The 57,671-nt window shown below is 36.8% G+C and carries 56 protein-coding genes, 2 tRNA genes and 1 other annotated feature (2 of these 59 cut by a window edge); of the genes, 10 read left to right on the forward strand and 48 right to left on the reverse strand.

Features of this window, described 5'->3' with window-relative positions; all coding sequences use genetic code 11:
- The 10 genes from F8162_RS12655 to hemA all read right to left on the reverse strand — a co-directional run.
- Window positions 1–571, reverse strand: partial view of a bifunctional folylpolyglutamate synthase/dihydrofolate synthase gene (locus tag F8162_RS12655; RefSeq protein ID WP_151633474.1) — the beginning only. The gene continues 731 nt to the left of window position 1, outside the view; the window shows 571 of its 1,302 coding nt (coding positions 1–571); the start codon lies at window positions 569–571; its stop codon lies beyond the left edge, outside the window.
- 92 nt (window positions 572–663) lie between these two features.
- Window positions 664–3,309 carry a valine--tRNA ligase gene (locus tag F8162_RS12660; protein WP_151633472.1) on the reverse strand — a complete coding sequence of 882 codons (2,646 nt, stop codon included), beginning with the start codon at window positions 3,307–3,309 and terminating at the stop codon, window positions 664–666.
- A gap of 38 nt (window positions 3,310–3,347) precedes the next feature.
- Window positions 3,348–3,579: a binding site (T-box leader), on the reverse strand.
- A 122-nt stretch (window positions 3,580–3,701) separates the two neighbouring features.
- Window positions 3,702–4,727, reverse strand: a complete 1,026-nt coding sequence (gene ysxE, locus F8162_RS12665) for a spore coat protein YsxE (RefSeq protein ID WP_151633470.1) — start codon at window positions 4,725–4,727, stop codon at window positions 3,702–3,704.
- Between the two features lie 62 nt (window positions 4,728–4,789).
- Window positions 4,790–5,767 (reverse strand): stage VI sporulation protein D, encoded by a 978-nt coding sequence (gene spoVID, locus F8162_RS12670; protein WP_151633468.1) that lies wholly within the window; start codon window positions 5,765–5,767, stop codon window positions 4,790–4,792.
- A 109-nt stretch (window positions 5,768–5,876) separates the two neighbouring features.
- A complete protein-coding gene (gene hemL / locus F8162_RS12675) occupies window positions 5,877–7,166 on the reverse strand; it encodes a glutamate-1-semialdehyde 2,1-aminomutase (RefSeq protein ID WP_048541355.1) in 1,290 nt (429 codons plus the stop codon).
- The gene (gene hemB, locus F8162_RS12680; RefSeq protein ID WP_001087076.1) at window positions 7,166–8,155 is read right to left on the reverse strand and encodes a porphobilinogen synthase; all 990 of its coding nucleotides are present in this window, start codon (window positions 8,153–8,155) and stop codon (window positions 7,166–7,168) included. The genes hemL and hemB overlap by 1 nt, the downstream gene beginning before the upstream one ends.
- A gap of 20 nt (window positions 8,156–8,175) precedes the next feature.
- A complete protein-coding gene (gene hemD / locus F8162_RS12685; protein WP_151633466.1) occupies window positions 8,176–8,928 on the reverse strand; it encodes a uroporphyrinogen-III synthase in 753 nt (250 codons plus the stop codon).
- Between the two features lie 2 nt (window positions 8,929–8,930).
- Window positions 8,931–9,860 (reverse strand): hydroxymethylbilane synthase, encoded by a 930-nt coding sequence (gene hemC, locus F8162_RS12690; RefSeq protein ID WP_151633465.1) that lies wholly within the window; start codon window positions 9,858–9,860, stop codon window positions 8,931–8,933.
- Between the two features lie 15 nt (window positions 9,861–9,875).
- Window positions 9,876–10,709 carry a cytochrome c biogenesis protein gene (locus F8162_RS12695; RefSeq protein ID WP_000008998.1) on the reverse strand — a complete coding sequence of 278 codons (834 nt, stop codon included), beginning with the start codon at window positions 10,707–10,709 and terminating at the stop codon, window positions 9,876–9,878.
- Between the two features lie 17 nt (window positions 10,710–10,726).
- The gene (gene hemA / locus F8162_RS12700) at window positions 10,727–12,061 is read right to left on the reverse strand and encodes a glutamyl-tRNA reductase (protein ID WP_151633463.1); all 1,335 of its coding nucleotides are present in this window, start codon (window positions 12,059–12,061) and stop codon (window positions 10,727–10,729) included.
- A gap of 415 nt (window positions 12,062–12,476) precedes the next feature.
- On the opposite strand from hemA, the gene F8162_RS12705 reads away from it, so the two are divergent.
- Complete coding sequence (locus tag F8162_RS12705) at window positions 12,477–12,929, forward strand: MarR family winged helix-turn-helix transcriptional regulator (RefSeq protein ID WP_151633460.1); 453 nt, start codon at window positions 12,477–12,479, stop codon at window positions 12,927–12,929.
- A 2-nt stretch (window positions 12,930–12,931) separates the two neighbouring features.
- Window positions 12,932–13,348 (forward strand): organic hydroperoxide resistance protein, encoded by a 417-nt coding sequence (locus F8162_RS12710; RefSeq protein ID WP_151633458.1) that lies wholly within the window; start codon window positions 12,932–12,934, stop codon window positions 13,346–13,348.
- A 37-nt stretch (window positions 13,349–13,385) separates the two neighbouring features.
- On the opposite strand, the gene ysxC is transcribed toward F8162_RS12710, so the two are convergent.
- The 7 genes from ysxC to F8162_RS12745 form a co-directional block, all read right to left on the reverse strand.
- The gene (gene ysxC, locus F8162_RS12715; RefSeq protein WP_000869124.1) at window positions 13,386–13,982 is read right to left on the reverse strand and encodes a ribosome biogenesis GTP-binding protein YsxC; all 597 of its coding nucleotides are present in this window, start codon (window positions 13,980–13,982) and stop codon (window positions 13,386–13,388) included.
- Complete coding sequence (lon, locus tag F8162_RS12720) at window positions 13,979–16,309, reverse strand: endopeptidase La (RefSeq protein WP_151633456.1); 2,331 nt, start codon at window positions 16,307–16,309, stop codon at window positions 13,979–13,981. Before lon ends, ysxC begins: the two co-directional genes overlap by 4 nt.
- 184 nt (window positions 16,310–16,493) lie before the next feature.
- Window positions 16,494–18,164 carry an ATP-dependent protease LonB gene (gene lonB, locus F8162_RS12725; protein WP_151633454.1) on the reverse strand — a complete coding sequence of 557 codons (1,671 nt, stop codon included), beginning with the start codon at window positions 18,162–18,164 and terminating at the stop codon, window positions 16,494–16,496.
- Between the two features lie 106 nt (window positions 18,165–18,270).
- Entirely contained in the window at window positions 18,271–19,530 is a 1,260-nt protein-coding gene (gene clpX / locus F8162_RS12730) for an ATP-dependent protease ATP-binding subunit ClpX (protein WP_000472283.1), read from the reverse strand.
- Window positions 19,531–19,794: 264 nt separating this feature from the next.
- Window positions 19,795–21,072: a trigger factor gene (gene tig, locus F8162_RS12735; protein ID WP_151633452.1), complete on the reverse strand. Its 1,278-nt coding sequence runs from the start codon at window positions 21,070–21,072 to the stop codon at window positions 19,795–19,797.
- 309 nt (window positions 21,073–21,381) lie between these two features.
- Window positions 21,382–22,380 carry a hypothetical protein gene (locus tag F8162_RS12740; RefSeq protein ID WP_151633450.1) on the reverse strand — a complete coding sequence of 333 codons (999 nt, stop codon included), beginning with the start codon at window positions 22,378–22,380 and terminating at the stop codon, window positions 21,382–21,384.
- A 197-nt stretch (window positions 22,381–22,577) separates the two neighbouring features.
- Window positions 22,578–22,826 (reverse strand): hypothetical protein, encoded by a 249-nt coding sequence (locus F8162_RS12745; protein WP_001973787.1) that lies wholly within the window; start codon window positions 22,824–22,826, stop codon window positions 22,578–22,580.
- 473 nt (window positions 22,827–23,299) lie between these two features.
- Here F8162_RS12745 and F8162_RS12750 point away from each other — a divergent pair, with 473 nt between their 5' ends.
- The gene (locus tag F8162_RS12750) at window positions 23,300–23,914 is read left to right on the forward strand and encodes a PH domain-containing protein (protein WP_000473869.1); all 615 of its coding nucleotides are present in this window, start codon (window positions 23,300–23,302) and stop codon (window positions 23,912–23,914) included.
- A gap of 85 nt (window positions 23,915–23,999) precedes the next feature.
- Here F8162_RS12750 and F8162_RS12755 read toward each other — a convergent pair whose 3' ends face one another.
- From F8162_RS12755 to F8162_RS12795, 9 genes are all read right to left on the reverse strand, one after another.
- Window positions 24,000–24,200 (reverse strand): cytoplasmic protein, encoded by a 201-nt coding sequence (locus tag F8162_RS12755; protein WP_151633448.1) that lies wholly within the window; start codon window positions 24,198–24,200, stop codon window positions 24,000–24,002.
- Window positions 24,201–24,610: 410 nt separating this feature from the next.
- Window positions 24,611–24,684: transfer RNA gene (locus F8162_RS12760), tRNA-Arg, on the reverse strand.
- 1 nt (window position 24,685) lies between these two features.
- A tRNA-Gly gene (locus F8162_RS12765) sits at window positions 24,686–24,759 on the reverse strand.
- Window positions 24,760–24,868: 109 nt separating this feature from the next.
- Window positions 24,869–25,372, reverse strand: a complete 504-nt coding sequence (locus F8162_RS12770; RefSeq protein WP_151633446.1) for a metallophosphoesterase — start codon at window positions 25,370–25,372, stop codon at window positions 24,869–24,871.
- A gap of 13 nt (window positions 25,373–25,385) precedes the next feature.
- Entirely contained in the window at window positions 25,386–25,994 is a 609-nt protein-coding gene (locus F8162_RS12775; protein ID WP_151633444.1) for an XTP/dITP diphosphatase, read from the reverse strand.
- Between the two features lie 11 nt (window positions 25,995–26,005).
- On the reverse strand, window positions 26,006–26,743 hold the full coding sequence (gene rph / locus F8162_RS12780; protein ID WP_151633442.1) for a ribonuclease PH: 738 nt from the start codon (window positions 26,741–26,743) through the stop codon (window positions 26,006–26,008).
- Between the two features lie 128 nt (window positions 26,744–26,871).
- Window positions 26,872–27,921, reverse strand: coding sequence for a spore germination protein GerM (gene gerM / locus F8162_RS12785; RefSeq protein ID WP_151633440.1), 1,050 nt, complete (start codon window positions 27,919–27,921; stop codon window positions 26,872–26,874).
- Window positions 27,922–28,076: 155 nt separating this feature from the next.
- Window positions 28,077–28,886: a glutamate racemase gene (gene racE / locus F8162_RS12790; RefSeq protein ID WP_151633438.1), complete on the reverse strand. Its 810-nt coding sequence runs from the start codon at window positions 28,884–28,886 to the stop codon at window positions 28,077–28,079.
- 210 nt (window positions 28,887–29,096) lie between these two features.
- Window positions 29,097–30,422, reverse strand: coding sequence for an MFS transporter (locus tag F8162_RS12795; RefSeq protein WP_151633436.1), 1,326 nt, complete (start codon window positions 30,420–30,422; stop codon window positions 29,097–29,099).
- Between the two features lie 521 nt (window positions 30,423–30,943).
- Here F8162_RS12795 and F8162_RS12800 point away from each other — a divergent pair.
- Window positions 30,944–31,633: a type 1 glutamine amidotransferase domain-containing protein gene (locus F8162_RS12800; protein WP_151633434.1), complete on the forward strand. Its 690-nt coding sequence runs from the start codon at window positions 30,944–30,946 to the stop codon at window positions 31,631–31,633.
- Between the two features lie 42 nt (window positions 31,634–31,675).
- Here F8162_RS12800 and F8162_RS12805 read toward each other — a convergent pair whose 3' ends face one another.
- The 5 genes from F8162_RS12805 to F8162_RS12825 all read right to left on the reverse strand — a co-directional run bounded on the left by F8162_RS12805 (window position 31,676) and on the right by F8162_RS12825 (window position 36,270).
- Window positions 31,676–32,314: a TetR/AcrR family transcriptional regulator gene (locus F8162_RS12805; protein WP_151633432.1), complete on the reverse strand. Its 639-nt coding sequence runs from the start codon at window positions 32,312–32,314 to the stop codon at window positions 31,676–31,678.
- Between the two features lie 160 nt (window positions 32,315–32,474).
- Complete coding sequence (locus F8162_RS12810; protein WP_151633430.1) at window positions 32,475–33,137, reverse strand: type 1 glutamine amidotransferase domain-containing protein; 663 nt, start codon at window positions 33,135–33,137, stop codon at window positions 32,475–32,477.
- A 107-nt stretch (window positions 33,138–33,244) separates the two neighbouring features.
- The gene (gene gerE / locus F8162_RS12815) at window positions 33,245–33,469 is read right to left on the reverse strand and encodes a spore germination transcription factor GerE (RefSeq protein ID WP_000659484.1); all 225 of its coding nucleotides are present in this window, start codon (window positions 33,467–33,469) and stop codon (window positions 33,245–33,247) included.
- A 165-nt stretch (window positions 33,470–33,634) separates the two neighbouring features.
- On the reverse strand, window positions 33,635–34,930 hold the full coding sequence (locus F8162_RS12820; protein WP_151633428.1) for a purine/pyrimidine permease: 1,296 nt from the start codon (window positions 34,928–34,930) through the stop codon (window positions 33,635–33,637).
- 98 nt (window positions 34,931–35,028) lie between these two features.
- On the reverse strand, window positions 35,029–36,270 hold the full coding sequence (locus F8162_RS12825; RefSeq protein WP_151633426.1) for an amidohydrolase family protein: 1,242 nt from the start codon (window positions 36,268–36,270) through the stop codon (window positions 35,029–35,031).
- Window positions 36,271–36,452: 182 nt separating this feature from the next.
- Between F8162_RS12825 and F8162_RS12830 the strand changes: the two genes are divergently transcribed.
- On the forward strand, window positions 36,453–36,638 hold the full coding sequence (locus F8162_RS12830) for a PspC domain-containing protein (protein ID WP_002129290.1): 186 nt from the start codon (window positions 36,453–36,455) through the stop codon (window positions 36,636–36,638).
- A gap of 69 nt (window positions 36,639–36,707) precedes the next feature.
- Here the strand turns inward: F8162_RS12830 and F8162_RS12835 are convergent, their stop codons facing one another.
- A complete protein-coding gene (locus F8162_RS12835; protein WP_000658051.1) occupies window positions 36,708–37,280 on the reverse strand; it encodes a helix-turn-helix domain-containing protein in 573 nt (190 codons plus the stop codon).
- A gap of 100 nt (window positions 37,281–37,380) precedes the next feature.
- On the opposite strand from F8162_RS12835, the gene F8162_RS12840 reads away from it, so the two are divergent.
- Together F8162_RS12840 and F8162_RS12845 are read left to right on the forward strand one after the other, a co-directional pair.
- A complete protein-coding gene (locus F8162_RS12840) occupies window positions 37,381–38,346 on the forward strand; it encodes a multidrug resistance efflux transporter family protein (protein WP_151633424.1) in 966 nt (321 codons plus the stop codon).
- A gap of 142 nt (window positions 38,347–38,488) precedes the next feature.
- The gene (locus F8162_RS12845) at window positions 38,489–39,154 is read left to right on the forward strand and encodes an aquaporin (protein WP_151633422.1); all 666 of its coding nucleotides are present in this window, start codon (window positions 38,489–38,491) and stop codon (window positions 39,152–39,154) included.
- 60 nt (window positions 39,155–39,214) lie between these two features.
- On the opposite strand, the gene F8162_RS12850 is transcribed toward F8162_RS12845, so the two are convergent.
- The 3 genes from F8162_RS12850 to F8162_RS12860 form a co-directional block, all read right to left on the reverse strand.
- On the reverse strand, window positions 39,215–39,646 hold the full coding sequence (locus F8162_RS12850; protein WP_000512998.1) for an Rrf2 family transcriptional regulator: 432 nt from the start codon (window positions 39,644–39,646) through the stop codon (window positions 39,215–39,217).
- 118 nt (window positions 39,647–39,764) lie between these two features.
- A complete protein-coding gene (locus F8162_RS12855) occupies window positions 39,765–40,985 on the reverse strand; it encodes an ABC transporter permease (protein WP_151633420.1) in 1,221 nt (406 codons plus the stop codon).
- 2 nt (window positions 40,986–40,987) lie between these two features.
- A complete protein-coding gene (locus F8162_RS12860) occupies window positions 40,988–41,872 on the reverse strand; it encodes an ABC transporter ATP-binding protein (RefSeq protein WP_151633418.1) in 885 nt (294 codons plus the stop codon).
- Between the two features lie 342 nt (window positions 41,873–42,214).
- On the opposite strand from F8162_RS12860, the gene F8162_RS12865 reads away from it, so the two are divergent.
- Window positions 42,215–43,042, forward strand: a complete 828-nt coding sequence (locus tag F8162_RS12865; protein ID WP_151633416.1) for a 5'-nucleotidase, lipoprotein e(P4) family — start codon at window positions 42,215–42,217, stop codon at window positions 43,040–43,042.
- Between the two features lie 26 nt (window positions 43,043–43,068).
- On the opposite strand, the gene motB is transcribed toward F8162_RS12865, so the two are convergent.
- Both motB and motA read right to left on the reverse strand, forming a co-directional pair.
- Window positions 43,069–43,857, reverse strand: coding sequence for a flagellar motor protein MotB (gene motB, locus F8162_RS12870; RefSeq protein WP_151633414.1), 789 nt, complete (start codon window positions 43,855–43,857; stop codon window positions 43,069–43,071).
- Window positions 43,847–44,641 (reverse strand): flagellar motor stator protein MotA, encoded by a 795-nt coding sequence (motA, locus tag F8162_RS12875; protein WP_000344869.1) that lies wholly within the window; start codon window positions 44,639–44,641, stop codon window positions 43,847–43,849. Before motA ends, motB begins: the two co-directional genes overlap by 11 nt.
- 265 nt (window positions 44,642–44,906) lie before the next feature.
- On the opposite strand from motA, the gene F8162_RS12880 reads away from it, so the two are divergent.
- A complete protein-coding gene (locus F8162_RS12880) occupies window positions 44,907–45,686 on the forward strand; it encodes a D-alanyl-D-alanine carboxypeptidase family protein (RefSeq protein WP_151633412.1) in 780 nt (259 codons plus the stop codon).
- Between the two features lie 36 nt (window positions 45,687–45,722).
- Here the strand turns inward: F8162_RS12880 and F8162_RS12885 are convergent, their stop codons facing one another.
- The 4 genes from F8162_RS12885 to sdhC form a co-directional block, all read right to left on the reverse strand.
- Window positions 45,723–46,169 (reverse strand): acyl-CoA thioesterase, encoded by a 447-nt coding sequence (locus F8162_RS12885; RefSeq protein WP_151633410.1) that lies wholly within the window; start codon window positions 46,167–46,169, stop codon window positions 45,723–45,725.
- 93 nt (window positions 46,170–46,262) lie between these two features.
- Window positions 46,263–47,024, reverse strand: coding sequence for a succinate dehydrogenase iron-sulfur subunit (gene sdhB, locus F8162_RS12890; RefSeq protein ID WP_151633408.1), 762 nt, complete (start codon window positions 47,022–47,024; stop codon window positions 46,263–46,265).
- Window positions 47,017–48,810, reverse strand: a complete 1,794-nt coding sequence (sdhA, locus tag F8162_RS12895) for a succinate dehydrogenase flavoprotein subunit (protein WP_061677094.1) — start codon at window positions 48,808–48,810, stop codon at window positions 47,017–47,019. Before sdhA ends, sdhB begins: the two co-directional genes overlap by 8 nt.
- Before the next feature lie 13 nt (window positions 48,811–48,823).
- A complete protein-coding gene (gene sdhC / locus F8162_RS12900) occupies window positions 48,824–49,450 on the reverse strand; it encodes a succinate dehydrogenase cytochrome B558 (RefSeq protein ID WP_000678354.1) in 627 nt (208 codons plus the stop codon).
- 300 nt (window positions 49,451–49,750) lie between these two features.
- On the opposite strand from sdhC, the gene F8162_RS12905 reads away from it, so the two are divergent.
- On the forward strand, window positions 49,751–50,200 hold the full coding sequence (locus tag F8162_RS12905) for a YslB family protein (RefSeq protein WP_000042225.1): 450 nt from the start codon (window positions 49,751–49,753) through the stop codon (window positions 50,198–50,200).
- A gap of 114 nt (window positions 50,201–50,314) precedes the next feature.
- Here F8162_RS12905 and uvrC read toward each other — a convergent pair whose 3' ends face one another.
- The 7 genes from uvrC to F8162_RS12940 all read right to left on the reverse strand — a co-directional run.
- Window positions 50,315–52,099, reverse strand: a complete 1,785-nt coding sequence (uvrC, locus tag F8162_RS12910) for an excinuclease ABC subunit C (protein ID WP_000544269.1) — start codon at window positions 52,097–52,099, stop codon at window positions 50,315–50,317.
- 148 nt (window positions 52,100–52,247) lie between these two features.
- Window positions 52,248–52,562, reverse strand: a complete 315-nt coding sequence (gene trxA / locus F8162_RS12915; RefSeq protein WP_001018943.1) for a thioredoxin — start codon at window positions 52,560–52,562, stop codon at window positions 52,248–52,250.
- 211 nt (window positions 52,563–52,773) lie between these two features.
- Window positions 52,774–53,751, reverse strand: coding sequence for an electron transfer flavoprotein subunit alpha (etfA, locus tag F8162_RS12920; RefSeq protein ID WP_151633406.1), 978 nt, complete (start codon window positions 53,749–53,751; stop codon window positions 52,774–52,776).
- 36 nt (window positions 53,752–53,787) lie between these two features.
- The gene (etfB, locus tag F8162_RS12925) at window positions 53,788–54,561 is read right to left on the reverse strand and encodes an electron transfer flavoprotein subunit beta (protein WP_151633404.1); all 774 of its coding nucleotides are present in this window, start codon (window positions 54,559–54,561) and stop codon (window positions 53,788–53,790) included.
- A 78-nt stretch (window positions 54,562–54,639) separates the two neighbouring features.
- Window positions 54,640–55,416 (reverse strand): enoyl-CoA hydratase, encoded by a 777-nt coding sequence (locus tag F8162_RS12930; protein WP_151633402.1) that lies wholly within the window; start codon window positions 55,414–55,416, stop codon window positions 54,640–54,642.
- 11 nt (window positions 55,417–55,427) lie between these two features.
- Entirely contained in the window at window positions 55,428–56,060 is a 633-nt protein-coding gene (locus F8162_RS12935) for a TetR/AcrR family transcriptional regulator (protein ID WP_002001012.1), read from the reverse strand.
- A 62-nt stretch (window positions 56,061–56,122) separates the two neighbouring features.
- Window positions 56,123–57,671, reverse strand: partial view of a long-chain-fatty-acid--CoA ligase gene (locus F8162_RS12940; protein ID WP_151633400.1) — the 3' portion only. It continues 137 nt past the right edge of the window; only the last 1,549 of its 1,686 coding nucleotides appear in the window; its start codon lies beyond the right edge, outside the window — the gene reads right to left on this strand; it ends in the stop codon at window positions 56,123–56,125.

Consider the following 57,671-nt stretch of genomic DNA (forward strand, 5'->3'; position numbering starts at 1 on the left):
TAATCCCCGCCTTTTCATATGCAATTTCTCCTAGTGTATTCCCTAAAATATGCATATGATCGTGGCCGATATTTGTAATAATCGTGAGAACAGGATGAATAACATTCGTAGAATCAAAGCGCCCTCCAAGCCCTGTTTCAAATAAAACAACATCACAGAAATTAACTTTACCGAAATAACAAATTGCCATAACAGTAATAATTTCAAACTCAGTCGCTTCCCCTAAATCCGTCTCATCTAGTTTTTCAACGATTGGCTTTACTATCTTTACAAGTTCAGTAATCTCTTCATCTGCAATTGGTGTCCCGTTCACACTAATACGTTCGTTAAATGTTTCGATATACGGAGAGGTAAATGTCCCTACCTTATACTTTGCGTTTTCTAACATGTAGCGCATATATGTTAACGTTGAACCTTTTCCATTTGTACCAGCAAGATGAACACATTTAATGTGACGCTCTGGATTTCCGAGTTCTTCTAGCATCCATCTCATTCTTTCTAATCCCGGTTTAATACCAAACTTCAATCGGCTATGAATCCACCCTATCGCTTCTTCGTATGTATGTATCACGTATGCTTTCTCCTTTCAAAAGACAACCTTCATACTCCTATTATACGCAAAGAAAAGAGACTCACCAATATAGTGAGCCTCTAAAAAATATTTTACTTTTCAAGATCTGCTAGACGTTGGCGAACTGCTTCACGTTTTTCTAGGTAGTCTTGCTCTTTCGCACGCTCTCCATCAATAACTGCTGCAGGAGCTTTCGCTACGAAACCTTGGTTTGAAAGTTTCTTCTGTACACGTTCTACTTCTTTGTCGAACTTCTCAAATTCTTTCTCAAGACGTGCTCTCTCTTCATCAAGATTGATAAGATCAGCTAACGGTAAGAATAACTCTGCACCTGATACGATTGCAGTCATTGCTTTTTCTGGCGCTTGTAAATCCGTTTGAATTATTAATTCGCTTGGGTTACAGAAACGCTCAATGTAAGAGCTGTTTTTTGTAAGTTGAGCAAGTACATCCTCATCTTTTGCTTTAATTTGCATTTGAACTTTTTTGCTCATTGGCGTATTAACTTCTGCACGGATGTTACGAACAGAGCGAATGATATCAACTAGAAGGTGCATTTCTGCCGCAGCTTCTGTATCTTGTAAATCTTCGCGAACTGTTGGCCATGCTGCTACTGTAATAGATTCGCCTTCATGCGGTAAATGTTGCCAAATCTTCTCTGTTACGAATGGCATGAATGGGTGTAATAGACGCATTGTTTGGTCTAATACGTAAGCTAAAATTGAACGAGTTGTTTTCTTAGCTGCTTCATCTTCACCGTATAGTGGAAGTTTCGCCATTTCAATGTACCAGTCACAGAAATCGTCCCAAATGAAGTTGTATAATGAACGACCAGCTTCACCGAACTCATATTTATCCATGTTACGCGTTACGCTTTCGATTGTTTCGTTTAAGCGAGTTAAAATCCACTTATCCGCAACTGATTTTTCACCAGTTAAATCGATTTCTTCATACTTCATATCATCCATGTTCATTAATACGAAACGTGATGCGTTCCAAATTTTATTAATGAAGTTCCAAGTAGATTCTACTTTTTCCATGCTGAAACGTAAATCTTGACCTGGTGCACTTCCTGTTGATAAGAAATAGCGCATTGCATCTGCACCGTACTTCTCGATAACATCCATTGGATCAATGCCGTTACCAAGAGATTTACTCATTTTACGTCCTTGCTCATCACGAACTAAACCGTGAATTAATACATCTTTAAATGGACGCTCGCCTGTAAACTCTAAACCTTGGAAAATCATACGAGATACCCAGAAGAAGATGATGTCATAACCCGTTACTAGTGCATCTGTTGAATAGTAACGTTTGAAGTCTACTGCATCTTCATTTGGCCAGCCAAGTGTTGAGAATGGCCATAACGCTGAACTGAACCATGTATCAAGTACGTCGTTATCTTGATTCCAGTTTTCAATATCTGCTGGCTCTTCTGTACCTACGTATACTTCACCAGTTTCTTTATGATACCAAGCTGGAATGCGGTGTCCCCACCATAATTGACGAGAAATACACCAGTCGTGAATATTTTCCATCCAGCGTAAATATGTGTTTTCGAAACGCTCTGGTACGAACGTTACTTTCTCTTCTTCTTTTTGTTGAAGCGCTACTGCCTTCTCAGCAAGTGGAGCCATTTTTACGAACCATTGTGTTGATAAGTAAGGCTCAACAACTGCACCACTACGCTCACTATGACCTACTGAATGCATATGAGGCTCGATTTCTACTAATACGCCCGCTTCTTGTAAATCTTTCACTAACGCTTTACGGCATTCAAAACGATCCATACCGTTATACTTACCAGCTTTTTCGTTCATCGATCCATCTTCGTTCATTACTAAGATACGTGGTAAGTCATGACGGTTACCTACTTCAAAGTCATTCGGGTCATGAGCTGGTGTAATTTTTACAACGCCTGTTCCGAAATCTTTTTCTACGTACTCATCAGCAATAATCGGGATCTCACGGCCTACGATTGGAAGTGTAACTGTTTTTCCGATTAAATGCTTGTAACGATCGTCTTCTGGATGAACCGCTACTGCTGTATCACCAAGCATCGTTTCTGGACGAGTTGTTGCAAGACGAATATGGCCAGAACCATCTGTTAATGGATAGTTCATATGGTAGAATGCACCTTGAACTTCTTTATGAATTACTTCAATATCAGAAAGGGCTGTGCGTGTTGCTGGGTCCCAATTGATAATATATTCACCACGGTAAATTAAGCCTTTTTCGTATAATTGAACGAATACTTTATTAACCGCATCAGATAAACCTTCGTCTAATGTGAAACGTTCGCGAGAATAGTCTAGTCCTAAACCAACTTTCCCCCATTGTTGACGAATGTGAGAAGCGTATTCTTCTTTCCACTCCCAAGCTTTTTCAAGGAATTTCTCACGGCCAAGATCGTAACGTGAAATACCTTCTTCACGAAGTTTCCCTTCTACTTTCGCTTGTGTTGCGATACCCGCATGGTCCATTCCTGGAAGCCATAATACATCGTAACCTTGCATACGCTTCGTACGAGTTAAAATATCTTGAAGAGTTGTATCCCAAGCGTGACCTAAGTGTAACTTACCAGTTACGTTCGGAGGTGGAATTACAATTGTATACGGTTGTTTCTTCTCGTCTCCTGTTGCTTCGAAATATTTGCCTTCTAGCCACCACTGATAAAGGCCTTCTTCAACGGACATATGATCATATTTAGTTGGTAAATTCTTTTCCGTGTTTGACATTATTTTCCCTCCTTAAAATAAAAAATGCCCCTCATCCAAAAAAGGACGAGGGACATCGCGGTACCACCTTTATTTACAAACAAATTCAGAATTTGCTTATACTCTTAATTTGATAACGGACAAATCCGTCTTTTCCTAATGAGAACTATTCCGTTCAGAAAAGATGCTCCAGGGCTACCTTCTAACATAACTATCTAGAGAATCTCCCAGCTAATGATTCTCCTCTCTGAAGACGTTTCTTGTTATACTCTTCCCCTTCAAGGCATTTATATGATTGTTAATTATTATATACAATAGTGTAAAAAACGAAACCCTATTCGTCAAGATAAATTTCATACTACGTCTCTTCAAGCGAACGAAAAAAAAGATAAGTAGAGATACTACTTATCTTTTTATCCGTTCCCTTGCTGGGCAGCTTGTAATTGCGAAAGGAAATATTCTATATTGCTAACGAGCCAATGCGATTGTTGCAAGCTCTTTACTCCGAGAAGTTCATTTTCCTCAGTACGACTCTCTCTTCTTTTCTTATAAGACTGGATTTGCCGAATAAATTGCGATGGATACGTCATATACGCAAACATGAGTAGTTGCTCTTCTTTCGTAAAAGGGAAATTTTTTTGGTACATTTGATACCATTCAAACCGATCACTTCGCGCAATTGGATACGTGTTTAAAGACCGAGAATAAAACCCTACTATATCTTGTACGGGTGTTGCAAACTTCGATTTTTCTAAACTAATAAAATAGCCGTTCCGTTCATAATCAAATAAGAAATGATTAAGTGATACGTTACCATGCACAAAAGTAATACGTGTTTTTTCTTTTTCTTTCATCGCATCGTTCCACTCAGTTAATTGCTTCGTTGCAAACTCACGCGCCCTCATTACATGATGATAGTACGTACAATATTGCAATTCAAACGGAGACATATACCACTTCGCTTCAGATTCTACGAGGAACTCTTCTAACATCTCACCATCATTCTCCCAGCGATCGGATATATTTGTATAATGTTTTTCTAAATCTTCTTCTGTATACGTTTCTTCTTTCACCGTTTTTTGATGTAATGTTCCGAGAGTTTGAAACATTTTATGGTATTGATCATTATCCTCGCCGTTGCCTTCCGCACGTTCTAACCAAGGCATTAAATAATAATTATACGTCCCGTCACTTAAAATATAATTTCCATCCGTCGCATGGTATATAGGTACATAATTTGAAAAACCTTTCTCCTTCAAATATTGAATATGATGCAGGAAGTTATTCCGCTCTAACTTCCTGCCTTCTATTTTCTTGAGCGCATACGGACCTTGATTCGTGTAAATTTTCGTTACACTTCCGTGCTCTTCCATATGCTGTGTATCCAATCTATATTGCCTTACAATGGGTTCATAGCGATTTCGTAATTCCATATCCATACGAATAACCCTTTCTATTCAAAACATAGCCTTTAGAAAAATAAGTGAGTGAAAACACTCACTTATTTCGTTTTTGCTCTTGAAACAGGAATATAAATAATTTGTCCTGTAGTTAAATATATATCTTCTGTTTGATTGACACGGTATAAGTTTTGTACAGACGTTTCATAACGTTCTGCAACAGATTCGATCGTATCTCCTTCTTGCACGAAATACATTCTTAACTTTGTAAATTCTTCTTCCGGTTCCTTCGTAAATAATTTCGTTAAATACAGCGCATTTTCATCTCGCTGTGAATACGTTTCTTCTTCTTGCTCTTCTTGTTTTTTCGCTTTTTCTTTCTTGAAATCTTTTCTTCCAAACAATTCAAATTGCGGCGTTGTTTCTTTCTCTTCTTCACGCTCTACAAATTCATGTTCTTCTATTTCCTCTTCTTGTACTCCCTGCTCTTTTCTTTCTTCTAGTTGGAACGGTTCAAATGCGTAATCTTCCCACTCATCTGATTCCTTATAGACTGGTTCTTCTACGTGCGGCGCAGGTCTATTTTCATCCTCTTGTACTGAATCATCTTCTAACTCAGCATACGCCGTTTCTTCCTCTTCATCCTCGATTCTTTCTTCATCACATAAACCAGTGATAGATATATCCGCTAATAATTGTAAGCAACCATTTTCCTTTAATTCATAATCAAATTCCTCAATAGATACATATAGTTCTTCAATTACTTTCACACGGTTTCTCGGAATTGATATTTCAAGCGGGAAGGAATGAACAAGTTCATTAACCCCATCTTCCCTTGTTTCTACATAATCAATTGACTTCGCTGGCGATAGATCTCTTAATGAATAAGCCGAATCATCTTGCCGCGCAACATACTCTCCCGTTAAATCTAATTGCCCTCTCACGATAACTTCATGATCAAGCTCTTCTATCTCAACGTCTGGATCTAACGAAATTGACAAAAGTTCTTCGACTTCCTGTCCTTTTTGGAACCAAACAGATTCTTTTAATGAAAAACGTAATGAATGATCTGTTGCCACTTCTTTTCCCCCTCCCAAACTATATGTCATTACAGATTTATGTATGGAAAGCTGACTTTATGAATAAAAAAAATCGCTCCCCTTATGGAGAGCGATTTTCTTTCAACAATTAAGCTTTTAATTTTGACATTGCAATTTCAGCCGCTGCAATCGTCGCTTCAATATCTGCATCACTATGTGCTGTCGATAAGAATAGACCTTCGAATTGAGATGGTGGCAAGAATACACCTTGTTCTACCATTTCACGATAGTAAGCCGCAAAGAATTCTAAGTTTGAAGATTTTGCTGCATCGTAATTAATAACTTGTTCATCTGTAAAGAAGATACCAATCATAGAACCCGCACGGTTAATATGATGCGGAATGCCATGTTTTTCAGCCGCTTTACGTAAGCCAGCTTCTAACATTTCAGCTTTACGCTCAAATTCTACATATGATTCTGGCGTTAACTGTACTAACGTTTCATAACCTGCTGCCATTGCAAGTGGGTTACCTGATAAAGTACCTGCTTGGTAAATCGGTCCGCTCGGTGCAACTTGGCGCATAATTTCTGCTTTACCGCCGTATGCTCCTACTGGTAATCCACCACCGATTACTTTACCTAAACAAGTTAAATCAGGTGTTACACCGTAATAACCTTGTCCGCAATTATAAGCAACTCGGAATCCTGTCATGACTTCATCAAAAATAAGCAACGCACCATTTTGCTCTGTTACTTCACGAAGACCTTCTAAAAATCCTGGTTGTGGAGGAACAACACCCATATTCCCTGCTACTGGTTCTACAATTATACAAGCAATATCATCACCGAATTGTTCGAAAGCGTATTTCACACTTTCTAAATCGTTATACGCTACTGTAATCGTATTTTTCGCTACACCTTCTGGTACACCAGGGCTATCTGGTAAACCTAGCGTCGCCACACCAGAACCCGCTTTAATTAATAACGAATCACCATGACCGTGATAACAACCGATGAATTTCAAAATTTTGTTACGACCTGTATAACCACGAGCTAAACGTAGCGCACTCATTGTTGCTTCTGTTCCAGAGTTAACCATACGTACAATCTCAATTGATGGTACGCGCTCAATAACAAGTTTCGCTAATTTATTCTCAATTTCCGTTGGGGCACCGAAGCTTGTTCCTCTTTCAGCAACAGATTTTAAAGCTTCAACAACACGATCATTCGCATGACCATGAATTAAAGGACCCCATGATAATACGTAATCGATGTATTCATTCCCATCGATATCATATACTTTAGAGCCTTTTCCGCGCTCCATAAACAACGGATTCATACCAACAGACTTAAAGGCACGAACGGGGCTATTTACGCCACCAGGCATTAAATCTTGTGCCTCTTCGAACGCCGCAATCGACTTATCAAACTTTTTCATTATTTAGCGCCTCCTTCTTGTAACCATCTTGCTGCATCTTTTGCATGATACGTAATAATTAAATCTGCTCCTGCACGTTTCATGCTAATTAATTTTTCAAGTACAACTTCTTTTTCATTAATCCAACCATTTTGCGCTGCAGCTTTAATCATCGAATATTCACCACTTACGTTATAAGCAACGACTGGTAAATTAAAGTTATTTTTCACATCACGAACGATATCTAAGTAAGAAAGAGCCGGCTTTACAATTAAGAAATCTGCCCCTTCCATTACATCTGATTCTGCTTCACGGAATGCTTCCATACGGTTCGCTGGATCCATTTGATATGTTTTACGATCACCAAATTGCGGAGCACCGTGCGCCGCATCACGGAATGGTCCGTAAAATGCTGATGAATATTTCACAGCGTACGACATTACTGGTACGTGTCCAAAACCATTTTCATCCAATGCGTGGCGAATTGCTGTTACGAATCCGTCCATCATGTTTGATGGCGCAATAATGTCTGCTCCTGCTTTTGCTTGGCTTACAGCTGTTTTCGCAAGAACTGCAAGAGACTCGTCATTTAAAATAATACCATCTTCAATTACACCACAATGACCATGGCTTGTGAATTGACATAAACATGTATCTGCAACTACTACTAGCTCAGGGAATTCACCTTTAATTTGCTTAATTGCACGTTGCACAATTCCATGGTCACAATAAGCTGATGATCCAACTTCATCTTTTTCAGCAGGTAAACCAAATACAATAACAGAACGAATACCTAAATCAACAACCTCTTGCATTTCAGCTTGCAATAAATCTAAAGACATTTGGTATACGCCTGGCATAGAAGGCACTTCATTACGAACATTTTCTCCTTCTAATACAAAAATAGGATAAATAAAATCTTCCGTATGTAAAAACGTTTCACGCACAAGCGCACGCATATTACCGCTTTGTCTTAAGCGACGATGACGATTAAATTGTAAAGAGTTCATAGATTTCTATCCCCATTCTTTTATTTTATAGATTCACAAATGCATTGTAGTAATGCTTCTACAGTGTACTCTTTCGGCATAATAACATGCGGAAAATAAAGGCTCGCCTCTTTTTCCGTAATGGGCCCTATACAAGCAATTGTACATTTTTTTGTCCATTCTCTCCAGTTTGTACCCTCAAGTAAACGAACAAAACTAATAACAGTTGAAGGGCTCGTAAATGTAATAATGTCTACTTTCCTTACTTCTAACGCTACTATAAGCTCTTGCCTTTTCTCTACATTCTCTTTCGTACTATATACGATTAGCTCATCTAGAGAAACACCAATTTCGCGAAGTGCAACTGGAATTACATCTCTTGCTAAATTCCCTTTCGGAAATAAAATGCACTCGTTTCCACTTAGTCTTTTTACAAACTCTTCTGCAAATACTTCTGCAACAAATGAAGTTGGAACGAAGTCCACTTGGTAGCCCCGCTTTTCTAACTCTAACCTTGTTTTCACGCCTACTGCAGCAATTTTAGTCTTTGCGGGTAGCTTCTTTCTCAAACTATCTAGAAAAAAAGCTACCCCATTTTTACTCGTAAAAATAACCCAGTCATACGAATGTAGCTGCCCTGCTATATGTTGAATTTGCCTATGAGATATACCTTCCATACGCAAAAGCGGAATTTCCAATGGAATTCCGCTCTTTTCTTTCACCGCTACACTCATTTGTTTCGCTTGATGCTGAGCACGTGTAATTAATACCGTTTTGCCAGCGAGAGCGTTCATATTTATTGTTGCCCCTTATTTGCAGCAAGAATGAGTTCTTTTGCGCCTTGTTTAATTAAACGGTCCGCAGCCTCTAATCCTACTTCCTCTGGATTAGTTCCTACTACTGTCTCTTTCAATAAAACAGAACCGTCCATAGAACCGACAAGAGCTGTTAATTCGATTACATCATTTTCTGTAAGATTTGCATATCCAGCGATTGGAACTTGGCATCCACCTTCAAGTTTATGAAGAAATACTCGTTCTGCCGCCACTGTTCTTTCTGTTACTGCATCATTCATATGCGCTAACAACTGTAGTAAATCCTTATCATCCTCACGGCACTCAATCGCTAATGCACCTTGTCCTACAGCAGGTACACATAACGTCTCATCTAAATGTTCTGTAATAACTTCATTATCCCAGCCCATTCTTTGTAATCCAGCTGTCGCTAAAATGATTGCGTCGTAATCTTCTTCTTGTAATTTACGTAAACGTGTATCGATATTTCCTCGAATCCACTTCACTTGTAAATCTGGTCTCGCAGCTAATAATTGTGCACTGCGTCTTAAACTACTCGTACCTAAAATAGCGCCTTCTGCTAAATCTTTAAACGATGCTCCGCTTTTTGAGATAAAAGCATCACGAGGGTCAACACGCTTTGGTGTACAACCAATCATTAATCCTTCTGGAAGTACGGCCGGCATATCTTTCATACTATGTACAGCCATATCAATTTCTTTCGTAAGTAACGCATGTTCAATCTCTTTAACAAACAAGCCTTTTCCGCCTACTTTTGAAAGAGTAACATCTAAAATAACATCACCTTTTGTGACGATTTCTTTCACTTCAAATTCATATGGTAAACCTAGCGCTTTTAACTGATCAATAAACCAGTTTGTTTGCGTTAATGCTAATTTACTCTTTCGTGACCCTACAATAATTTTGCGCATAATTCTCTCTCCTCATTATAAATACCAAAAGTGGAAGTTGGATAAACTACTTAATAGAAAAATATTGATTAGCATTACGAGAAATGCTCCGATATTCCACTGCACGATTTTCTTCCCTTGCAACACATCTGCCACTCGTAAATATAGGCCAGCACAATATACAAATAGAACAACAAAAGACCCGATCACTTTCGTATCGTACCAATGGAAATTGTCCAATTTCGTATATCCCCATATGCATCCTAATAAAATAGCTAGTAAGAAAAATGGAACAGAAAATAAATTTAATCCGTAAGACATCGATTCTAGCTTCGGTAAATTCCCTAACCTTCTTAATCTCGCATTCCATTTTTTCTTTTTTAATAGGCGATATTGCAATAAATACATAATAGAAAAAATGAACGATACAGTGAAAGTTGCATAAGAAATAATAGCCATACCGACATGTACATATACAAGTTCTGAAACTAATTGCTCAGCCAGTACCGGCGACATCTTTCCGAGCGGTGTAAAAATAGAAAAAGCGCTTACGCCAAATGCGACAACATTTGTAAAAAAGACTAGAAAATCAATTCTCATAAATCGATTAATGACTAATGACATCGTAATCAATAGCCAAACATAAAAATAAATCCCTGATAATAAAGTTAATATAGGGTTCGTTTCTGAATCTGTAGCCCTAAGTAACATAAAGATAGACTGCAGAACCCATACAATCGAAAGTAACCAAAAAGCAAATCGGTTCGCCTTTCGGTTACTTTGGAAATAATCTATAAAATATAAACTAATGCTACAAGCATATAAAATAATTGCAATATGATAAATAATACTGTTATTTAAAAAACTCATCCGATCATCCTTCCAAATTATAAAGATGGAACGGATGGTGTCCATGCTCTTTTATGTTCTACTTCTTCCGCACAACTCTCTACATCTTCCATTTCTAAGTCGAAAATCTTTGCAAATAACGCTAATTTTTCGTCTGCTCCCTCTTCAGCAGCTATTTCTTTCGCTACTAAAATGGGGTCTTTTAATAATTGATTAATAATACTTTTCGTATGCTTACTAATTACTTTTCTCTCACGATCACTAAGATTCGGTATTTTTCGTTCCAAACTATCCATCGTTTCACTTTGGATAGCAAGTGCCTTATCACGAAGAGCTGCTATTAACGGAACAACACCAAGTGTACTTAACCACGTTTTAAATAAAACAATTTCCTCTTCAATCATAAATTGAATTTTCTCTGCTTCTTTCAAACGCTCAGCACGATTTGCTTCCACTACTCCTTGCAAATCATCAATGTCATATAAGAAAGAACCTTCTAGTTCATCAATCGCTGGATCAATATCACGCGGCACTGCAATATCCACCATAAATAACGGACGACCAGAGCGCATTTTCTCTACCTTTGTCATCATCTCTTTCGTAATGACATATTCAGATGCACCAGTTGAACTAATTAAAATATCTGCTTCTAATAATGCACATTGTAATTCACTTAAAGGCTTTGCATGTCCCATATATTTCTCAGCCATTACTTCCGCTTTCTTAAACGTCCTATTCATGACTGTTACTTTTCGAGCACCGCTTCCATATAAGTTTTGTAGTGCCAGTTCACCCATCTTACCAGCACCAAGAATAAGCACATGACAATCTGTTAACTCACCAAATATTTTCTTTCCGAGCTCAACAGCAGCATAGCTAACAGATATCGCACTTTCACCAATCGTCGTTTCTGAGTGCGCACGTTTCGCTAACGTAACCACTTGCTTAAACAACTCATTAAAAATTGTGCCTGTCGCTTTTACTTGTTGCGCTTCTAAAAAGCTATCTTTTATTTGGCCTAAAATCTGTGTTTCTCCAACTACCATAGAATCTAAACCGCACGTCACGCGGAATAAATGATCTATTGCACCATCTTGTTCAAAAATAGTTAAATATGGTGCGACTTCTTCTATTTCAAGCTGAAACCAATCAGCTAAAAACTTCTTAATATAATACCGTCCCGTGTGTAATTGATCGACAACAGCGTAAATCTCAGTGCGATTACAAGTTGATACAATGACATTCTCTAACACGCTCTTTTGATTTTGTAATATAGTCATTGCTTGCTCTAGCTCTGCTGCCTGAAATGTGAGTTTCTCACGAAATTCTACAGGGGCTGTTCGATAATTTACACTAACAACAAGAATATGCACGCAGCATGTCCCCCTTCACCCGTTTTATCACTTTATCTACTATCATAATACAACTTTCCTCTTATGAATCTGACAATCGTGTGAACAACCGATTATTTTTTATTTATTCTCCGTATGTAATAAAGGAGATTCAGTAAAAATAATAAAGGCTTTCTACTTTATAATGATTATAAATTAATAACTCTATTTGTACGTTACCAAAAAAAGCCCTCATAATCAAGTGATGGAAACCATTCCATACGAATTATAACATCATCTTTCCTATCTTCTTTCATCATGAAGAAAAATATGTATGATTGTTCCAAATTGTAGCACAAACTTTCTCAATACAATGTATTTGACATTGTATTTCTTTTTGGTTATATTGATTTTACAAAATTAAATTGTGCACAACTTAATTAGAAGGGAGTTATGTATGACAGAGAATTCTTTACATCTAGATAACCAACTTTGTTTTTCTATTTACGCCTGTTCTAAAGAGGTTATCCGCTTTTATCGACCATATTTAGAAGAGATGGGTATTACGTATCCCCAGTACATTACTTTACTTGTACTATGGGAACAAGACGGACTAACAGTAAAAGAAATTGGAGAACGTCTATTTTTAGATTCCGGTACGTTAACACCTATGTTAAAACGAATGGAATCATTAAAACTTGTAAAACGCGTTCGTTCCAAAGAAGATGAACGCAAAGTTTGTATTGAATTAACAGAACAAGGTAAAGATTTAAAAGAAAAGGCTTGTTCATTGCCGACAACCATGGCAACAAATTTAGGAATTACAGAACAAGAATATCGTTCTTTATTAATTCAATTAAATAAACTAATTGAAACAATGAAAACAATAAATGATAGAAAAGGGGAATAAACATGGATAAATTATATACTGCTTCAGTAACTGCTACAGGTGGAAGAAACGGAAAAGTAATTTCAGATGATGGCATATTAAATCTTGATGTAAAAATGCCGAAAGCACTAGGTGGTGCAGGCGGAGAGGCAACAAATCCAGAACAACTATTTGCTGCTGGTTATGCCGCTTGTTTTGATAGTGCATTACAACTTGTCATTCGTACAAAACATATGAAAGTAGAAAGCACAGAAGTAACTGCTCACGTTTCTATCGGAAAAGATACAGATGGTGGTTTCGGCCTATCTGCTGTACTCGATGTACACGTTGCTGGCGTCTCTCATGCCGAAGCACAAGAACTTGTAGAAGCCGCTCACGGTGTATGTCCTTATTCAAAAGCAACAAGAGGTAATATTGAGGTTACATTAAACGTAAGATAAAAAAATTTAGTAAATAAAAAAAAACGCGCGACATTCGTCACGCGTTTTTTGTTTTTGTCATTCTATGAATTGCCTTCCACGCTTCTTCTTTTCCAAGTCCTGTTTCAGAAGAGAATAGAACAATTTCATCGCCAATTTCAACAGCAAGCGTTTCTTTTACAACTTTTAAATGCTTTTGCCATTTCCCTTTCGGAATTTTATCGGCTTTCGTCGCAATAATAATTGTTGGGATTTCATAATGCTTTAAGAAATCATACATCATCACGTCATCGTTTGTTGGTTGGTGACGTAAATCAACTACTAATACAGCTGCGTCTAATTGCTCACGTGTTGTAAAGTAAGTCTCAATCATCTTGCCCCATGCTGCGCGCTCTGTTTTAGATACTTTCGCATATCCATAACCTGGAACGTCAACAAAATGCATCATCTCATTGATTAAGAAAAAGTTCAACGTTTGCGTTTTTCCTGGTTTAGAAGAAATACGTACTAACTTTTTACGATTTAAAATTTTATTAATAAAGGAAGACTTCCCGACATTTGAACGACCTGCTAATGCAATTTCTGGTAAATCACTGTCTGGATATTGTTCTGGTTTAACAGCACTAATTACAATATCTGCTTTTGTTACTTTCATTGTTTCACTCCTACTAATGCGTGCTCCAATACTTCATCTAAATGAGATGCAAGTACAAACGTAAGGTTTTCTTTTACGCTTTCTGGAATATCATCTAAATCTTTCTCGTTTTCTGCTGGCAAAATAATTTTTGTTAAGCCTGCGCGGTGAGCACTTAATGTTTTTTCTTTTAAACCACCAATTGGTAATACACGACCACGAAGTGTAATTTCACCTGTCATTCCTACTTCTTTACTTACAGGAATACCTGTTAGTGCAGAAATAAGTGCCGTTGCCATCGTAATACCTGCTGACGGTCCATCTTTTGGAACTGCTCCTTCTGGAACATGAATATGAATATCATTTTTCTCATGGAAATTCGGATCAATCTGAAGCTCTTCTGCACGAGAACGAATATAGCTAAACGCTGCTTGTGCGGATTCTTTCATAACATCCCCAAGTTTCCCTGTTAAAATTAATTTCCCTTTACCTGGCGCTACAGACACTTCAATCGCAAGTGTATCACCGCCTGCTGCTGTATACGCTAACCCTGTTGCCATACCAACTTGGTCTGTTTTTTCGGCTTGCCCATAACGGAATATGTGCTTACCAAGTAAATCAACAATGTTTTTCTCTGTTACTACAATACGCTTGCGTTCTGCTGTAACGATAATTTTTGCTGCTTTACGACAAACTTTTGCAATTTGACGCTCTAGTGTACGAACACCAGCCTCACGTGTATAATAACGAATAATTTCAAGAAGTGCTTCATCACGTACTTGTAAATTACCTTTTCGTAAGCCATGTTCTTTTAATTGTTTCGGCAATAAATGTTCACGGGCAATGTGAACTTTTTCAAGTTCTGTATAGCCAGCAATCGAAATAATTTCCATACGGTCAAGCAACGGACCAGGAACACTTGAAAGTGTATTCGCAGTTGCTACAAACATAACTTTCGATAAATCATACGGTTCTTCAATGTAATGATCACTGAAGTTATGGTTTTGTTCTGGATCTAACACTTCAAGTAATGCTGCTGATGGATCTCCACGGAAATCGTTAGACATTTTATCAATCTCATCTAATAAAAAAACTGGATTAACTGTTTTCGCCTTTTTCATACCTTGAATAATACGTCCTGGCATCGCTCCAACGTACGTACGACGGTGACCACGGATTTCAGATTCATCACGTACACCACCAAGGGATACACGGACAAAATTACGATTTAATGATGTTGCAATCGAACGCGCTAACGAAGTTTTCCCGACCCCAGGAGGTCCTACTAAGCAAAGGATAGGTCCTTTTAATGAATTCGTTAACTTCTGTACAGCTAAATATTCAAGTACGCGCTCTTTTACTTTCTCAAGTCCGTAATGATCTTTGTTCAAAATCTCTTCAGAATGAGCAAGGTCAATCATATCTTCTGTCGCTTCTGTCCACGGAAGTGCTAATAACCAATCGATATAATTGCGAATGACACCGCTCTCCGCAGAACTTGCTGGTAATTTTTCATAACGGTCTAATTCTTTCAGTGCAGCCTTCATTGTTTCTTCAGGCATTCCCGACTGTTCAATTTTCTCACGAAGTTCTTCAACTTCCCCGCCCTTACCTTCTTTATCGCCAAGTTCAGTTTGAATCGCCTTCATTTGCTCACGTAAGAAATATTCTTTTTGCGTGCGCTCCATTGAACGTTTCACTTTTTGTCCAATTTTCTTTTCTAAACTAAGTAACTCTTGTTCATCTTGAATAATTGAAATAAGTGTATGTAATCGTTCCTTCACAGATACAATCTCTAAGATTTCTTGTTTCTGCTTCGTTTTAATCGGCAAGTGAGAAGCAATTAAATCAGCTAATCTTCCTGGCTCTTCTACATCAGCTACCGTTGCAAATGTTTCATTTGAAACTTTTTTCGAAACTTTAATATATTGTTCGAAATGCTCTAGTAATGTACGCATAAGAGCTTTCTCTTCTAGATCATCTTCCACTTCTTCAGTTACCGTTTTGATAGAAACCTGCACTACATTTTCTTCTTCGATAAACTCTACTACTTCAGCTCTATGTAAACCTTCTACAAGGACACGAAGCGTACCGTTCGGCAATTTTAACATTTGCTTCACTTTCGCTACTGTACCTACACTATATATGTCATCTTCTTTCGGATCATCGATATTCATTTCTTTTTGCATCGCTAAAAAGATGATATTTTCATCCATTGCCGCCTGCTCTAATGCTTGTATCGATTTATCACGTCCTACATCAAGATGCAGAACCATCGTTGGATATACGAGAACGCCTCTTAATGGTAGGAGGGGTACGATTCTTTCATTCGTATTCATACTAGACATAGCACCTCCATAATAAATTAAACTCCTGTTCAACTATTTTATATTACAATACATCTAGATGCAATTGCAGAGATTTTCCGCAATTGTAAATCTCTCGTTTTTTCTCCCTTATAAAAAGGAAAAAAGACTCCGCTTAAGCATACAAACTTAAACGAAGTCTGGCAAATTTTATTATCGTTCATTCTCACATTGATTGCGCATCTGTTTCGTCCACAGCAGTATGTATATCAAGGTCTCGATGCATGTTTTCCTGCATAAATGTTAGCTCAAATACTTCTTTTAACTTACGAACGGGAATGATTTCAATTCCTTTTATTGTGTACAAAAACGGTTGCATGTTTTCAGCAGGAATGATGACTTTCTTAGCACCTGCTTTTTTCGCGGCTTTTATTTTTGCGTACACACCACCAATAGGTTTCACTTCCCCGTGTATACTTATCTCACCGGTCATCGCTACTTCATTACTCACATACGTACGATGCACTGCTGAATATACACCTGTTGCCATAGCAATACCTGCCGAAGGCCCATCAATTGGGATACCACCTGGAAAATTAATATGTATATCGTACCCTTCTGGCAACACATCTAGAGAACGAAGTACCGTTAATACATTATCTACAGAACCTTTCGCCATACTTTTACGGCGAATGGATTTCGTTTGACTACCAATACTTTCCTCTTCCACAATTCCGGTAACATTTACCGATCCTTTATCTTTCGCCTTGATTGCAGTTACTTCAATTTCTAATAACGCGCCCGTATTTGGTCCATATACAGCAAGTCCATTTACAAGACCTATTCTCGGAATCGGATAAATACGTTTTTCATATTTCGGTGTAAGTTGACTAGAATGAACAACCCACTCTATATCTTCATCTTTAATAAAAGAGCGTTCTTCATTTATTGCCATACCAGCAGAAATTTGTACAAGGTTAATCGCTTCTCGTCCATTTCTTGCATACATCCCGATCATTTCAATACCATTTTCACCTATTTGCATTTCCACTTTATCAGCTGCATTCTTCGCTACTTTTTGAATCTCTTCTGTATCTAACTCACGAAAAAACACTTCTAAACAGCGTGAGCGAATAGCAGGAGGAATCTCCTCTGGCGAACGTGTCGTCGCCCCAACTAAGCGAAAATCGGCTGGCAAACCTTTTTGAAAAATATCATGTATATACGTTGGAATCATTGAATTTTCTTCACTATAGTACGCACTTTCCAAAAATACTTTCCGGTCTTCTAACACCTTTAACATTTTGTTCATTTGAATTGGATGTAATTCACCAATCTCATCAATGAACAAAATACCACCATGCGCATCTGTTACAGCCCCTTTTTTCGGCTGTGGGATACCCGCTTGCCCCATTGCACCTGCCCCTTGATAAATCGGATCATGGACTGAACCAATTAATGGGTCTGCAATACCACGTTCATCAAACCTTGCTGTTGTCGCATCAAGTTCGATAAATGTTGCATTCGTACGAAATGGAGATTTCGGATTTCGTTTCGCTTCTTCCAATACAAGACGTGCTGCCGCTGTCTTCCCGACACCTGGCGGACCATATATAATTACATGTTGCGGGTTCGGACCACAAAGAGCCGCTTTTAACGACCTAATTCCGTCCTCTTGCCCTACAATATCTAAAAAGGATGTAGGACGTACCTTTTCCGCAAGCGGCTCTGTTAAAGAAATCTCACGCATTTTACGAAGCTGTTCTAATTCTTTTTTCGATTCTCGATCAATTGAAACTTTTTGTGTTCGCTGATTTCGAAGTAAATGCCAAAAATATAATCCGACAATTACACCAAAAACAAGTTGAACAAGTAAAAATATATTTGTCCAGCTCATAATTTATTTCCTCCCGCAATGTTTTATCACTTAGTATTTCCGCGGAGGAACATAGCTAAACATAAAGAAAAACAGCAATTATAAAAATTGCTGTTTCTTCTTCGCACTATGCAGATGTTTTTGTATCAAGTACAGTACCGTCTTGTAACACCAATTTCGGCGGTTCATTATCAGCTACTGTTTCTTTCGTCAGAATACACTTCTCGATATCTTTGCGAGATGGAAGTTCGAACATTACATCAAGCATTAAGCCTTCAATAATAGAACGAAGTCCACGAGCACCTGTTTTACGTTCAATTGCTTTTTTCGCAATTTCAATTAGTGCACCTTCTTCAAACTCTAACTCAACATCGTCAAGCTCCAATAGTTTTTGGAATTGCTTAACAAGTGCATTTTTCGGTTTCGTTAAAATATCTACAAGAGCATCTTCATCAAGTGGCTCTAGGTTCGCAATAACTGGAAGACGACCGATAAACTCCGGAATTAAACCGAATCTTAAAAGATCCTCTGGTAAAACGTGAGATAAAACATGCTTCTCATTTACATCAGCATTTTTCTTCTCAGCACCAAATCCAATTACTTTCTCACCAAGGCGACGTTTAATAATTGGCTCAATGCCATCAAACGCTCCACCACAAATGAATAGGATATTCGTTGTATCAATTTGAATGAACTCTTGATGCGGATGCTTACGACCACCTTGAGGTGGAACGCTCGCTACAGTACCTTCTAAAATTTTCAGAAGTGCCTGCTGTACGCCTTCACCAGATACATCACGTGTAATTGATGGATTTTCGGACTTACGTGCCACTTTATCAATCTCATCAATATAAATGATTCCTTTTTCCGCTTTCTCTACATCATAATCAGCTGCTTGGATTAATTTTAGTAAGATGTTTTCTACATCTTCCCCTACATATCCAGCTTCTGTTAAAGATGTTGCGTCCGCGATCGCAAATGGAACATTTAAAATACGCGCTAATGTTTGTGCCAATAATGTTTTACCACTACCAGTTGGCCCAATAAGTGAAATATTACTCTTTGCTAATTCTACATCATCAATTTTACTGTTAGAATTAATGCGTTTGTAATGGTTATATACCGCTACCGCTAGTGCTTTTTTCGCGTTATCTTGTCCGATGACATACTCATCTAAGATTTCACGAATTTCTACCGGTTTCGGTACATCTTTGAATTCTACTTCTTCGTCCTTCGCAAGCTCCTCTTGTACAATTTCAGTACAAAGTTCGATACACTCGTCACAAATGTAAACACCTGGACCTGCAACTAACTTTCGAACTTGCGTTTGTGTTTTACCACAGAAAGAACATTTTAATTGACCTTTTTCATCATTAAATTTAAACATATTTTCACACCCCTTACAAAGTGCTAACCTCTTGCCTTCGTATGTACACGATAAATGTATCGTATGTAAATACATATTATGTCACTACGTGGCGAGAAATACAAATAATATGACTAGTTATGTACAAATAAAAAAATTTTAAAACTTTTGAAATATGTATATTCGACTTGTAAAGGAAGTTTTCCTTCTTCATCGAAAAGTTTTATAAATATATTTCTATATTTATAAAACAAGGCACGATTAAAATCGCGCCTTGTTATTTTATTATGCAGCGTTGTCTACTAAGAAGTCTACAGCTTTACGCACTTTAAGGTCTTCAGATAAAGCGTCTACGCTTCCAAGAGCTTGCTTGATAGCGTCTACTGGCATACCGTACATTTCAGCCATTTTTTCAACTTCTGCAGTTACTTCTTCTTCAGTAACTTCGATGTTTTCAGCTTCAATGATAGCTTCAAGAACAAGGTTGATTCTTACGCGTTTTTGAGCGTCTTCTTTCATTTGCTCTTTTAACTTGTCAGCGTCAGTACCTGTGAATTGGTAGTAAAGCTCAAGGTTCATACCTTGTTGGCTTAAACGTTGCTCAAATTCACGAACCATACGATCTAACTCAGTGTCGATCATAGCTTCTGGAATCTCGATTTCAGCGTTAGCAGCAGCTAATTCTACTACTTCGTCACGTACTTTGTGCTCAGCTTCGTGCTTTTTGCCTTCTTCTAAGTTTGTACGAAGTTTTGTTTTTAATTCATCAAGAGTTGCAACCGCTTCGTCAGCTTCTTTAGCGAACTCGTCGTTTAACTCAGGAAGTTCTTTTGTTTTGATTTCGTGAATTGTTACTTTGAATGTAGCTGGTTTACCAGCTAATTCAGCAGCGTGGTACTCTTCTGGGAATGAAACTTCAACTTCTTTAGAATCACCAGATTTAAGACCAATTACTTGCTCTTCGAAACCAGGGATGAAAGTACCAGAACCGATTGCAAGAGAATAGTTTTCGCCTTTTCCGCCTTCAAATGCTTCGCCATCAACGAAACCTTCGAAGTCGATTACAGCTGTATCACCGTTTTCAACAGTTCCTTCTTCTTTAACAACTAGTTCAGCTTGACGCTCTTGTAAAGATTTTAATTCGTTCTCTACATCTTCGTCAGTTACAGTTGTTTCAACTTTTTCTACTGCTAAACCTTTGTACTCACCTAATTTAACTTCAGGTTTCACTGTAACTTTTGCAGTGAAGATAAGGTTAGCATTTTTTTCGAACTTCTCGATGTTGATTTCAGGATGATCAACTGGGAAGATACCAGCTTCATCAATCGCTTCACCATATGCTTTTGGTAAGATGATATCTATAGCATCTTGATATAAAGATTCGATACCAAAGCGTTGTTCGAATAACGGACGAGGCATTTTTCCTTTACGGAAACCTGGTACGTTGATTGTTTGTACTACTTTTTTGAACGCAGCGTCGATAGAGTTGTTTACTTCTTTAGCATCAACTTCGATTGTTAAAACGCCTACGTTACCTTCTAATTTTTCCCATTTTGTAGCCATTTATTCTTTCCCTCCAACTATAATAATGTATGCACATACCTCTATAGATTAAAATCTTCATTATCTCTTTTTTGAAATAACAAAAGTACAAATAATCCTCTAGCAAAAGCTTTCAGATATAATGTTCCAATCTACTAATTGCCTAAAAGACAACTACGGTATATTTTGTTCGAGAATAATATGAAACATATTAAGTAAGAGAATTACACTTCTCTTCTCTTACAAACAGGCAGATTTCTGCCTTTTGCAACCCTTACATTATAACATAGAATATGCTCGTTTCAAGAACCGAACGATTCTTTTTCATAATTATACGGGCAAATATCCTTCTCTTTCAACACGTAATAACCATTGATAGGCAATATGAAACTCTTCTAATTCAATATTATACGCTGTCATAAGTTCTTCTTCATCAATAGTCAATCCGAAACGCTTTCTTCCAATTCTCTCTAAAACAGCAGCCCAAATCTCCACTTTATCCATTAATAGAGCGAATGGGAAAACGCTAATTCGCAATTCTTTCCAATATGTAACCATCGCATCAAATATATCGGGATATTTTTGCTCTAATCGGCTTGATAATGTATGTATAATGTTATCGGATTGCTCCTCATTATGACCTGTAAATGCTGGAATCACCTTAATCGTATTCCCAAACTTTTCTACCTCTATCTCTTCTTCTATTTGATTTTCTATCATTTTATATAAAATAGAAGTTTTCAAATAAGGGTGCTGTTTTTCGTCTATTAAAAATTTCTTTAAAACAGGTAATGCAAGATCCAAGTCTCTTAACGAAAGTTGCTGAATAGCTCTTAGCTTTTGCCCAAAGTTTTCTCCAAACATTTCATTAGTAAACTCATCCAATTCAAAATTCGAATCGACTAGTGACGTATCTACTTCATTTAACATACCTTCTGCAAATAAAGCGAGCTGTGCTAATTTTTCCTTTTGCTCAGGCATTACATCTTTCGTTTGCAAAACCTTTTCAACGATTTCAATGACACCTTCATAATCATTTGTTTGAACTAAAATCGTCACATATGTTTCAAGAATATCACCAAATAATACAGCCCCTGTTTCAAGTAACTGTTCACATTTGTCTTTCGCTTCTTCCATATGTTTTAATTCTAACAAACAAATAACAGAAGCGAGTTCCGTTTGTTCCGTTTCTGCATTATACTGACGTAATATTTCAAAGCAGCGCAATGCATCTTCGAATTTCCGCTCTTTCAGTGCTAAAAAACCTTCATCAATATATCGCTCTGATAGTTGCGGAAACAATACGACCGTATTTTCTTTTTTATCCATACGTCCGCCTCTTTTTCTAGATTTTAATTATCTTTAAAGTAAATATATCAAATGAGTAATAAGAACACAACATCCCAAAACCCTTTGTTTGAAATATGGAAATATTTAATTTTTATATTTCAATATAAACAAATCCTTACTAAAAATTAAAAATGCGCAAATAAAAATCCTCAGCAATTAAAGCAGAGGATTCATCATTAATGGAAAGCTTTTATAATAGTGGGGTATATAACAAGGGTAATAATTTGGAGAACAATAATTGCCATAACAATCATGCTACAATAGAAGATTGGTTTACTTCGCTTCATTAAAAACATAATAATAAGCATCGTACAAGCAAACAAACTTAAGAAGAACAAACTCGTTGTCGAACTAAGTATACCACTCGGGACAAAGAACAATAACACCACACTACAAGTACCTATAATTCCAAATAACCATTCCATTCATTCACTCATTCCCTTTCCCTCTCATGGCAGTTTTTTACTAAGCGATTAAATGTTTTACAACATCAACTACATACGTTAATTTCTCATACGCTACAAATCCAAAGGCAACTGTTAAACCCGTTACGATTAACCCTTTCATCATTTCTTCCTCCTCGTTTTATCGTTGTTACCTTCATTATAGAGGATTAGCAATTTGTTACCATCGAACTTCCTTACAGTTACCTTACAGAATTGTAAGATTTCAAAAAAGGTATAAAAAACAACTTATATCACTTGAGGGGACTTCATGGAATTTCTCTATAATCACTTGCAAAATCAACTTTTTTCTCAGCACCTTTTTACATATTTTTAAATAACATTCGTTACTTTTCTCAACTTACCTTCAAACGTTTTTAATTATAAGAAAACACTTTATTAAAATCGTGTTAATATATTTTTGTACAATCAAAAATTTAAAAGGGGGATTATATATGTTTAAAAAAATGGCTGCAGATGTATTAGGACTAAGTGATGTAGGATCTGTCATCACACCGAAAGATTACGATAAAGTTGATGCTGATGATTATGTGATGCATGAAGACGGGGAGAAAATTTATTTTCTCATTAAATCAAAATCAGATGAATATTGTTTCACAAACAAAGGATTAATCCACCTAGATGGCACAAGCGCAACAAGTAAAAAACGTACACTACGCCGCTTTAGCTATAGTAAATATCAAATTAAAAACGTAGCACTTGAAACTGCTGGAACGATTGATTTAGATGTAGAAATTAAGTTCCAAATGGGAGATGAGCATTATTCAATTGATGTTCATAAAAAACATATTGAAGAATTAAAAGATTTATATAAAGCTTTACTTAAAATAGAAGAAATCTCATACGACAACGATATCACATTGCAATATGCACATAAAAGTCTAGATATGGCATCTAACGCTTTCAGCCGTATTTCAAACGCACAAGTAAATTTAGCAGAGCAGTTTAAAGAAATGAACGAAATCGCCTTTAACTGGCTCGTTGATACGAAGAAACAATATAATGTGAAAGATTATGGTTTTGTCTTCGAGAAGTTTATTAATAACTAAACAAAAACCCTTGTTATCAAAAGATAACAAGGGTTTTCTTATTGTTCCAGGTGAGATTTGAACTCCCGCCCCGCCTATTTCCACACTATTTTATATATTTCGATCGCAGTCTTAATATATCTTCCTCTTCTCGAATGCCTGCCGATCCCTTCCTCACATTTTTTACAACAGTCCAATCTGGGTTAGTTTCATCACCGATGTTCTGTACTGTAAAGTTGCCATCACCATATTTCCGGTGACCTTCTGCCAACTTCTCCGTTAAATCATTCTCATTTGATCTCGCCATCTTTGCGCCATCTCCCTTTTTTATAAAACCTTCTTAAACCGTCTAACCAATCACAGGTCCAGTCAATTGGAGATTCTTGTTTTCCGCATCTATTAATTGTAACACACTGTCAGAGATAAGTTCCGATAACGGCTGCTCAATCGTACTAGAATGGTAAAAAGTTTTATAACATTCTAAGTGATTAATTAGGAGAATCTGGATATGGATTTGAGTTCCATCATAAACCTATTGATTCTTTAAATTAAATAAGAGGAATAGGGCGCATAAATGGCGCTCTTTTCTTAATGTACTTCAATCTGTAATATATAATAATTATCATATATTACGTTATATTTTACACCTCTTGCACATACATCAATTTATAGACAAACAAAAAACCTTGTTATCAAAAGATAACAAGGTTTTTTTAGCGTCCCAGGAGAGATTCGAACTCCCGACCGTACGCTTAGAAGGCGTATGCTCTATCCGGCTGAGCTACTGGGACATGGAGCGGGTGAAGAGAATCGAACTCTCGACCAGAGCTTGGAAGGCTCTTGTTTTACCACTAAACTACACCCGCATATGTTATTTTATTTTTCTTCGTTAGCGCTGTTGCCCTATCGACAATATTTATTATATGTATAACCATACATAAAGTCAACACCTTTTTTAAAAGAGGATAATTTTTCTTATCCTCTTTTAAAAAGTGCTTGTTCAACTAGTTGTCCGTCTAATGTTTCAAAACGAACTTCCATTTGGTTTTCATCCATTTCTAATAAAGCAAATGTCTTTTCTACACGCTGACGTGGCAATAAAATACTGCCTGGATTAATAAATAATACGCCGTCGATTAATTCCGCACCTAATACGTGAGAGTGTCCGAAGCATGCAACTTGCGCCCCTACCTCTTCTGCGTGGTACGCTAATGTTTGTAATGTCATTTTCACGTTATGACGATGGCCGTGCACAACTACGAAACGAATGCCATCTACATCAGTTACAATTTCGTCTTGAAAGTTAGCATAATCACAGTTCCCTTTTACAACATGGAAACCTTGCAGCTCTTCATGAACAGGCGTTAGCTCTGAATCACCGCAATGAATCATGACATCTACTTTTCCTTCATATTTCTCTTTCAACTGCTGTAATTCCTTCACAGAGCTATGACTATCGCTTACGATTAAAGCTTTCATCAATCTCTCTCCCTTATTCTCCTAAAAACCATTCAGGGATTTTTTCTTCTAGCTTACGAAGAGCACGTCCGCGGTGGCTAATGGCATTTTTCTCATCTGAACTTAGTTCCGCCATCGCTTTTTTATATTCTTCCACATAAAAAATCGGATCATATCCAAAGCCGTTTTCCCCGCGGCGCTGTTCTAAAATATACCCTTCGCACGTCCCGTTTACAATGACAGGCTTTTTATCACCTTCAGGGAAAGCCACTGCTAGTGCACAGTAGAAACGAGCTTTACGCTTTTCAAACGCTACGTCATTTAATTCTTGTAAAACCTTATCAATATTCGCTTGATCATCTTTCGGCTCTCCAGCAAAACGAGCTGAATACACGCCTGGTTTTCCATTTAAAGCATCTACAATAAGACCTGAATCATCCGCAATTACGATTGCATTCAGCTGTTTGCTCAGACTATCCGCTTTTAAAATCGCATTTTCTTCAAATGTTTCACCAGTTTCTTCGACTTCTTCTATATGAGGAAAATCGTGTAATGATTTCACCTCTAAATCAAATTGCTCAAATAACTCAGCAAATTCACGTACTTTTCCCATATTTTTTGTCGCTATAACAACTTGTTTCATACTTTCCACCTCTACTCTATATGAGATACGATGTCACCTAACGCTTCTTTTTGCATTTCTATCAGTTGGAAAATACCTTGTTCTGCAGCATCAAGTAATTCATTTAACTGCGCTCTGCTAAACGTCGCTTCTTCTCCAGTTCCTTGCACTTCAACAAACTGGCCTTTTCCAGTCATAATCACGTTCATATCAACGTCTGCTTTAGAATCTTCTACATAGTTTAAATCTAAAACAACACCTTGCTCTTCAACAATCCCTACTGACGTTGCTGCTAAATAATCTTTTACTGGAATTTTAGATACTTTTTCTGCTTGTAATAACTTCTCAAACGCTAATACCATTGCTACATATGCACCTGTAATAGAAGCAGTTCTCGTTCCACCATCCGCTTGAATAACATCGCAATCAATCCAAACTGTTCTTTCACCAAGTGCTTCTAGGTCAACTACCGCACGTAAAGCTCGTCCAATTAAGCGCTGGATTTCCATTGTACGTCCTGTTACTTTCCCTTTACTTGACTCCCTAATTGTACGTTGTTCTGTTGCACGTGGAAGCATCGCATATTCAGCTGTTACCCAGCCCTTTCCTTCTCCACGCATAAACGGTGGGACACGCTCTTCAATTGTCGCTGAGCAAATTACCTTTGTATCCCCAACTTCAATTAATACTGACCCCTCTGGATTTTTTAAATAATTCGTATGAATATGTATATTGCGTAATTCTGTTTTCCCTCTACCATCTACTCGCATAAAAATAACCTCCTCATAACTACTTGTTAGTATAGCCAAATTTAAATGTATGATATGTATACAATAAAAGAAGGGGAACTCAAAAAGCAATTCCCCTTTCTTACTTAAGTATATCAAATTATTCACGATTAAAAACTACCTGTATTCACGTTTTCTGGACGATCGACAGGTTTTATTAACTTTCCGCCCTTTTCATCTATAAGATTTGCTTTACCATTTACTTCAATAGAAACACTTTTCACGCCTTTCTTTTCTGTTAAAGATAAAACTAACGACTTCAATACGTAATTTGAAACCATATTTTTATCTGGGTTTATAAATATATTTTCATTAAAGTTTAATGTAAGATTTCCATCTTGTAATTTCGGATTCGTAATAAGCTTAACGCCTGGATTAAAATCATTCAGAAGCGATTGATGAATCGGTCCTTTTACAAGTTCATCTATAATTGCTGCATAATCATTTTCTTTTCCTTCTACAACGCGGCGTGTTACTGGTACGTAGTATTGCTGTTTATTATTATTTTGTGCCATAAAATAAAGTGTAACCGGTTTTGTATTTGTTACATCCGCTACTTGCTCGTCATCGAAGTTGATACCGTTAGCACGGCTCACCCCTTCACCAAGCGGCGTACCCCCAACAGGCATCTTCGCCAATTTCTCACCATTTATTTGGAACTGCACTTGTTTTATTTCTTTAAATTGCGTCAACGTCCACGCTATTGACTCAACAATTTGACGTTCTTCTTCTTTTGCATAGTTTTTCATTTCATTAGAGAAATCAATGACTGCCGTCCCATCTTTTTTCAAATTTAGGGTCATCGATGTATTCGCTGGAATGACTGCACGGAACCCATTCGGTAATAAATTCGTTACCGGTCCATCTTTCACAAGGTACTCTAACGTTTGCTGAATAACCTCATTGGCTTTTGGAGTAGGTACAGCTAACGTTTGCGGTACAACGTAACCATTTTTATCAACAAGGTATAGTTCTCTATTTACCATTTGTCCTTGCTTATCTTTCTTAGCTACTTCTTTCTTTCCACCCTCTGTATACGTAACTTGTTTTGGCGGATCAATTTGTTCCGTTGCTTTCTCCTGATTTATAAAGCCACACCCTGTTAGTAAAACAGCGCTCACAGTAGCACCAACAACCCATTTAAAAGTGGATTTAGGCATGCCATTCCCCCCTAAAATCTAAGTTTGTACTATTATGTATACGAGCTGTTTCATATTTTAGAACTAGCTGTACTCCTTATAAAGTGAAACTTTAATCAGTGGGATAAACAAAAAACTCCTGATTTCTCAGGAGCTCACTTATATGAATTCTACTATTATTCTTTTTCTAAATGAATATGTTTCACATTTTCAATTGGTTGACCGAACCATTTCGATGCAATTTCTTTAAATAGACCTATTTTCCCTGTTGTTAAGAAGAGATGATCACTTTGTTCCTCTCCCTCATTCAACATTTTACTATGGTATAAAATTGTACTTACTTCGCGCGCTGTTTCATCACCTGAACTAATTAGTTGTACCTTATCTCCCATTACTTTTTTAATAACAGGACCTAAAATTGGATAATGTGTACAACCTAAAATAAGTGTATCAATATCAGTGTTTTTCAGCGGTTGCAACGTTTCTCTTACAACTTCATACGCCATTTCACTTTCAAAATTCCCACTCTCTACAAGCTCAACGAAAGGCGGACACGCTAAACTTTCTACCATAACACGGTTATTAATAGACTTTAACGCTTCTTCGTATGCACCACTTTTCACCGTTCCAATCGTTCCAATAATCCCAACATGATACGCGTTTGTCACTTTTAAAGCTGTACGTGATCCTGGGTGAATAACTCCTACCACTGGAATTGGTAATTGTTTCTGCATCTCTTCTAATACAACCGCAGTTGCTGTATTACACGCAATAACTAACATTTTGATATTTAAATCTAGTAAATGCTCCGTCATTTCCCACGTAAATTGACGCACTTCTTCTCGAGAACGTGGACCATAAGGGCAACGTGCTGTATCCCCTAAATATATAATACGCTCTTTCGGCAACTGACGAATTAATTCCTTCGCTACTGTTAAACCGCCAACTCCTGAATCGATAACACCGATTGCTCTATTCAACTTCATCACCCGTTTTCTCATTCATCATCTTATTTTATCATTATATTTTACACACTTTACGTTCGCTCACTTAAACTGCTTCTGTATGAAAATTTTCATTTGTACCTGTATAGACTAGGACCTTTTTTATTTTGCTCCTTTTTTTCAGAATTTGCAAGACAGAAAAATAACCGACCTTCTATATGAAAGTCGGTTTCTTCTATATAAAGTGCATATTTATTGCTCCATCTTTTTTTGGAAAGAAGACATTCCTATTAATAAAAAGAAATGAGCAGAAATTAACATGACGATTAAAATAAAATTCAAACGATAACTATTTGTAGATTCCATAATTTTGCTCGCTACAGCTGGTCCAAATGCCATACCGAAAAAGTTAATTAAATTATATAAACCAAGACCGATTCCAACTTTAGCTGGATGTAATGTTTTCGGTATAAATGTGTTTACCGATACTTGAATGGCTGAATAACTCATAAATGTTAAAATAATCGCCACTAAAATAACAATTAAGTTCCCATTCGGAACAAGCCCTAAAATTAAAAAGCCAATGATCATAATGACAGACGCTACATAAATCATATTCACATTTCCAAACGAAGGGACAATTTTCCCAGTAATAAAACTAGATACAATACCAAAGAGTGATGCAATAAACAATGCAATTCCGATAACGAATGGAGACAATCCGTGCTCTCTTCCTAACAGTAATGGTAATAATAATAAACTAGCACATAGCGCCACATTCATTATAAATCCGACCGCTATTAAACGAAGAAATGGTTTATTTGTAAACAACTCAATATCAATAAATGGATGCTCTGCGTTCTTCATACGAACCGTGAATAAAAATAAGAAAGCTACCGATAACACAAATAGCCAACTATTAATATTTACACCTAATAAAACAGTCGTAATGAATGCAAATAATAACGCCGCTCCAATGTAATCAAAATAAAACGCTTCATCCGTATGCTGCGCTTCTTCTGGCATAAATTTTATAAGCAAGAAAATCCCAACTACTGAAATAACCATAAATAAAAATAAATATGGCCACCCCAGTGTATTTGTAATAGCCCCGCCAACTAAAGGACCAATACCTATTGCTAATGCAATAGAAGAACTAATCATCGCTAACGCACCAGGCTTCTTATCAGGAACAACCAATTTTGCCACTGCAATCATACTAAGCGCAATAAACGCCGCGCCCCCACTCGCCTGCACTAATCTTGCAAGAATGGTAATCGCATAAGAGTGATTCATAAATCCAATAATAGAACCCGCTACAAATATGATAATTGAAATAATTAATAGTTTTTTTACACTATAGCGATCAGCCAACTTCCCATAGATCATCGAACCAATACCGACAACTAAGGAATACCCTACTACAACCCAACTTACTTTCGATTGACTAATGGATAAATCGTTAGCCATATCTTCTAACGCTACATTAAATAAAACCGCATTCGTTGGTCCTAATAAAACGATAAAACATAATGTAAGAACAAACCATTTTGAATGGTTACTTATATCTTTCCCCATGTGTAACACCTCTCCTGATTGTAGTAACTGTAAATGAAAGATAAAGTTGTTTAACTCCGCTATCACCACTAAACAACTTCATCAAATGTATACATTCATGGCGCGACAAACTGAATTCGAAACGAAGCATGTATGTTGTTCGATATTCATGGAACTATCATAGTTTCAGAATTACAGTTTGTCAACGAAAAATATACAAAGTAAACTAATTTAGTGTTTTTAGTTTACTTTGTATAAAAATTGTTATACACTAATTTCGAATCCGATATAAGGAGGACTGACATGGTTATTCAAGTTTGCAATTTCTAACTTAATAAAGTGAAACTTTAATCAGTGGGGGTTTTGTTCATCCCCCACTGATTATTAGTTGAACCAATCGGACGTTTACGGACAGTTGATCTCCCATCTAACTTCTTTGCTCCAACTGAATTTTGAGGTGGGAGTTTACTGTCCGTTAACGTGGGATAAAACCAAATAAATAAAGAACTTTTATATAGAAGAAATATTACAGGAGGATTATGATGAAGAAAAAAATGTTAGTCGTATTAACGAGCGTAGAAAAATATCCAAATTTAAATCGAGCTACTGGTCTTTGGCTTGGTGAAGCTGTCCATTTCGTTAAAAAAGTTGAAGAAGCTGGTTATGAAGTAGATTATGTTAGCCCACAAGGTGGTTATACACCGATTGATCCGCATAGTTTAGCAATGGCGGAGAGCATCGATTGGGAATGGTATCAAAAGAAAGAATTTATGAATCGTCTCGGTTCTACAATGAAACCGAGTGAAGTGAATCCAGAAGACTACGCTGCGATTTATTACGCAGGCGGTCACGGTGTAATTTGGGACTTCCCAGAAAATAGAGAACTTCAAATGATTAGCCGCAACATTTATGAAAATGGCGGAATTGTTTCCTCTGTTTGTCACGGAGCTGCTGGTTTATTTCACATCACATTAAGTAATGGGAAACGTTTAATTAGCGGTAAAAAAGTCACAGGATTTTCAAACGAAGAAGAGAAGCTAGCCGAACTAGATCAATTCGTCCCATTTTTAACAGAAGATGAACTCATTAAAAATGGAGGCCTTTACGAAAAAGCTCCGCAGCCTTGGGAAGCTTTTGCTGTAGAGGATAATCGTTTTATCACTGGTCAAAACCCAGCTTCAGGTGGTCCAGTAGCTGAATTAGTATTACAACACATAAAAAATAACAGGTAATAAAAAAGCAGGTTTTCCATTACTATAGGAAAACCTGCTTTTTTACGAAATCATTTGCAAAATAGCAATAACTTCTTTTTCAATTTCCGAATCATCAATTGCTCCTATATACTCTGGTTTAAACAGTTGATACTTCTTCAATTGATAAAAATCAAGTATCGCTTTCTTTAACGTAATATCGTACTGAATACAAAAAGAATGATCTATAATACGTCTTAACATCACATCATCTTGTACCATAAATAATTGTGCGTTCATTTTATTAAAGTAGCCTTGTTCCATACCCGCTTCAAAAAACATTTGCAAATTATGATTACGATTTTGTTGTGCAGCGACTAACTGATCAGATAAGTGCGGATATGCCTCTTTCAAATCTTGTAAAAAGACATCAGAAATATATGTCACACATTTTAATGAGTGAATAAACGTCTTTTGGAAACGTTCTGCAAAAGACATACTTTCATCTTGATTATCCGCATCTCCTTCAAGAAGATAGTTTATAAAATCTTCTACCACCGCTTCAATAATCTCATCTTTCGAAGAAAAACGTTTATATAAAGTAGCCTTACTAATATCCATATATTTCGCAATTTCATCTATTTTCAATTGGCTAAAACTCGTTTTTCTAATAACGGGCTTTATTTTATTAATATAAGTATTTGCACACGCAACTTTTCTCATTAAAAGAGCCTCCCCTTTTGTCCATACAAAATAGTATAGCAAATTCACGATTAATTATAAATGAAGTCATTATACTCAATGCATCTTTTTAGTTTAAAGGATTTTTAATCTACACTATAGAAAAAACGCCCGCTACCTTTATGAGTAGCGAGCACTTTTTCTATAATTTATTTACAGCTCTTCTTATAGCTTTCCCTATTTCCATACTAGACTGTGGGTTTTTCCCTGTAATTAAATGCCCCTCTACTACAACAGGCGGCGTGAAATTTGGAGCAACATAAAACAAAGCCCCTTCTTCTTTCAATTTACTTTCTAATAAAAACGGCACTCGCTTTTCTAAACGTACAGCTTTTTCCTCATCATTTGTATAACCTGTTATACGCTTACCGGCAACAAAAAACGATCCGTCCTTATTTTTCACACCGACTAAAGAACTTACTCCGTGACAAACAGCCGCTACAATCCGGTTATTGTTGTACATATTCTCAATTAAATTTGCAACATATGGATTACCTGAAAAATCTACAATTGCCCCGTGCCCACCACCAAATAAAACCGCATCATAATCCGAAAAATGAACATTTGAGATCGGCTTCGTATTTTGCAATAAAGAAGCGACATACTTAAATTCACGAGGTATGCCATTCGGAATAGACACTCTATCAATAGGGACTCTACCGCCCTTTATCGATACAATATCAACATCGAACTTAGCCTTTTTAAACACATTATAAGGAGCTGCGAGCTCTTCCAGCCACAAACCAGTCGGGTGTCCATTCATATCATGAGCGCTTGTTGAAACTAACAATATCCTTTTCAACATATCCCCTCCTTACTACCTATCTATGTATGGAGTGTTCTTATCATTCATATAGAACATGAAACGGACAGAAAAATAGCCGACTCTTCATATAAAAGTCGGCTTTCTTTTTATAGTTCGAGCTCTCCCATGCGAAGAAGCTCAACAACTGCTTGTGAACGTCCTTTAACTCCTAGCTTTTGCATTGCGTTTGAGATGTGATTACGTACTGTTTTTTCACTGATAAAAAGTTCACCTGCAATTTCCTTCGTTGTTTTATCTTGAACCAGTAATTCAAATACTTCTCTCTCTCTCTTTGTGAGTAACGGTTTAGATTGATACGCTTTTTCCTTCAACTGGTATAACCCTCCTTGCTTAAGCCAGAGCCGTGTATGTGTAAGTTGGGTGTTTATTTAGTCAAGATATTGTATGAACGAAATGTGCGGGTGGTGAATGAAAATGGGCTTTATTTCACATGTTATTTTAGACTTTTATACAGTTCGCACACTCTTTGTATCCACTCACTTTCCAGTACGCCATATTTGTTCCAGTAATATACTGACAACTGTACCTACGAACAATCCATTTCCGAATATATATTGCATAACAGACGGCAGTGATTGGAGTGCTCCAGACGGTAAAAACATAACACCGCTTCCAAATAATACAGCAACTCCTAAAACCGTTACATTCCGTTCGCTCATTGGCACTTGTTTGATATTATGAAAACCAATCCCAATTAGCTGTACGAACGAAGCCATTAAAACCGCAGATGCGACTGCAGATGGTAACGATGCTAAGTAACGAATAATATTTGGAAACAGCGACATTATGACTAGTAACAGACATGCTAGTAAGAACGATCGTATATATTTTTGTTTCGTTAAACGTATAAATCCTGCCGTTGCTGGTAACGGCACGACACCTACAGTTGAAAATACAGAAGAAATGATATGCGAAATTCCACCAACCCACGTACCATCCTTCAACTGTTTCTGTTCAATAGTCCCTTTTTGAATGGTAGCTTGATTGATTGCTATAATAGCTGCCACTGTATTTGAGACTAAAATACATACCATAACGAAACTGGATACAGCCATACCTGTATTCCACTTTGGAAGTCCCCAAGCAAATACATGTGGAAGTTGCACAAAATGAGTTACTTGAGATGGAATCGTCACTTTTCCTGCAATGAGAAAGAGAATCCACCCACTAATTAATCCTATTAAAACTGCATAACTTTTGACAAAACCTTTTCCGAAGTTAGATAGTATAATAACGAAAAGAAATATGCTAAACGCGATTATCGCTGTAAATCCATCGATTTGAGAAGCAGTAGCAGTAATTCCTAGCATTCCTTTTAGGAATACACCGCTTAATTGTAAGCATAATAAAAGTAAAAACGTCCCTGTCACAAGCGGCGTGAATAAAAATAAAATACGTCCGATAAAACCAGTTACTCCTAATCCTATTAAAATAACGCCGGAAATTATCATTCCTAATTCTAAAATTTGCAACGTACTATGTAATTGATCTTGCCCGACAGTTGCGTAAGCAAGCACGGTAAATACTCCAACCCAAGATCCAGCTGGTCCATCCGCAATTGGTAGTCTATGTCCAAGCCACCCTTGTAAAAAAGAAGATATACCAACTACAAAAAATGTACGCTGCATTAAATAAAATATTTCTTCCGTCGTAAGATGAAATAATCCGCCAACGACAATTGGTAATGCGATTGAATTGGCTAATAAAAATATAAACCACTGCAAAGTTCCCATAATATGATTTTGATTATGTTGATTGTCCAAACTTTTCATCCTTTCTAGCTAACCTATAAGAAATATATTGTAAGCATAAAAAAGAAAGGTTCTACACTCACAATTAGAACCCTCCTCAAAACATTCAAACGATTCTTTTACACAAGATTATTTAATCCCACCTCATTTAAACTGCCAACAACAATATTTCCTTTATGCACGACTAAACACTTCTCTGTTTGACGCGCTACCGCTTCAGCAGTACATGTTGCATTCGTCAAAACAAAACTCGCTTCATCTCCTACATTCGGCCATGTTCGCTTCCCTTCATTGTTTAACGTTTCTTTTCCTCCCGTAATAAAGCGAAGAGCTTTTCCTAAAGACCTTTCGTCACTCCATCCAAAACGTTCCGCTAATCGATTTGCCTTTTGCAGCATATCCCCCGTTCCAAACGGTGACCAATGATCAGTAATACTATCATTTCCTAACGAGACTTTCACACCTTTCTTATCTAATAACGGAATTGGGATTACTTGTTTCCCAATTGGAACGGTTGAAGTAATATCAATGTTTAAAGCAGCTAGTCTTTCCGCCACTTCTTCAGCTTCTTTATCCGTAACACCACCGAGTCCAAGCGCATGACTAATCGTTACGCGACCTTGCCATCCCGCTTCTTCTGTTAGACTTGCCAATCTCTTCATTGTAAACGTTCCAAGATTATTCGCATCATGCAGGTGAATATCAACATCTGCATTAAATTCTACTGCGATATCCATAATAGTATGTAATGATTTTTCAATATCGTTATCCACTGTAGCTGGATCCACACCACCGACTAGATGCGCTCCCATACGCATCGCATCTTTCACAAGTTGCACAGAATTACTGCGCAATAATCCATGTTGCGGAAAAGCAACGATTGTGCCAGAAACCTGATTTTTATATGTTTCCAACGCTGCTAACGTCGCCTCCAAATTACCAAGTCCAATAATTGGATCAACATTACAATGCGTTCTTATATTCGTTGCACCATTTCGAAGCAATAACGCTAGCATATTTTCCGCCCTATCTTGAGCAGTCGCTAATTGCTTCGGCAAAATTTCCTCTTCTTCATGAAAACGTGTGAAAATATTCTCTGCTGGCATACAAGCTTTCCAAGGACCACTATAATACGTCTTATCAATGTGAATATGCATCTCTTCGAAAGCAGGCAAAATGAATAAACGATTAGCATCAAGAATTAGTACCCCTTCCTCTTGAACAGCTCCTCCTATCATTTTTTTAATTCGTCCATCTTCAACGAGTAAACTACATAACTCTGTTTCTGTTTGGGAAATCCTTCCCTCTTCATACGTATAGCCTGATTCAAGCATTACATTAGTCAACCAATATGCTGTCATCTCTATTCCCCCACCCTTTATTAAAAGTTACCTCTTACTATAAGTTTAATATCTACTGAAAATTAAGACAATTAATACGGCTGTTCTCTAAAAAAAAATGTAATACAACCTCATAGTCTTCTCATAAATTTCCATATAGAATAGAAGTATATAGCTTGTCATAAAAAGGAGTGGATTGGAAGATGTCAAAAAGATTATATAAATCCGAAACTGATAAAATGCTATTTGGTATATGCGGTGGTTTAGGAGAATATTTTGATATTAGCTCTACTCTCATTCGCATACTTTGGGTCATTGCTATTTTATGTTTTGGGACGGGGTTTTTAGTTTATTTCATTTGTTTATTACTTATGCCACGCTCTTACTAATAACATTCTTTCATTTATTTGAGCATAGCGTACAAAAAATCTCCTATAGAAAATCTATAGGAGATTTTTTCATGAAGAATATTTCATCGTTAAATGTAATACCGCCACTTCATCTTCTTCATTTTTATAACTATGTTTCTTATTCGCTTCAAATTGAATGGAGTCAAACTCATTTAATTCGTATACATCGCTTTCTACTTGAATTGATACTTTCCCTTTCATCACTGTTACAAGCTCAATAGCACCTTCATGATGAGCTTCTGGTTCATATATACTATTCGATCTTAAACAAGCACGGTGCATTTCCATCCCCGTTTCTTTCGTATAACGGAACATCGTTTCTAAATGCCATGCTTGCCCTACATCTACTGCAAATCCTTCTCCACAGCGCGCCACAGCTACAGGTTCTCCAACAACCATCAATCTCGATAAAGGAATCGATAATCCTTTCGTTATTTTCCAAATGACAGCTAACGTTGGATTTGTTTCGCCTCTTTCAATCTTTCCTAATGTTAATTTACTAACTCCTGTTTTTTGGGCTAATTCTTCTAAACTTAATTTTTGTTCATTTCGAATTTGTCTTAATAGCTGACCTACTTGCTGAATGACTTCTTTCGTTTGCATATCTTCATGTTCTTTCATCTATAAAACCACCTCAAAGTATAAAATAGTTTACTTTTATTATTTTTAAGTATATTATACTATACATAATTATCAAATTCCGAAAGGAGTGCTATACTTCATGCGCGCAATTTTATTAGGCCTTTTATCATCAGCCTTTTTTTCCGCAACCTTTATTATTAATAGAGCGATGAATGTATCTGGAACGAGCTGGGCCTGGACAGCTTCCTTCCGCTTTTTATTTGCTCTCCCTATTTTATTCCTTATCGTTTTATTTCGCAAAAACTTAAGGGGTTTATGGGAAGAATTAAAGAAACATCCATTAGCTTGGATCGGATGGGGTTCCGTTGCTGGTATTGGTTTCTATTCTTTATTAAGTTTCGCAGCTGTCTTTTCTCCGGCTTGGCTCGTTGCTGGAACTTGGCAAGTTACTATATTAGCAGGTTTACTTTTATCACCATTATTCTTCATTAAAATAGAAACGAAATCAGGCACAAAACTTGTACGTGGAAAAATTCCACTTCGTAGTTTATATGTCGCATTATTTATTTTACTTGGTGTAATTTGTATGCAAGCGACTGCAGCAGGTCATATTACAATGACTCAGTTCATTTCAGGTTTTTTACCTGTCGTAGTAGCAGCCTTCTTATATCCGTTTGGCAACCGAAAAATGATGGAACTTGTTGGCGGACGTCTCGATACGTTCCAACGCGTATTAGGAATGGCTATAGGAAGTCTACCTATAACCATTTTACTTGCCATATACGGATTTTCTACTACTGGTATTCCAACATCCGGCCAAATGCTGCAAGGATTTTTATTGGCATTATGTTCTGGCGTGATTGCGACGATGACATTTTTCTTTGCTACTGACTTAGCCAAAGATAACTTCGCTCTACTTGGAGCTGTTGAAGCAACACAAGCTGGCACGATGGTCTTTACCGTACTTGGCGAAATTGTTTTCTTAAATGGTTCATTCCCCGGTGGTCTTTCCCTACTTGGAATGATTATTATTATGTTAGGAATGGTTGCAAATAGCATTTTAAACCGTTCTATTCCAGTCGTTAAACAGAAAAAAACAGCATAAAAAAGAGTATGGTTCTATACCAAAGAACCATACTCTTTTTTATTGTCCCCCTATTTCGCCTTATCAGAATAGTATTTCATTAGCTGTTTATACTAAAACCTATGTTATAATACGTTTCATGTGCAATAATAGGAGGTAAATTATGTTAAAAAAAGCAATCGCTGAATTTATTGGTACATTTGTACTTGTATTATTCGGAACTGGAGTAGCTGTCATTGGCGGCGGAATTGAAGGAATTGGAACATTAGGAATCGCTATGGCTTTCGGTCTATCTATTGTGGCTATGGCATATAGCATCGGAACAATTTCTGGATGTCACATTAACCCAGCAGTATCAGTATCTATGTTCATCAACAAAAGAATGAACGCTATGGAACTTTGTTATTATGTATTAGCTCAAGTTTTAGGTGGTTTATTAGGAACTGCAACATTGGTGACAATTTTACAATCTGCTAAAACACCTTTAGATAATTTAGGACAAAACGGTTTTGGAACTCTTGGTTTATCTGGAGCATTTCTAGTTGAATTTATTTTAACTTTCGTATTCATTTTAGTTATCGTTGCTGTAACAGGCAAAAAAGGAAGTTCTTCTCTAGCAGGATTAGTAATTGGTTTCACATTAGTTTTAGTTCACTTATTAGGTATTCCGTTAACTGGAACTTCTGTTAACCCAGCTCGTAGTATCGCACCAGCTTTATTCGCTGGCGGAGAAGCACTTTCTCAACTATGGGTATTCATCGTTGCACCAATTCTTGGTGGTATCGTAGCAGCTATCGTAGGTAAATTCATTTTAAATACTGAAAAATAGAATTTTCAATATTTCTGAATAAAAAAAGGCGAGCCCTCATTATGAGGATGCTCGCTTTTTTTATTCTTTCATTTTAGACTTTAAATTTGTAACTAATTGATCTACCGTTACATTTGCAAGTACGTTTTCCATCGCTTCTTGCGCTTGCATTAAAATAATTTCTAATACTGATTGAATATTAGCTCCTACTGGACATTCAATGTTGGGATTTTCATGGAAAGAAAATAGCTGTCCTTCTTCTACAACTTCCACTGCTTTATATACATCAAGTAATGTAATTTCTTCTAAATCACGAGCAAGTGTCGTACCACCTTTACCAGCTTGTACATCAACAAGTCCTGCTCTCTTCAACATTCCTGTAATGCGACGAATCACAACCGGATTTGTATTCACACTACCAGCAATCCATTCAGAGGTACAGCGAGAGTTTCGATCAATCGCAAGTAACGTTAACATATGAACACCTACTGTAAAACGACTACTAATTCCCATCTGCACACCCTCCTTTGCATTCATTCTATTAAAAGACGACTCTTATTATTATATACTATTTTTAATTTATACATAAAGAAAAAGCATGATTCCAATAGGAAATCATGCTTTTCTCTCATTATTGACGCTTTATAAATTTCGCTAAATCTTTAAATTTCACTTTATCTGAGTAATTCATTACACCGTTTACGTAAATGCGACTTGTAAGCATATTGACGATAACAATAGTCACTAATAAAATTACTAACGTCACAATAATTTCTACAGTACCCGCTTCACCAGATACAAGTCTTGAAAAAGTAACCATAGGTGTAAAGAATGGAATATATGAACTAACTATAGCTAATGTACTATTTGGATCAAATAATGATTTAAGGCTAATAAAAAATGCCGCCATACCTAACATTGTAATTGGGAACGAAAGAGATTGCACATCCTCAATTTTTGATACAACAGCACCAACCGCTGCATATAGCATTGCGTATAGTAAGTAACCCGTAATAAAATACACAAAGAACATACTAATTACTACAGCATCCAATTTAGAAAAATCTAGTGTGAGTCCTATTAAAGATGCATTTTCTAAATCTACCCACCCTAATAAATACGGTACAAGAAAACCGAAGGAAGCAATAACAAGTAATAGTAAAGCACTAGAAACAATTGCTAAAATTTTGGCATGTAGCATTGTTAATGGTTTTACTTTCGGAAGCATTAACTCCATAACGCGGGATGATTTTTCAGATGCTACAGTTGTTCCAATTGCAGCACCGAAGATAATAATAAACATATATAAAGCAAACGAGAAAACATAACCAATCCCAAAGGAAGATGCATGATCTTTTACTGCCTCTTGTTTTAACGGAATTTCCATTTGCAACTGTTTTGCTACTTCTGCAGATACATTATTTTTTTCAATCATTACCGCTGTATACTGTTCCTTTAAATAACTTGCCATAAGTGTAGCCGTTGATTGGCTCGGAAAACCACTATACATATACGTCACTTCTGGAATACCATTCTTTTCTGTAATATGGAATAAACCGTCTAAATCCCCATCTTCCACTCGCTTACGTAGCTCATTAAATTTATCCTTATTTTCTACAGTTACTTTAGCAGACGGAAGTAACTTTGTTACATCACTTTCTTGCACTTTATAAGTATCGCTTTCTGTTACTACAGCAAATTTTTCTTTTCCTTTATCGTTATCAGCCGTGAAATGATTAAAGGCAAAAAGTCCAAACACAATTAAAAATAAAATCGCACTCGTAATTAATGATTTTTTAGATAAAAATGCTTCTCTAAAATAAAATGAAAATACGTGAGAAAATTTACGCATCGTTATTTCGCCCTCTCTACAAAGATTTCGTTTAACGTCGGCTCTAACATTTTAAATTGTCGTAAGGTAACGCCTTGTTCTTGCAATTTTTGTAAAATATTTAGAGCTTCTGCATCATCTTGTACTTGCACATAAAGAAGGCCTTGTTGCTTTTCATACGATACATGTATAGCCGCTAATCCCTTCTCATTCTCTTCTGTATCTTCAATCGTTAAATTACGGAAACCGTATTCTTTTTTAATATCGCTTAACTGACCTTTTACAACTGCTTCACCTTTTTTCAAAATACATACATGTTGGCAAAAAGCCTCTACTTGTTCCATACGATGACTTGATAAAATAATCGTCTTTCCGCTCTGTACTTGTTCTTCAATAATGCTAGCTAACATTCCAGCATTCACTGGATCCAGTCCGCTAAATGGTTCATCTAAAATGAGAAGTTCAGGATTATGAAGAAGAGCAGCAATTAATTGGATTTTTTGCTGGTTTCCTTTCGAAAGCTCTCCTGCCGTTTTAAATTTATATTCCGGTATTGCTAATCGCTCTAACCAGTGATCAATAGCAAGATCTACTTCTTTTTTCGTCATTCCTTCTAATCTACCAAAATATCGCAGCTGGTCTATTACTCTACTTTTTGTATATAAACCTCTTTCTTCTGGTAAATATCCAATCGTTACTCCGCTAGTCCCAAATGATTTTCCATCCCATGTAATAGAGCCTTCATTAGGCGTTAATAATCCGAGCAGCATTTTGATTGTCGTTGTTTTCCCTGCACCATTTCGTCCAAGTAATCCTAGCACTTCACCTTTTGGTAACGAAATTTGCAAACTGTTAACTGCTTTTGATTCCCCAAATACTTTTGTTAAGTTTTGAATTTGTAAACTCAAAGTGTAAAGCCTCCCCTTTAGTATCATTCATACTCTCTTTCAAAGACTATGTTTATTCAGGATAAAATATAGCAAAACGCTTTATCCTCTTAGTATGTAATATTATCTTAATCCATCATTTGTTCTATTTAGTTAAAATTGTAAATCGAATCACATAATTTGTCAATTATAATTGTCATTAAGACAATTATAATTGTCAAAATAACTTATATTTTTTTACTCATCTTTCTAATATAGGACAAACTACTATATATACAAAAGACAATATGCAAATGTTCATAAAAAAATTTTATATTTTAATATATAATATAAAATGATTTTCTAACATCAAGGAGGATACATATGAAAATGAAGAGGGGTATTACCACTTTATTATCTGTAGCTGTTCTATCTACATCGCTTGTAGCATGTTCAGGAACACAAGAGAAAACTGTGGTGAAAGAAGAGAAGGCAAAATTAACAGACCAGCAATTAATGGCTGATTTATGGTATCAAACAGCTGGTGAGACGAAAGCACTTTACTACCAAGGATACAATATCGGTCAATTAAAGCTCGATGCAATTCTTGCAAAAGGGACAGAGAAAAAACCTGCTATCGTACTGGATTTAGATGAAACTGTTTTAGATAACAGTCCTCATCAAGCAATGAGCGTAAAGACAGGAAAAGGCTATCCTTACAAATGGGATGACTGGATTAATAAGGCTGAAGCTGAGGCTCTTCCAGGCGCAATTGATTTCTTAAAATATACCGAGTCTAAAGGTGTAGATATTTACTACATCTCAAATCGTAAAACGAACCAACTAGATGCAACAATTAAAAATCTTGAGCGTGTAGGTGCTCCTCAAGCAACGAAAGAACATATATTACTACAAGATCCGAAAGAAAAAGGAAAAGAAAAACGCCGTGAACTCGTTTCTCAAACACATGATATGGTCTTATTCTTCGGTGATAACTTATCTGATTTCACTGGTTTTGATGGGAAATCTGTAAAAGATCGTAATCAAGCAGTAGCAGATTCAAAAGCACAATTTGGTGAGAAATTTATTATTTTCCCTAATCCAATGTACGGTGATTGGGAAGGCGCTTTATATGATTATGATTTCAAAAAGTCAGATGCAGAAAAAGATAAAATCCGTCGCGACAACTTAAAATCATTTGATGCAAAATAAAAGAGGATGGCATTCGCCATCCTCTTCTATTTTACTTTCTCTGTTAAAGGCAAGATAAATACTTCCACACGTCTATTCTTTGCCTTTCCTTCTTGTGTATCGTTTGGAGCAATCGAACGGTATTCTCCGTAACCAATCGCACTAAATTTTTCTGGTTGTAATTCTTTATTTTGCAGTAATACTTGCATAAAATTAACTGCCCGCTGCGTACTTAATTCCCAGTTTGACGCAAACTGCGCATTGGCAATAGGGACATTATCCGTATGACCCGATACTGTAATTTCACGAGGTGACGCTGAAACAAGTAAGCTAGACATCTCTTTTGCAATCCCTAAAGATTCTAATTTCACATCTGCTTTCCCCGAATCAAACAGTATATTCTCTAATATTGTCACCATTAATCCCTTTTCAGTTAATTTAGTTTGAAAAGAAGAGGATAATTGTTTTTCATTAATATATTGATCAATCTTTTTTTGTAATGCTTTCAATTCATCCATCTCTTTTTTTTCTTTCGCTCTAGCTTCTTCTTGTTTTTTTGCTTGTTCTGCCTCAAGACTACTTGCCGATAACTCTTTCTCTTCATTCGGCTTTTGATCACTCAAAAATTCTTTATTTCCTGTTCCACCGGCTAATTCACTTCGAAAAGCTACTGCCATCTGTTTGAACTTCGCAGCATCTATACTACTCATCGCAAATAACACGATGAACAATGCAAATAACAACGTTAACATATCAGAATAAGGGATTAACCAAGTTTCATCGATATGTTCATCATGTTTTTTCTTCTTACGTCTTCTATTTTTTTTACTCCGCATTTTTTTCTGCCCCTTTTTCAAGCTTTTTACGCTCAGTTGCAGAAAGTGCACCTAAAATGCGGTTCTTCATAATAAACGGATATGTACCTTCTTGTAACATTAATAAACAATCAATAATTAAACGTTTTTTCTCTAATTCAGCTGCAGATTTTTGCTTTAATTTATTTGCAAATGGATGCCATAATACATAACCTGAAAAAATACCAAAAATCGTTGCAATAAACGCACCCGAAATAGCGTGACCTAACTTTTCAATATCAGTTAAATTGCCAAGTGCAGCTACAAGACCAATAACAGCACCTAAAACCCCTAATGTCGGTGCATATGTACCAGCTTGAGAAAAAATTGCCGCTCCTTTTGCATGCCTTTCTTCAATTGCTTCTAATTCAGCTTCTAAAATCTGCTCTAAATCTTCTGCGGATACGCCATCAATCACAAATTTCATACCACGCAAAAGAAATTCATCTTGAATTTTATCTAATTGTTGCTCTAAAGACAAAATACCGTATTTTCTACTTTCTGATGTCCAATGAACAAATAATTCTAGCAACTGTTCATAACTTAAATCTTTTTTATTAGAACCAAAAAGAACTTTAAATAATTTCGGAACCCTTTTTAGTTGATTCATCGGAAATGCTATACATACTGCAGCAAATGTACCAACAAAAATAATTAATGCTGCGGCAGGATTAACTAAGGCCATTACGTCAGCGCCCTTGACGACCATCCCTACTACTACCGCCACTACTCCTAAAATGAGTCCAATAAGTGTTGCAAAATCCATTCCCATTCACTCCTAGTCTATACAAGAAGTTCTTCATTCTCGATAATCGCTACATCTTCTTATATATATATATTACATAAAAAATGAATTTCATGAAAGATAAGAAATGAATTATATGAAAAAATACTACAATTTCACACATTTTCTGACATTTTCTTTGCATTTCTATTACGTTATGACTCTTATATTTCTTTTTCAGTAAACTAGACTTATAATAAAAAACGATACATATTTTATTAAGAAAGGACTGTGATTACAAGGCATCATGAAAAAGATAATCATTATTTCTGCCACTACTATTGTAATCGGTATCACTTCTTTCGCTTACTTTGGTTCTAAATCACAACTGCAAAATGAGGCGAAAGCTGTCGAAAATCAACAGCATAGTAACCACCAAAAAGAAGAGATTCCTGCTTTTCCAAAAGCTGATCATAATGCAAAAAAATTAGACAATGATTTTTCCGTTGTAACAAATCCAGAGTCTAATCTTGTCTTAGTTAATAAACATCGAAAACTACCAGACGGATACACACCTGAAGACTTAACAAGACCGAACGTACCATTTACTAGTCCAAAAGATAAAGAAAAAACACTACTGCGCAAAGATGCTGCAGATGCGCTTGAAAATATGTTTGAAGCGGCAAAGAAAGAAGGGCTTGAACTTACAGCTGTATCTGGTTATCGTTCATACAAACGCCAAAAATCATTACATGATACATATGTTAGACGTCAAGGAAAAGCTGAGGCTGATTCAGTAAGTGCCATTCCTGGTACGAGTGAACATCAAACTGGTTTAGCAATGGATATTAGTTCAAAATCTGCTAAATTCCAATTAGAGCCTATTTTCGGAGAGACAGCTGAAGGAAAATGGGTTGCAAAACATGCCCATGAATTTGGCTTTGTCATTCGTTATTTAGAAGATAAAACAGAAACAACAGAATATGCATACGAACCGTGGCATTTGCGCTACGTTGGCAATCCATACGCTACATACATATATAAACATCATTTAACATTAGAAGAAGCGATGGAAGACAAAAAATAAGAGAGCAAATTGCTCTCTTATTTTTCTTTCACTCTATCATTGTAGTAATTTTTTCTTCCACTCTTCAGGCCACGGTTCGCCTCTTCCCGTTTTTTTCGATGCTTGAACCATCATTCCACGACCAACTAAGCAAACTTTTCCTTCTGCATTCTTCACCATATAATGCAAATCTAAAGAAGAATTCCCAACCGATCCCGCTTTTACATACACCTTCAACTGTTCATCAAAATATATTTGCTTAATAAAATTACATTGTAAATCTGCAACAACGATCATCGTTTCTGAAGATTCATGTGTCCATTCTTGCATAAATCCAAGTTCTTTAAACAATGCGATACGTGCTTCTTCAAAGTAGGTAAAGGCAACGACATTATTTACATGCCCAAACATATCTACTTCACCAAAACGAACTTTTACAGGATTGTAAAATGAAAAACCACTTTCCCATTGCTCAAAGTCTTCGATATAAGAAATCCTCTTCATTGTTCCCTCTCCTTTTCGTCTTCAAAATAAACAGAATAAACAGAAAAATAAAGCTATAAATATTGCCTCTTCAACATGAAGAGGCAATATTTATTAATAGTTATTGTCGCTACCAAAGAAATCTTTGAACGATTGAATTGTAGTATCGCGGTTTAATGCTGCAATTGAAGTTGTTAATGGAATACCCTTTGGACATGATTGCACACAGTTTTGAGAGTTACCACAGTTTGCAAGTCCTCCATCACCCATAATTGCACGTAAGCGATCTGCTTTATGCATTTCACCTGTTGGATGTGAGTTGAATAAACGAGCTTGTGATAACGGTGCTGGTCCAATAAAGTCAGATTTACTATTTACGTTTGGACATGATTCTAAGCAAACACCACATGTCATACATTTTGAAAGCTCATAAGCCCATTGACGTTTCTTCTCGGGCATTCTTGGTCCTGGTCCTAAGTCATACGTACCATCAATTGGAATCCAAGCTTTAACACGTTTTAGAGCATTAAACATGCGACTACGGTCAACTTGTAAGTCACGTACAACTGGGAATGTCTTCATCGGCTTTAAGCGAATTGGTTGTTCTAACTGGTCAATAAGAGCTGTACATGATTGACGTGGTTTTCCGTTAATCACCATCGAACATGCACCACATACTTCCTCTAAACAGTTCATATCCCATGCAATCGGAGTCGTTTGATTTCCTTTTGAATCAACAGGATTACGACGAATTTCCATCAGTGCCGAAATAATATTCATATTTGGACGATACGGAATTTCAAACTCCTGGTCAAACTCTTGTGCATCTGGTCCATCTTGTCTCGTAACGATGAGGCGGATTGTTTTCTCAGACATGTTGCTTATCCCCCTTCTCTTCACCCTTAGCAGCTACATCATGTTTTGAGGAATAGTCACGTTTACGTGGTTTAATTAATGAAACATCCACTTCTTCGTAATGGAATGCTGGTGCTTTTCCTTCTCCCTCAAATTTCGCCATCGTAGTTTTTAAGAAGTTTGCATCATCACGATTTGGGAATTCTGGTTTGTAATGTGCTCCTCGGCTTTCATTACGGTTATATGCGCCAATTGTAATAACACGTGCTAACTCAAACATATTTGCAAGTTGGCGTGTAAATGAAGCACCTTGGTTACTCCATCTCGCTGTATCGTTAATGTTAATGCGTTTGTAACGCGCCATTAACTCTTCAATTTTCGCATCAGTTTCTAGTAGCTTTTTATTTTCACGAACTACTGTAACGTTATCTGTCATCCATTCTCCAAGCTCTTTATGAAGAACATATGCATTTTCGTTACCATCAAGCGTTAAAATATTGTTGAATTTCTCTGTTTCGATTAATTCATTTTGCTCATATACAGTAGATGAAACAGCATCAGATGATTTAGAAAGACCTTTCATATACTCAATCGCGTTCGGTCCTGCTACCATACCACCGTAAATTGCTGATAATAGTGAGTTCGCACCAAGGCGGTTACCACCGTGCATAGAATAATCACACTCACCTGCTGCAAATAAACCTGGTATACTTGTCATCTGCTTATAATCAACCCATAGTCCGCCCATTGAATAGTGAACTGCTGGGAAGATTTTCATTGGTAGTTTACGAGGATCATCACCTGTAAACTTCTCATAGATTTCAATAATTCCACCAAGTTTAATATCTAGTTCTTTCGGATCTTTATGAGAAAGATCTAAGTACACCATGTTTTCACCGTTAATACCTAGTTTTTGCTCTACGCAAACGTCAAAGATTTCACGCGTTGCAATATCACGAGGTACAAGGTTTCCATAAGCCGGATATTTTTCTTCTAGGAAGTACCATGGTTTACCATCTTTATATGTCCAAACACGGCCACCTTCACCACGTGCAGATTCACTCATAAGACGTAATTTATCGTCTCCAGGAATTGCCGTTGGATGAATTTGAATGAACTCGCCGTTTGCATAATATGCGCCTTGTTGATATACAGCAGAAGCTGCTGTACCTGTATTAATAATAGAGTTAGTTGATTTTCCAAAGATGATACCAGGGCCCCCTGTTGCCATAATCACGGCATCAGCTTGGAAACTTTTAATCTCCATTGTTTGTAAGTCTTGTGCAACGATTCCTCGGCACACACCTTCGTCATCAACAACAGCTCGTAAGAAATCCCAACCTTCATATTTCGTTACAAGTCCTGCTACTTCGTGACGACGTACTTGCTCATCTAATGCGTATAGTAATTGCTGTCCAGTTGTTGCACCAGCAAATGCTGTACGGTGATGTTGCGTTCCACCAAAACGACGGAAGTCAAGAAGTCCTTCTTCCGTACGGTTGAACATAACACCCATACGGTCCATTAAATGAATGATACCAGGTGCTGCTTCACACATTGCTTTAACTGGTGGTTGGTTCGCTAAGAAGTCCCCACCATAAATTGTATCGTCAAAGTGGATCCATGGAGAATCCCCTTCACCTTTCGTATTTACGGCACCGTTAATTCCACCTTGGGCACATACAGAATGCGAACGTTTTACTGGTACTAAAGAAAACAGTTCAACATTTACTCCTGCTTCCGCCGCTTTAATCGTTGCCATTAAGCCAGCCAAGCCACCGCCGACTACTATAAGTTTCCCTTTCATGCTCTCCCACTCCTTACTGGTTTGCTAGCTGTGGATCGATGAACGCTAATAATGCACTCACACCTACATAAGATAGACCTAAGAAAATAGCTAATGTTACATAAGTAGAGATTCTTTGTGAACGTGGAGATACTGTAATTCCCCAGCTGATGCAGAATGTCCATAGTCCATTTGCAAAGTGGAAAATTGTTGAAACAACACCGACTAAGTAGAATGCAAACATAGCTGGATTGTTTAAAATATCTGCCATCATATCATAGTTTACCTCTTTACCTAACATTGCTTGAATACGAGTTTCCCAGACGTGCCAAGAAATGAAAATCAGCGTAACGATACCTGAAATTCTTTGGAAGACGAACATCCAGTTACGGAAATAACCGTAAGAAACCGCATTGTTCTTAGCTGTAAATGCAATATATAAGCCATATATAGCATGGTACAGTATCGGTAAAAAGATGATGAAAATCTCTAGCGCGTACCGGAATGGAAGGAGCTCCATAAAGCCTGCAGCTTTGTTAAAAGCCTCTGCTCCTCGTGTTGCAAAGTTGTTTACAATTAAATGTTGCGTCAAAAAGACACCAACCGGGATGACCCCCATTAATGAGTGCCACTTACGAAACGTATACTCGCGGCCTTTCATGTCCCCATTACCCCCCTTGAATGTTTGACTGCTGTTTTCAGATTAGTTTACAACAATAATGTTTTTTCACTATTGGCATAAGAAAAACTGAAAAAATTATTCGAAATATTTCAGCATAATTTGATACCAAGTTCATTTTACTCCTATTTTTGTCGAAGCGTCAAGAAAACGTATACATAATTTGCATATAATTTGCCAATTCTTTTTTCCTTTTTATATATTCAGATTTTCCTAAAGAAAAATCTGTTTTTATAAATGAGAAATGTTATATAATAATCCCTATAGAAAGAGGGGAATATTGTGAGTAAAAATACAATCGATACAACATCTTTAGAAGATGTTTCATTGAACGCCTTCGCTTATGAATTGCTACGTGAAGAATTACTACCTGATTTAATCGGTAACGATTTAGATGGTATTTTATACTGGTCCGGTAGAAACCTTGCAAGAAAATATCCACTAGAAACAATTGAAGAAGTCATTCAGTTCTTTGAAAAAGCTGGCTGGGGCACTTTAAGCATTATTGAACATAAGCGTCGTGAAATGCAGTTCCAACTTAAAGGCACACTCATTGCTGAACGTCAAAAACAAAACAGACATTCTTCTTATCAATTAGAAGCTGGATTCATCGCTGAACAAATTCAAAAGCAACGAAACGTCGTTGCAGAGTCCTACGAAGAAAAGAAAAAACGTTCAGACTCTATTACATTTCTTGTGAAATGGGATATAAAAGATCTCATTGAAGTGTAGCATTATCTACAGTCAACTAGACATATAAGTTTAGTTGACTTTTTTGTATTTTCATTCAGTTAGGTTTATTTTAAATCTTCAGAAATTATACCAGGAAATAGAAGACGTTGTAAACTACAACGTCTTCTTATCCGCTAAATAAGTATAAATCGTCTCTGCGACATTTTTCGGCATACCCGCTTCGACAAATTCCGTTACAGAAGCTTCTTTCATCTTTTTTAGCGATCCAAAATGTTTCAATAATATCTTTTTTCGTTTATCCCCAATTCCAGGAATATCATCCAGTGCTGATTGAATGACAGATTTCCCGTGTAATTGACGGTGGAATGTAATCGCAAATCGATGCACTTCATCTTGAATGCGCTGCAATAAATAAAATTCTTGGCTATTTCTCTCAAGCATCACAGGTTCAGGTGGATCTCCAATAATTAAATGGGAGGTTTTATGTTTGTCATCTTTTACAAGCCCTGCCATCGGAATATATAAACCGAGTTCATTTTCTAGAACATCACTTACAGCTGCCAGATGACCTTTTCCACCATCAATAATGATTAAATCTGGTAAAGGCAAACTCTCTTTCAATGCCCTTGTATAACGGCGCCTCACAACTTCTCTCATAGACTCATAATCATCTGGTCCTTGAACCGTTTTAATTTTATATTTCCTGTATTCTTTCTTAGCTGGTTTCCCATCAATAAAGGCAATCATTGCAGAAACAGGATTTGTCCCTTGAATATTTGAGTTATCAAACGCCTCAATACGATAAGGTGTTTCAATCCCAAGCTGCTTCCCTAAATGATCTACCGCTTTAATCGTTCGCTCTTCATCACGTTCAATTAAGTAGAATTTCTCTTCAAGAGCAATCTTAGCATTTTTATTTGCTAATTCTACAAGATCTTTTTTCTTACCACGTTTCGGCTGTGTCGCTTCAACTTCTAAAAAACGCTCTACTAACTCTGAGTCTATACTTCCTGGAACGACAATTTCCTTCGGCTTAAAATGACTGCTGTTCTCATAAAATTGACCGATAAACGTTAAAAATCCCTCTTCTGGTTCATCGTAGATTGGAAACATAGAAACATCACGTTCAATTAGCTTTCCTTTTCGAACGAAGAAAACTTGAACACACATCCATCCTTTATCAACTGCATACCCAAACACATCACGATCCACTAAGTCACTCATAATCATCTTTTGTTTTTCCATAATCGCATCAATATGCGCAATTTGATCACGTAACTCTTTTGCGCGTTCAAATTCTAGTTTCTCTGAAGCTTCATACATCTTTGTTTCTAATTCTGAACGAACTTCTTTATGTCCACCATTTAAAAACTTAATAATTTCATCTACAATTTCTTTGTTTTGTTCTTCCGTCACTTCTTTCACACAAGGTGCTAAGCATTGACCCATATGATAATATAAACAAACTTTATCGGGCATATTTGAGCACTTACGAAGCGGATACATACGATCTAGCAATTTTTTCGTTTCATGAGCTGATTGTGCATTCGGATAAGGACCAAAATACTTCCCTTTATCCTTTTTTACGTTTCGCGTAATAAGTAATCGCGGCTGTTTTTCAGCTGTAATTTTAATAAAAGGATATGTTTTATCATCTTTTAATTGAATATTATACTTTGGATCATGTTTTTTTATTAAATTTAACTCTAAAATGAGAGCCTCTAGATTTGAGGAGGTTACAATATATTCAAAATCTACAATTTCCCCTACAAGCCGAAGTGTTTTTCCATCATGCGAACCAGTAAAGTACGAGCGCACACGATTTTTAAGCACTTTTGCCTTTCCGACATATATAACCGTTCCTTGCTTATCTTTCATTAAATAACAACCAGGTTGATCTGGTAAAATAGCCAACTTCTCTTTTAAATGTTCGTGCACTCGTCACCCTCCATTTCTACATGCTTAGCATTTTTATTTTCACATGAAAACATACTATGCCAAAACACCCAACATACGTTCTTTTATTGTAACGGAAAGGTGTAAAAAAGGAAAATAAAAAAAGCTACCAAATGGCAGCCCCTTTATTTTAGAAGTGTTTAGAAACTAATTCTACTAACGCTTCTTTCGGTTTGTAACCTAACGCTTGATCAACTACTTTACCGTCTTTTAATACGAAAAGAGCTGGAATGCTCATTACTTCGAATTGACGAGCAGTTTCTTGGTTTTCATCCACGTCTACTTTTACTACTTTTACTTTTTCGCCTAGTTCTGCATCAATTTCCTCTAATACAGGAGCGATCATTTTACAAGGTCCACACCAAGGTGCCCAGAAATCTAATAATACAACACCTTCGCTAGTTTCAGCTGCGAAGCTTTGGTCATTTGCGTTTACAATTGCCATTTTATTTCCTCCTTCAAGTATATTCTACCAAGAGTATATCATTAACTCATATACGTGGCGAATAATATGTATCGTTATGTATTGTAACAAAAAAGTGTTCCTTTATACTATATAAAAATACGGATTAAATACTAAAAAGATGAGAGACAGGGGATCTCTCACCTTTTTCTATATATAGGGGTACTTCACTTGGAACTCAAGGGTACTCAAATCATGAATGTACTTTTAACTTTTTAAACTCTTCTGTTAAAAGAGGTAAGACTTCAAATAAATCGCCAACAATACCATAGTCAGCTACTTTAAAGATACTTGCTTCTGGGTCTTTATTAATCGCAACGATTATTTTCGAGTTAGACATACCAGCTAAATGCTGAATCGCACCAGAAATACCGCATGCAATGTATAAGTCTGGCGTAACAACTTTACCAGTTTGACCAATTTGTAATGAGTAATCGCAATACTCAGCGTCACAAGCACCTCGAGATGCTCCAACAGCGCCGCCCAATACATCAGCTAACTCTTTTAATGGCTTGAATCCTTCTTCACTCTTCACGCCGCGTCCGCCAGCGATAATAACTTTCGCTTCAGAAAGATCAACACCTTCTGCAGTTTTACGGACGACATCTTGAATGATTGTACGTAGGTCTTTCACATCTACTGTAATAGAAGATACGTCACCACTGCGAGACTCATCTTTTTCAAGCGTTGCAATGTTATTTGGACGCACTGTCGCAAATAAGATACCGTCTGTTACAATCTTCTTCTCAAACGCTTTACCAGAGTAAATTGGACGAGTGAAGATAATATTTCCACCTTCAACATCTAAAGCAGTTACATCAGAAACTAGACCAGCTTCAAGCTTCGCTGCTAATTTTGGTGATAAATCTTTACCAAGTGCTGTATGTCCAAATACAATACCCTCTGGCTTTTCTTCAGCATGTACAGCTAAAAACGCTTGTGCATACCCATCAGATGTATATGATTTTAATTTATCATTTTCAACTGTCACAACGCGATCTGCACCGTAATGAATCAATTCATTTGCAAAAGAGGCAACGCTGTCTCCAACTAGAAGACCTACTACTTCACCGCCTTCTGCAATTGTTTTTGCTGCTGCTACCGCTTCAAACGAAACGTTACGTAGCGATCCATCACGAACTTCACCCATTACTAATACTTTACGAGCCATAGATTTTCCCTCCTGCATATATAATTTCGTATTTTATTAGATTACTTTCGCTTCTGTATGGAGCAACGATACAAGTTCTTTTACTTGATCTTGCAGCTCGCCTTGTAACACTTTTCCTGCATCTTTCTTAGGAGGCAAATAGATTTCAATTGTTTTTGTCTTTGCTTCCACATCATCTTCTTCTAAATCTAAATCATCTAATTCTATTTCTTCTAGTGGTTTTTTCTTCGCTTTCATAATACCTGGAAGCGATGGATAACGAGGTTCATTTAAACCTTGTTGTGCTGTTACTAAAACTGGTAATGAAGTTTCAATCACTTCCGTATCACCTTCAACATCACGCTCAATCTTCACGTTTGTACCGTCAATTTCAAGTTTTGTAATTGTCGTTACGTACGGAATATTTAACGCTTCTGCTACGCGTGGACCAACTTGTCCAGATGCACCATCAATTGCAACGTTCCCGCCTAAAATTAAATCTGCATCTTTATCTTTTAAATATTCAGCAAGTACTTTTGCTGTCGTGAACTGGTCACCATTTTCAACATCATCTTCGATATTAATTAATACCGCTTTATCGCAGCCCATCGCTAATGCCGTACGAAGTTCTTTCTCACTATCTTCGCCACCGACTGTTACAACAGTAACTTCTCCACCTTGTGCGTCTCTTACTTGAATTGCTTCTTCAATCGCATATTCGTCGTAAGGGTTGATGATGAATTCCGCTTCGCCATCGTAAATTGCACCGTTTTTAATTACGATTTTTTCTTCTGTATCAAATGTTCGTTTCATGAGTACGTAGATGTTCATTCCATTTACCCCCTTGTTTTTCAGAAAGATTCTATCAATTTTAATTTTCTGTTAATTTATATTAAAAAAATAATTGAACTACCTGCTACTAAATGAAGGTTTACGCTTTTCTAAAAACGCTGCTACACCTTCTCTTCCATCTTCACCCGTAAATACTTCACCAAAGATTTGAGATTCGCGTTGTACACCTTCATAATAATGAGACGATTTCGTCGTTTGCAATAACTCTAGTACAGCACGAGTCGTCGCTGGGCTTTTTCCAGCAATCTGTTTTGCAACTTTAAGCGTATCATCTAAAAATGTTTCTTCAGCAAAAACTCCGTTAACAAGTCCCCATTTTAATGCTTCTGCACCAGTAATTGGTGTACTTGTTAACATCATTTCACAAGCTTTCGCTTTCCCAACATAACGTGGTAATCGCTGTGTACCTGCAAATCCAGGAATTAATCCAAGTGTTAATTCAGGTAAACCAAGTTTTGCACTTTCAGTTGCAAAGCGCATGTGGCAAGACATAGCAAACTCAAGGCCGCCGCCAAGTGCCGCTCCATGAATTGCCGCGATAACTGGTTTTGAACATTTTTCAACACGCTCAAACGTAACTTGTCCAAGCTGCGCTAATTCAGTCGCTTGCTTCGCTTCAGTAACAGATGTAAATTCTTTAATATCTGCTCCTGCTGAGAAGAAGCGCCCTTCACCGTGAATAACAACAACACGAATGTTATCATCCTTCTCCACTTGATCAATTAATTCAGTAACGTCATGCATAACTTGTGAAGACATCGCGTTAGCCGGCGCATGATTTAACGTCGCCACCGCGATATGATCTTCAACTCTTACAGATAGGAATTTCAACATGATCCCTCCCATTATTGACGATAACCACAAGCTGCAATAAGTAGCCCATGTACCGTTTTTGAAAGTGCGACCAGATCATACTTATGATCGCTCATTACCCAATTGGTCACAACTTCATCTACTGTTCCAAAGATCATTTGTCTTGCCACGCGAACATTTAAATCCGCTTGGAATTCACCTTGCTTTATACCTGTCTCTAAAATCTCATCCATAACTTGTAAGTAGCCTTTTAATACTTCATTTATTTTCAGGCGTAAGTCTTGATTGGACTGTCTTAGCTCTAATTGCGTAACGATAGCAAGAGGATCATTTTGCGACAACAGCAAGAAGTGCGTTTCTACCAACATGAACAATTTCGATACAGCGCTTTCAATTCCTGCTGTTTTTTGACGAATTGTTTCGACAAATTCTCCCATCTTCTCTTGGAATAAGGATATTAATATATCTTCTTTATTTTTAAAATATAAGTAAATCGTGCCATCAGCTACCCCAGCTTGCTTTGCTATTTTAGAAACTTGCGCTTGGTGGTACCCATTCTCCGCAATCACAATGACTGCCGCATCAATAATTTGATTGTATTTCGGTCTATTTTTCTTCACTTTACTGTCCCCTTCAAGAAGATGACTGAATGAATAGTCATTCATATTCTTATAATACTGACTATTTAGAAAAGTGTCAATCCTATTTTTTTCAAAAAGAAAGGGCCTTAGCCCGTTTGCTCATCCTCATTCTTTCTTTTCTCTTCATCTATTAGGACACGGCGTAAAATTTTTCCGACTGTCGTTTTCGGCAGTTCATCTCTAAACTCATATACTTTCGGCACTTTATAAGCCGCTAAATATTTACGCGCAAACTGGTTTAATTCTTCCTCAGAACACTCCGCACCTTCTTTTAACACAACAAATGCTTTAACTGTCTCCCCCCGGTACGGATCGGGAACTCCAATTGTCACTACTTCTTGCACTTTTTCGTGCTCATATAATACTTCTTCTACTTCACGAGGATACACATTAAATCCACTCGCAACAATCATATCTTTCTTACGATCTTTCACATAGAAAAATCCATCTTCATCCATGTAACCGACATCCCCTGTATGGAGCCATCCGTCTTGTAATACAGCTGCTGTTTCTTCAGGCTTATTCCAATACCCTTTCATAATTTGAGGACCCTTTACAACAATTTCACCAATTTCACCCGGAGGTAAAGCCTCTCCAGTTTCAAGTGACATAATGTTTGCCTCTGTATCTGGCCACGGCACACCAATACTTCCTGGCACACGTTTTTCCCACAAAAAATTCCCATGTGTAACTGGCGACGACTCCGTTAATCCATAACCTTCTACCAATTTTCCACCTGTAACTCTCTCAAACTCTTCCTGTACTTCTACAGGAAGCGGAGCAGATCCACTAATACAAGCTTGAATAGAAGAAATATCATATTCTTTTAAGAGGGGACTATTTAATAGAGCAATATAAATGGTCGGTGCCCCTGGAAATAGTGTGACTTTATGTTTTTTTATCGCTTCAAAAACCATTTTCATATCAAACTTCGGAATCAGCACCATTTTATATCCTTGCATAATACTTAAATTCATTACAGCTGTCATCCCATATACATGAAAGAACGGAAGGACACCAAGAATTACTTCTTCTCCTTCTTTACAATTATATAGCCAATGAGCTCCCATTAAAGTGTTCGAAACAAGGTTTTTATGCGTCAACATAACGCCTTTCGGAAATCCAGTTGTTCCTCCTGTGTACTGTAAAAGGGCTAGATCATTTTCAGGATCACAAGGAACTCCAACATTAACATTACTTTCTCGTTCTACTGATTTCCATAGATGAATCGTTTCGCTTTCCGACACATTCACAACAAGATTTGCCTGCTTTTTTTGTACAAATGGATAAAGTAAATTTTTAGGGAAGGGTAAAAAGTCCGCAATCCGAGTTACGATAATATGTTCAATTTTTGTAGCAGATTGAACATTCGTTACTCTTGGAAACACTAAATCGAGACAAAGAATTACTTTGGCTCCCGAGTCATGAAGCTGGTATTCTAATTCTCTTTCTGTATATAGTGGATTTGTTTGTACTACGATACCTCCCGCAAGTAATGTACCATAATAACCAATTACAGATTGCGGACAGTTCGGCAACATAATAGCAACTCGATCACCCTTTTCCACACCGAGCTTTTGAAGATAATTTGCAAACCTCTTCACCTTATCGTGGAAGTCTGAAAATGTAATATCC

Source organism: Bacillus sp. CH140a_4T, from assembly GCF_008923725.1.
Taxonomy (GTDB): Bacteria; Bacillota; Bacilli; order Bacillales; family Bacillaceae_G; genus Bacillus_A.

Excerpts from the sequence above, each read along its gene's own strand:
- F8162_RS12750 (WP_000473869.1), top strand. The coding sequence starts at position 23,300 with ATGTTTAAAAAAATGGCTGCAGATGTATTAGGACTAAGTGATGTAGGA.
- F8162_RS12745 (WP_001973787.1), bottom strand. The coding sequence starts at position 22,826 with ATGGAATGGTTATTTGGAATTATAGGTACTTGTAGTGTGGTGTTATTG.
- motB (WP_151633414.1), bottom strand. The coding sequence starts at position 43,857 with ATGCGGAGTAAAAAAAATAGAAGACGTAAGAAGAAAAAACATGATGAA.
- F8162_RS12935 (WP_002001012.1), bottom strand. The coding sequence starts at position 56,060 with ATGAATGACTATTCATTCAGTCATCTTCTTGAAGGGGACAGTAAAGTG.
- ysxE (WP_151633470.1), bottom strand. The coding sequence starts at position 4,727 with ATGGATATGGAATTACGAAATCGCTATGAACCCATTGTAAGGCAATAT.
- F8162_RS12775 (WP_151633444.1), bottom strand. The coding sequence starts at position 25,994 with ATGAAACAAGTTGTTATAGCGACAAAAAATATGGGAAAAGTACGTGAA.
- F8162_RS12845 (WP_151633422.1), top strand. The coding sequence starts at position 38,489 with ATGTTAAAAAAAGCAATCGCTGAATTTATTGGTACATTTGTACTTGTA.
- F8162_RS12770 (WP_151633446.1), bottom strand. The coding sequence starts at position 25,372 with ATGAAAGCTTTAATCGTAAGCGATAGTCATAGCTCTGTGAAGGAATTA.
- F8162_RS12820 (WP_151633428.1), bottom strand. The coding sequence starts at position 34,930 with ATGAAAAGTTTGGACAATCAACATAATCAAAATCATATTATGGGAACT.
- F8162_RS12810 (WP_151633430.1), bottom strand. The coding sequence starts at position 33,137 with ATGTTGAAAAGGATATTGTTAGTTTCAACAAGCGCTCATGATATGAAT.
- lon (WP_151633456.1), bottom strand. The coding sequence starts at position 16,309 with ATGTCTAGTATGAATACGAATGAAAGAATCGTACCCCTCCTACCATTA.
- motA (WP_000344869.1), bottom strand. The coding sequence starts at position 44,641 with ATGGATTTTGCAACACTTATTGGACTCATTTTAGGAGTAGTGGCGGTA.
- etfA (WP_151633406.1), bottom strand. The coding sequence starts at position 53,751 with ATGGCTCGTAAAGTATTAGTAATGGGTGAAGTTCGTGATGGATCGCTA.
- racE (WP_151633438.1), bottom strand. The coding sequence starts at position 28,886 with ATGAAGTTGAATAGAGCAATCGGTGTTATCGATTCAGGAGTTGGCGGT.
- F8162_RS12835 (WP_000658051.1), bottom strand. The coding sequence starts at position 37,280 with ATGAAAGAACATGAAGATATGCAAACGAAAGAAGTCATTCAGCAAGTA.
- F8162_RS12880 (WP_151633412.1), top strand. The coding sequence starts at position 44,907 with ATGAAAAAGATAATCATTATTTCTGCCACTACTATTGTAATCGGTATC.
- hemL (WP_048541355.1), bottom strand. The coding sequence starts at position 7,166 with ATGAAAAAGTTTGATAAGTCGATTGCGGCGTTCGAAGAGGCACAAGAT.
- trxA (WP_001018943.1), bottom strand. The coding sequence starts at position 52,562 with ATGGCAATTGTAAACGCAAATGACCAAAGCTTCGCAGCTGAAACTAGC.
- F8162_RS12825 (WP_151633426.1), bottom strand. The coding sequence starts at position 36,270 with ATGACAGCATATTGGTTGACTAATGTAATGCTTGAATCAGGCTATACG.
- F8162_RS12705 (WP_151633460.1), top strand. The coding sequence starts at position 12,477 with ATGACAGAGAATTCTTTACATCTAGATAACCAACTTTGTTTTTCTATT.
- clpX (WP_000472283.1), bottom strand. The coding sequence starts at position 19,530 with ATGTTTAAATTTAATGATGAAAAAGGTCAATTAAAATGTTCTTTCTGT.
- F8162_RS12660 (WP_151633472.1), bottom strand. The coding sequence starts at position 3,309 with ATGTCAAACACGGAAAAGAATTTACCAACTAAATATGATCATATGTCC.
- F8162_RS12805 (WP_151633432.1), bottom strand. The coding sequence starts at position 32,314 with ATGAGAAAAGTTGCGTGTGCAAATACTTATATTAATAAAATAAAGCCC.
- ysxC (WP_000869124.1), bottom strand. The coding sequence starts at position 13,982 with ATGAAAGTAACAAAAGCAGATATTGTAATTAGTGCTGTTAAACCAGAA.
- lonB (WP_151633454.1), bottom strand. The coding sequence starts at position 18,164 with ATGAGCTGGACAAATATATTTTTACTTGTTCAACTTGTTTTTGGTGTA.
- sdhB (WP_151633408.1), bottom strand. The coding sequence starts at position 47,024 with ATGTCTGAGAAAACAATCCGCCTCATCGTTACGAGACAAGATGGACCA.
- F8162_RS12855 (WP_151633420.1), bottom strand. The coding sequence starts at position 40,985 with ATGCGTAAATTTTCTCACGTATTTTCATTTTATTTTAGAGAAGCATTT.
- F8162_RS12840 (WP_151633424.1), top strand. The coding sequence starts at position 37,381 with ATGCGCGCAATTTTATTAGGCCTTTTATCATCAGCCTTTTTTTCCGCA.
- tig (WP_151633452.1), bottom strand. The coding sequence starts at position 21,072 with ATGGCTACAAAATGGGAAAAATTAGAAGGTAACGTAGGCGTTTTAACA.
- F8162_RS12710 (WP_151633458.1), top strand. The coding sequence starts at position 12,932 with ATGGATAAATTATATACTGCTTCAGTAACTGCTACAGGTGGAAGAAAC.
- F8162_RS12800 (WP_151633434.1), top strand. The coding sequence starts at position 30,944 with ATGAAGAAAAAAATGTTAGTCGTATTAACGAGCGTAGAAAAATATCCA.
- hemC (WP_151633465.1), bottom strand. The coding sequence starts at position 9,860 with ATGCGCAAAATTATTGTAGGGTCACGAAAGAGTAAATTAGCATTAACG.
- sdhC (WP_000678354.1), bottom strand. The coding sequence starts at position 49,450 with ATGAAAGGCCGCGAGTATACGTTTCGTAAGTGGCACTCATTAATGGGG.
- F8162_RS12850 (WP_000512998.1), bottom strand. The coding sequence starts at position 39,646 with ATGGGAATTAGTAGTCGTTTTACAGTAGGTGTTCATATGTTAACGTTA.
- F8162_RS12830 (WP_002129290.1), top strand. The coding sequence starts at position 36,453 with ATGTCAAAAAGATTATATAAATCCGAAACTGATAAAATGCTATTTGGT.
- sdhA (WP_061677094.1), bottom strand. The coding sequence starts at position 48,810 with ATGAAAGGGAAACTTATAGTAGTCGGCGGTGGCTTGGCTGGCTTAATG.
- F8162_RS12795 (WP_151633436.1), bottom strand. The coding sequence starts at position 30,422 with ATGGGGAAAGATATAAGTAACCATTCAAAATGGTTTGTTCTTACATTA.
- F8162_RS12865 (WP_151633416.1), top strand. The coding sequence starts at position 42,215 with ATGAAAATGAAGAGGGGTATTACCACTTTATTATCTGTAGCTGTTCTA.
- rph (WP_151633442.1), bottom strand. The coding sequence starts at position 26,743 with ATGCGAGTAGATGGTAGAGGGAAAACAGAATTACGCAATATACATATT.
- F8162_RS12695 (WP_000008998.1), bottom strand. The coding sequence starts at position 10,709 with ATGAGTTTTTTAAATAACAGTATTATTTATCATATTGCAATTATTTTA.
- hemB (WP_001087076.1), bottom strand. The coding sequence starts at position 8,155 with ATGAACTCTTTACAATTTAATCGTCATCGTCGCTTAAGACAAAGCGGT.
- F8162_RS12885 (WP_151633410.1), bottom strand. The coding sequence starts at position 46,169 with ATGAAGAGGATTTCTTATATCGAAGACTTTGAGCAATGGGAAAGTGGT.
- F8162_RS12740 (WP_151633450.1), bottom strand. The coding sequence starts at position 22,380 with ATGGATAAAAAAGAAAATACGGTCGTATTGTTTCCGCAACTATCAGAG.
- gerM (WP_151633440.1), bottom strand. The coding sequence starts at position 27,921 with ATGCCTAAATCCACTTTTAAATGGGTTGTTGGTGCTACTGTGAGCGCT.
- F8162_RS12930 (WP_151633402.1), bottom strand. The coding sequence starts at position 55,416 with ATGTTGAAATTCCTATCTGTAAGAGTTGAAGATCATATCGCGGTGGCG.
- F8162_RS12755 (WP_151633448.1), bottom strand. The coding sequence starts at position 24,200 with ATGGCGAGATCAAATGAGAATGATTTAACGGAGAAGTTGGCAGAAGGT.
- hemD (WP_151633466.1), bottom strand. The coding sequence starts at position 8,928 with ATGAACGCTCTCGCTGGCAAAACGGTATTAATTACACGTGCTCAGCAT.
- etfB (WP_151633404.1), bottom strand. The coding sequence starts at position 54,561 with ATGAACATCTACGTACTCATGAAACGAACATTTGATACAGAAGAAAAA.